65 protein-coding genes, 6 tRNA genes and 2 pseudogenes (2 of these 73 cut by a window edge) are annotated in these 57,671 nt (G+C 35.6%); 16 read left to right on the forward strand and 57 right to left on the reverse strand.

The features are described from left to right. The 15 genes and pseudogenes from MHB42_RS19045 to MHB42_RS19115 form a co-directional block, all read right to left on the reverse strand. On the reverse strand, window positions 1-474 hold the 5' portion of the coding sequence (locus tag MHB42_RS19045; protein WP_340808143.1) for a UxaA family hydrolase. 1,026 nt of this gene lie to the left of the window's left edge; 474 of the gene's 1,500 nt are visible here — the first part of the coding sequence; it begins with the start codon at window positions 472-474; its stop codon lies off the left edge, out of view. A 21-nt stretch (window positions 475-495) separates the two neighbouring features. Continuing rightward, window positions 496-1,755, reverse strand: coding sequence for an MFS transporter (locus tag MHB42_RS19050; RefSeq protein ID WP_402896453.1), 1,260 nt, complete (start codon window positions 1,753-1,755; stop codon window positions 496-498). 25 nt (window positions 1,756-1,780) lie between these two features. After that, a complete protein-coding gene (locus MHB42_RS19055) occupies window positions 1,781-2,605 on the reverse strand; it encodes an SDR family oxidoreductase (protein WP_340808647.1) in 825 nt (274 codons plus the stop codon). Next, window positions 2,598-3,629, reverse strand: a complete 1,032-nt coding sequence (locus tag MHB42_RS19060) for a zinc-binding alcohol dehydrogenase family protein (protein WP_340808144.1) — start codon at window positions 3,627-3,629, stop codon at window positions 2,598-2,600. The genes MHB42_RS19055 and MHB42_RS19060 overlap by 8 nt, the downstream gene beginning before the upstream one ends. Window positions 3,630-3,638: 9 nt before the next feature. Next, window positions 3,639-4,703, reverse strand: coding sequence for a mannonate dehydratase (gene uxuA, locus MHB42_RS19065; RefSeq protein ID WP_340808145.1), 1,065 nt, complete (start codon window positions 4,701-4,703; stop codon window positions 3,639-3,641). Between the two features lie 13 nt (window positions 4,704-4,716). Beyond that, the gene (locus tag MHB42_RS19070; protein ID WP_340808147.1) at window positions 4,717-5,337 is read right to left on the reverse strand and encodes a bifunctional 2-keto-4-hydroxyglutarate aldolase/2-keto-3-deoxy-6-phosphogluconate aldolase; all 621 of its coding nucleotides are present in this window, start codon (window positions 5,335-5,337) and stop codon (window positions 4,717-4,719) included. Window positions 5,338-5,350: 13 nt separating this feature from the next. After that, window positions 5,351-6,295: a sugar kinase gene (locus tag MHB42_RS19075; protein ID WP_340808148.1), complete on the reverse strand. Its 945-nt coding sequence runs from the start codon at window positions 6,293-6,295 to the stop codon at window positions 5,351-5,353. 303 nt (window positions 6,296-6,598) lie between these two features. Next, on the reverse strand, window positions 6,599-7,645 hold the full coding sequence (locus tag MHB42_RS19080) for an alpha/beta fold hydrolase (protein ID WP_340808150.1): 1,047 nt from the start codon (window positions 7,643-7,645) through the stop codon (window positions 6,599-6,601). 57 nt (window positions 7,646-7,702) lie between these two features. Beyond that, window positions 7,703-7,807: pseudogene (locus MHB42_RS19085) on the reverse strand (helix-turn-helix domain-containing protein); the annotation flags it as partial. 198 nt (window positions 7,808-8,005) lie between these two features. Continuing rightward, window positions 8,006-9,265 carry an Nramp family divalent metal transporter gene (locus tag MHB42_RS19090; protein WP_340808151.1) on the reverse strand — a complete coding sequence of 420 codons (1,260 nt, stop codon included), beginning with the start codon at window positions 9,263-9,265 and terminating at the stop codon, window positions 8,006-8,008. A gap of 87 nt (window positions 9,266-9,352) precedes the next feature. Next, entirely contained in the window at window positions 9,353-9,985 is a 633-nt protein-coding gene (locus tag MHB42_RS19095) for a helix-turn-helix transcriptional regulator (RefSeq protein WP_340808152.1), read from the reverse strand. Window positions 9,986-10,001: 16 nt separating this feature from the next. Beyond that, a complete protein-coding gene (locus MHB42_RS19100) occupies window positions 10,002-10,925 on the reverse strand; it encodes a glutaminase (RefSeq protein ID WP_340808154.1) in 924 nt (307 codons plus the stop codon). Continuing rightward, window positions 10,891-11,865 (reverse strand): agmatinase family protein, encoded by a 975-nt coding sequence (locus MHB42_RS19105; RefSeq protein WP_340808155.1) that lies wholly within the window; start codon window positions 11,863-11,865, stop codon window positions 10,891-10,893. Before MHB42_RS19105 ends, MHB42_RS19100 begins: the two co-directional genes overlap by 35 nt. Window positions 11,866-12,060: 195 nt before the next feature. Next, window positions 12,061-13,230, reverse strand: coding sequence for a MalY/PatB family protein (locus MHB42_RS19110; RefSeq protein WP_340808157.1), 1,170 nt, complete (start codon window positions 13,228-13,230; stop codon window positions 12,061-12,063). 274 nt (window positions 13,231-13,504) lie between these two features. Further along, the gene (locus MHB42_RS19115; RefSeq protein ID WP_340808158.1) at window positions 13,505-13,873 is read right to left on the reverse strand and encodes a winged helix-turn-helix transcriptional regulator; all 369 of its coding nucleotides are present in this window, start codon (window positions 13,871-13,873) and stop codon (window positions 13,505-13,507) included. A gap of 352 nt (window positions 13,874-14,225) precedes the next feature. Here MHB42_RS19115 and MHB42_RS19120 point away from each other — a divergent pair, with 352 nt between their 5' ends. Together MHB42_RS19120 and MHB42_RS19125 are read left to right on the forward strand one after the other, a co-directional pair. Continuing rightward, window positions 14,226-15,227: a zinc-dependent alcohol dehydrogenase family protein gene (locus MHB42_RS19120; protein ID WP_340808159.1), complete on the forward strand. Its 1,002-nt coding sequence runs from the start codon at window positions 14,226-14,228 to the stop codon at window positions 15,225-15,227. A gap of 106 nt (window positions 15,228-15,333) precedes the next feature. Continuing rightward, window positions 15,334-15,711: a DUF6220 domain-containing protein gene (locus MHB42_RS19125; RefSeq protein WP_340808161.1), complete on the forward strand. Its 378-nt coding sequence runs from the start codon at window positions 15,334-15,336 to the stop codon at window positions 15,709-15,711. Between the two features lie 53 nt (window positions 15,712-15,764). Here MHB42_RS19125 and MHB42_RS19130 read toward each other — a convergent pair. After that, window positions 15,765-15,944 (reverse strand): annotated as a pseudogene (locus tag MHB42_RS19130) (winged helix-turn-helix domain-containing protein); the annotation flags it as partial. On the opposite strand from MHB42_RS19130, the gene MHB42_RS19135 reads away from it, so the two are divergent. The 3 genes from MHB42_RS19135 (at window position 15,921) to MHB42_RS19145 (ending at window position 17,285) form a co-directional block, all read left to right on the forward strand. Next, on the forward strand, window positions 15,921-16,220 hold the full coding sequence (locus tag MHB42_RS19135) for a phosphatase PAP2 family protein (protein WP_340808162.1): 300 nt from the start codon (window positions 15,921-15,923) through the stop codon (window positions 16,218-16,220). The pseudogene MHB42_RS19130 and the gene MHB42_RS19135 overlap by 24 nt on opposite strands. A 126-nt stretch (window positions 16,221-16,346) precedes the next feature. Then, entirely contained in the window at window positions 16,347-16,661 is a 315-nt protein-coding gene (locus MHB42_RS19140) for a PadR family transcriptional regulator (RefSeq protein ID WP_340808163.1), read from the forward strand. Between the two features lie 159 nt (window positions 16,662-16,820). Continuing rightward, window positions 16,821-17,285 (forward strand): hypothetical protein, encoded by a 465-nt coding sequence (locus tag MHB42_RS19145; protein ID WP_340808165.1) that lies wholly within the window; start codon window positions 16,821-16,823, stop codon window positions 17,283-17,285. 50 nt (window positions 17,286-17,335) lie between these two features. Here MHB42_RS19145 and MHB42_RS19150 read toward each other — a convergent pair whose 3' ends face one another. The 4 genes from MHB42_RS19150 to MHB42_RS19165 all read right to left on the reverse strand — a co-directional run bounded on the left by MHB42_RS19150 (window position 17,336) and on the right by MHB42_RS19165 (window position 21,115). After that, window positions 17,336-18,340 (reverse strand): anti sigma factor C-terminal domain-containing protein, encoded by a 1,005-nt coding sequence (locus MHB42_RS19150; RefSeq protein WP_340808167.1) that lies wholly within the window; start codon window positions 18,338-18,340, stop codon window positions 17,336-17,338. Continuing rightward, the gene (locus MHB42_RS19155) at window positions 18,330-18,818 is read right to left on the reverse strand and encodes an RNA polymerase sigma factor (RefSeq protein ID WP_340808168.1); all 489 of its coding nucleotides are present in this window, start codon (window positions 18,816-18,818) and stop codon (window positions 18,330-18,332) included. The genes MHB42_RS19150 and MHB42_RS19155 overlap by 11 nt, the downstream gene beginning before the upstream one ends. A gap of 160 nt (window positions 18,819-18,978) precedes the next feature. Next, a complete protein-coding gene (locus MHB42_RS19160) occupies window positions 18,979-19,488 on the reverse strand; it encodes a YfiT family bacillithiol transferase (RefSeq protein WP_340808169.1) in 510 nt (169 codons plus the stop codon). Window positions 19,489-19,816: 328 nt separating this feature from the next. Next, window positions 19,817-21,115 (reverse strand): CitMHS family transporter, encoded by a 1,299-nt coding sequence (locus tag MHB42_RS19165; RefSeq protein ID WP_340808170.1) that lies wholly within the window; start codon window positions 21,113-21,115, stop codon window positions 19,817-19,819. A 1,099-nt stretch (window positions 21,116-22,214) separates the two neighbouring features. Here MHB42_RS19165 and MHB42_RS19170 point away from each other — a divergent pair. Then, window positions 22,215-22,667 carry a VOC family protein gene (locus MHB42_RS19170; protein WP_340808171.1) on the forward strand — a complete coding sequence of 151 codons (453 nt, stop codon included), beginning with the start codon at window positions 22,215-22,217 and terminating at the stop codon, window positions 22,665-22,667. Window positions 22,668-22,819: 152 nt separating this feature from the next. On the opposite strand, the gene MHB42_RS19175 is transcribed toward MHB42_RS19170, so the two are convergent. The 21 genes from MHB42_RS19175 to MHB42_RS19275 form a co-directional block, all read right to left on the reverse strand. Further along, the gene (locus tag MHB42_RS19175) at window positions 22,820-22,984 is read right to left on the reverse strand and encodes a hypothetical protein (RefSeq protein ID WP_340808172.1); all 165 of its coding nucleotides are present in this window, start codon (window positions 22,982-22,984) and stop codon (window positions 22,820-22,822) included. 500 nt (window positions 22,985-23,484) lie between these two features. Further along, complete coding sequence (locus MHB42_RS19180; RefSeq protein ID WP_340808173.1) at window positions 23,485-23,619, reverse strand: hypothetical protein; 135 nt, start codon at window positions 23,617-23,619, stop codon at window positions 23,485-23,487. 11 nt (window positions 23,620-23,630) lie between these two features. Further along, the gene (locus tag MHB42_RS19185; protein WP_340808174.1) at window positions 23,631-24,512 is read right to left on the reverse strand and encodes a helix-turn-helix transcriptional regulator; all 882 of its coding nucleotides are present in this window, start codon (window positions 24,510-24,512) and stop codon (window positions 23,631-23,633) included. A gap of 276 nt (window positions 24,513-24,788) precedes the next feature. Further along, complete coding sequence (locus MHB42_RS19190; RefSeq protein ID WP_340808176.1) at window positions 24,789-25,331, reverse strand: SF0329 family protein; 543 nt, start codon at window positions 25,329-25,331, stop codon at window positions 24,789-24,791. A 117-nt stretch (window positions 25,332-25,448) separates the two neighbouring features. After that, window positions 25,449-25,850, reverse strand: coding sequence for a DUF4279 domain-containing protein (locus MHB42_RS19195; RefSeq protein ID WP_340808177.1), 402 nt, complete (start codon window positions 25,848-25,850; stop codon window positions 25,449-25,451). Between the two features lie 19 nt (window positions 25,851-25,869). After that, complete coding sequence (locus MHB42_RS19200) at window positions 25,870-26,259, reverse strand: DUF5071 domain-containing protein (protein ID WP_340808178.1); 390 nt, start codon at window positions 26,257-26,259, stop codon at window positions 25,870-25,872. Beyond that, window positions 26,256-26,768, reverse strand: coding sequence for a YcxB family protein (locus tag MHB42_RS19205; RefSeq protein WP_340808179.1), 513 nt, complete (start codon window positions 26,766-26,768; stop codon window positions 26,256-26,258). Before MHB42_RS19205 ends, MHB42_RS19200 begins: the two co-directional genes overlap by 4 nt. A gap of 71 nt (window positions 26,769-26,839) precedes the next feature. Then, window positions 26,840-27,175 (reverse strand): hypothetical protein, encoded by a 336-nt coding sequence (locus tag MHB42_RS19210; RefSeq protein ID WP_340808180.1) that lies wholly within the window; start codon window positions 27,173-27,175, stop codon window positions 26,840-26,842. A gap of 95 nt (window positions 27,176-27,270) precedes the next feature. Continuing rightward, window positions 27,271-27,477 carry a hypothetical protein gene (locus MHB42_RS19215; protein ID WP_340808181.1) on the reverse strand — a complete coding sequence of 69 codons (207 nt, stop codon included), beginning with the start codon at window positions 27,475-27,477 and terminating at the stop codon, window positions 27,271-27,273. Window positions 27,478-27,541: 64 nt separating this feature from the next. Continuing rightward, complete coding sequence (locus MHB42_RS19220; RefSeq protein ID WP_340808182.1) at window positions 27,542-28,201, reverse strand: hypothetical protein; 660 nt, start codon at window positions 28,199-28,201, stop codon at window positions 27,542-27,544. 19 nt (window positions 28,202-28,220) lie between these two features. After that, a complete protein-coding gene (locus MHB42_RS19225; protein WP_340808183.1) occupies window positions 28,221-29,486 on the reverse strand; it encodes a hypothetical protein in 1,266 nt (421 codons plus the stop codon). Window positions 29,487-29,595: 109 nt separating this feature from the next. After that, window positions 29,596-30,477: a M23 family metallopeptidase gene (locus tag MHB42_RS19230; RefSeq protein WP_340808184.1), complete on the reverse strand. Its 882-nt coding sequence runs from the start codon at window positions 30,475-30,477 to the stop codon at window positions 29,596-29,598. 31 nt (window positions 30,478-30,508) lie between these two features. Continuing rightward, complete coding sequence (locus MHB42_RS19235) at window positions 30,509-30,871, reverse strand: hypothetical protein (protein ID WP_340808185.1); 363 nt, start codon at window positions 30,869-30,871, stop codon at window positions 30,509-30,511. A gap of 34 nt (window positions 30,872-30,905) precedes the next feature. Then, window positions 30,906-31,241 (reverse strand): hypothetical protein, encoded by a 336-nt coding sequence (locus tag MHB42_RS19240; protein ID WP_340808186.1) that lies wholly within the window; start codon window positions 31,239-31,241, stop codon window positions 30,906-30,908. A 22-nt stretch (window positions 31,242-31,263) separates the two neighbouring features. Then, complete coding sequence (locus MHB42_RS19245; RefSeq protein ID WP_340808187.1) at window positions 31,264-31,692, reverse strand: hypothetical protein; 429 nt, start codon at window positions 31,690-31,692, stop codon at window positions 31,264-31,266. Window positions 31,693-31,834: 142 nt separating this feature from the next. Then, complete coding sequence (locus MHB42_RS19250) at window positions 31,835-32,146, reverse strand: hypothetical protein (RefSeq protein ID WP_340808188.1); 312 nt, start codon at window positions 32,144-32,146, stop codon at window positions 31,835-31,837. Window positions 32,147-32,175: 29 nt separating this feature from the next. After that, window positions 32,176-33,045, reverse strand: coding sequence for a TnsD family Tn7-like transposition protein (locus tag MHB42_RS19255; RefSeq protein ID WP_340808189.1), 870 nt, complete (start codon window positions 33,043-33,045; stop codon window positions 32,176-32,178). After that, window positions 32,945-34,054, reverse strand: coding sequence for a TnsD family Tn7-like transposition protein (locus tag MHB42_RS19260; protein ID WP_340808190.1), 1,110 nt, complete (start codon window positions 34,052-34,054; stop codon window positions 32,945-32,947). Before MHB42_RS19260 ends, MHB42_RS19255 begins: the two co-directional genes overlap by 101 nt. A 4-nt stretch (window positions 34,055-34,058) precedes the next feature. Further along, window positions 34,059-35,654 carry an AAA family ATPase gene (locus MHB42_RS19265; RefSeq protein ID WP_340808191.1) on the reverse strand — a complete coding sequence of 532 codons (1,596 nt, stop codon included), beginning with the start codon at window positions 35,652-35,654 and terminating at the stop codon, window positions 34,059-34,061. Next, window positions 35,644-36,000: a hypothetical protein gene (locus MHB42_RS19270; RefSeq protein ID WP_340808192.1), complete on the reverse strand. Its 357-nt coding sequence runs from the start codon at window positions 35,998-36,000 to the stop codon at window positions 35,644-35,646. Before MHB42_RS19270 ends, MHB42_RS19265 begins: the two co-directional genes overlap by 11 nt. Then, window positions 35,951-36,115 (reverse strand): hypothetical protein, encoded by a 165-nt coding sequence (locus MHB42_RS19275; RefSeq protein ID WP_340808193.1) that lies wholly within the window; start codon window positions 36,113-36,115, stop codon window positions 35,951-35,953. Before MHB42_RS19275 ends, MHB42_RS19270 begins: the two co-directional genes overlap by 50 nt. Window positions 36,116-36,638: 523 nt before the next feature. Between MHB42_RS19275 and MHB42_RS19280 the strand changes: the two genes are divergently transcribed. After that, window positions 36,639-38,612: a DEAD/DEAH box helicase gene (locus tag MHB42_RS19280; RefSeq protein WP_340808194.1), complete on the forward strand. Its 1,974-nt coding sequence runs from the start codon at window positions 36,639-36,641 to the stop codon at window positions 38,610-38,612. A 332-nt stretch (window positions 38,613-38,944) separates the two neighbouring features. On the opposite strand, the gene MHB42_RS19285 is transcribed toward MHB42_RS19280, so the two are convergent. Next, window positions 38,945-39,598: a helix-turn-helix transcriptional regulator gene (locus MHB42_RS19285; RefSeq protein WP_340808195.1), complete on the reverse strand. Its 654-nt coding sequence runs from the start codon at window positions 39,596-39,598 to the stop codon at window positions 38,945-38,947. 228 nt (window positions 39,599-39,826) lie between these two features. Here MHB42_RS19285 and MHB42_RS19290 point away from each other — a divergent pair, with 228 nt between their 5' ends. The 3 genes from MHB42_RS19290 (at window position 39,827) to MHB42_RS19300 (ending at window position 41,364) form a co-directional block, all read left to right on the forward strand. Further along, window positions 39,827-40,288 carry a hypothetical protein gene (locus MHB42_RS19290; RefSeq protein WP_340808196.1) on the forward strand — a complete coding sequence of 154 codons (462 nt, stop codon included), beginning with the start codon at window positions 39,827-39,829 and terminating at the stop codon, window positions 40,286-40,288. A 443-nt stretch (window positions 40,289-40,731) separates the two neighbouring features. Further along, window positions 40,732-40,989, forward strand: a complete 258-nt coding sequence (locus MHB42_RS19295; protein WP_340808197.1) for a hypothetical protein — start codon at window positions 40,732-40,734, stop codon at window positions 40,987-40,989. Window positions 40,990-41,031: 42 nt separating this feature from the next. Then, window positions 41,032-41,364 carry a DUF2442 domain-containing protein gene (locus MHB42_RS19300; RefSeq protein ID WP_340808198.1) on the forward strand — a complete coding sequence of 111 codons (333 nt, stop codon included), beginning with the start codon at window positions 41,032-41,034 and terminating at the stop codon, window positions 41,362-41,364. Between the two features lie 146 nt (window positions 41,365-41,510). On the opposite strand, the gene MHB42_RS19305 is transcribed toward MHB42_RS19300, so the two are convergent. Then, complete coding sequence (locus MHB42_RS19305) at window positions 41,511-41,951, reverse strand: hypothetical protein (RefSeq protein WP_340808199.1); 441 nt, start codon at window positions 41,949-41,951, stop codon at window positions 41,511-41,513. Between the two features lie 170 nt (window positions 41,952-42,121). On the opposite strand from MHB42_RS19305, the gene MHB42_RS19310 reads away from it, so the two are divergent. From MHB42_RS19310 to MHB42_RS19330, 5 genes are all read left to right on the forward strand, one after another. Then, the gene (locus MHB42_RS19310; RefSeq protein ID WP_340808200.1) at window positions 42,122-43,135 is read left to right on the forward strand and encodes an HNH endonuclease; all 1,014 of its coding nucleotides are present in this window, start codon (window positions 42,122-42,124) and stop codon (window positions 43,133-43,135) included. Between the two features lie 43 nt (window positions 43,136-43,178). Then, entirely contained in the window at window positions 43,179-43,631 is a 453-nt protein-coding gene (locus MHB42_RS19315) for a hypothetical protein (protein WP_340808201.1), read from the forward strand. A gap of 28 nt (window positions 43,632-43,659) precedes the next feature. Then, window positions 43,660-44,529: a DUF7662 domain-containing protein gene (locus MHB42_RS19320; RefSeq protein ID WP_340808202.1), complete on the forward strand. Its 870-nt coding sequence runs from the start codon at window positions 43,660-43,662 to the stop codon at window positions 44,527-44,529. 171 nt (window positions 44,530-44,700) lie between these two features. Next, a complete protein-coding gene (locus MHB42_RS19325; RefSeq protein ID WP_340808203.1) occupies window positions 44,701-45,738 on the forward strand; it encodes a hypothetical protein in 1,038 nt (345 codons plus the stop codon). A gap of 505 nt (window positions 45,739-46,243) precedes the next feature. Beyond that, window positions 46,244-47,364, forward strand: a protein-coding gene (locus MHB42_RS19330) for an IS3 family transposase (protein WP_152927986.1) whose coding sequence is annotated in 2 segments (ribosomal slippage) — window positions 46,244-46,493 and window positions 46,493-47,364 — 1,122 coding nt in all. Because the reading frame shifts where the segments join, the coding sequence is not laid out codon by codon here. A gap of 67 nt (window positions 47,365-47,431) precedes the next feature. Here MHB42_RS19330 and MHB42_RS19335 read toward each other — a convergent pair. From MHB42_RS19335 to MHB42_RS19400, 14 genes are all read right to left on the reverse strand, one after another. Beyond that, window positions 47,432-47,662: a hypothetical protein gene (locus MHB42_RS19335; RefSeq protein WP_340808204.1), complete on the reverse strand. Its 231-nt coding sequence runs from the start codon at window positions 47,660-47,662 to the stop codon at window positions 47,432-47,434. Between the two features lie 502 nt (window positions 47,663-48,164). Next, window positions 48,165-49,967, reverse strand: a complete 1,803-nt coding sequence (glmS, locus tag MHB42_RS19340; protein ID WP_340808648.1) for a glutamine--fructose-6-phosphate transaminase (isomerizing) — start codon at window positions 49,965-49,967, stop codon at window positions 48,165-48,167. Between the two features lie 637 nt (window positions 49,968-50,604). Continuing rightward, complete coding sequence (glmM, locus tag MHB42_RS19345) at window positions 50,605-51,957, reverse strand: phosphoglucosamine mutase (protein ID WP_340808205.1); 1,353 nt, start codon at window positions 51,955-51,957, stop codon at window positions 50,605-50,607. 216 nt (window positions 51,958-52,173) lie between these two features. Then, on the reverse strand, window positions 52,174-53,301 hold the full coding sequence (locus MHB42_RS19350; protein ID WP_340808206.1) for a CdaR family protein: 1,128 nt from the start codon (window positions 53,299-53,301) through the stop codon (window positions 52,174-52,176). Further along, complete coding sequence (gene cdaA, locus MHB42_RS19355; protein ID WP_340808207.1) at window positions 53,294-54,130, reverse strand: diadenylate cyclase CdaA; 837 nt, start codon at window positions 54,128-54,130, stop codon at window positions 53,294-53,296. The genes MHB42_RS19350 and cdaA overlap by 8 nt, the downstream gene beginning before the upstream one ends. 148 nt (window positions 54,131-54,278) lie before the next feature. Beyond that, window positions 54,279-54,905 (reverse strand): anti-sigma factor family protein, encoded by a 627-nt coding sequence (locus MHB42_RS19360; RefSeq protein WP_340808208.1) that lies wholly within the window; start codon window positions 54,903-54,905, stop codon window positions 54,279-54,281. A 13-nt stretch (window positions 54,906-54,918) separates the two neighbouring features. Beyond that, window positions 54,919-55,482, reverse strand: a complete 564-nt coding sequence (sigW, locus tag MHB42_RS19365; protein ID WP_004225410.1) for an RNA polymerase sigma factor SigW — start codon at window positions 55,480-55,482, stop codon at window positions 54,919-54,921. 131 nt (window positions 55,483-55,613) lie between these two features. Continuing rightward, entirely contained in the window at window positions 55,614-56,519 is a 906-nt protein-coding gene (rocF, locus tag MHB42_RS19370; RefSeq protein WP_340808209.1) for an arginase, read from the reverse strand. A gap of 184 nt (window positions 56,520-56,703) precedes the next feature. Beyond that, window positions 56,704-56,776, reverse strand: a tRNA-Lys gene (locus MHB42_RS19375). Window positions 56,777-56,790: 14 nt separating this feature from the next. Next, window positions 56,791-56,865, reverse strand: a tRNA-Gln gene (locus MHB42_RS19380). Window positions 56,866-56,881: 16 nt separating this feature from the next. After that, window positions 56,882-56,965 (reverse strand) — tRNA-Tyr (locus tag MHB42_RS19385). A gap of 15 nt (window positions 56,966-56,980) precedes the next feature. Then, window positions 56,981-57,056 (reverse strand) — tRNA-Val (locus MHB42_RS19390). 56 nt (window positions 57,057-57,112) lie between these two features. Next, window positions 57,113-57,187 (reverse strand) — tRNA-Glu (locus MHB42_RS19395). 114 nt (window positions 57,188-57,301) lie between these two features. Further along, a tRNA-Asn gene (locus MHB42_RS19400) sits at window positions 57,302-57,378 on the reverse strand. A gap of 272 nt (window positions 57,379-57,650) precedes the next feature. Between MHB42_RS19400 and mbcS the strand changes: the two genes are divergently transcribed. Continuing rightward, window positions 57,651-57,671: the beginning of an acyl-CoA synthetase MbcS gene (mbcS, locus tag MHB42_RS19405; protein ID WP_340808210.1), read on the forward strand. It continues 1,560 nt past the right edge of the window; 21 of the gene's 1,581 nt are visible here — the first part of the coding sequence; its start codon is at window positions 57,651-57,653; its stop codon lies beyond the right edge, outside the window.

Below are 57,671 nucleotides of genomic sequence, written 5' to 3' on the forward strand. Positions count from 1 at the left end.
ATCAAAGTTGTCTGCCTTCAATAATTGATTGCCTAGCTTCGCTAAATTTTCAGCTACTTTATTAATACAGCCTACTGTATTAATAATCCAAATTTCATTGCGTATACCGACCTGTCCATCCGTTCGGCGATAGCCTTTAAATGTACGATTGACATGACGAGCAGCAGCCACAGCATGTGCTTTTGGTTTAAATTCATAGCTTAACTCGCCTGATAAATTTGTTTTCATATTATGTGAATGTACCCAGCTACCAGCAGCAATATCCTCTGTTGCATGTCCAATTGGGAAGCCATATTTCGTAATATGTGTATCTTTTGCAAGCGCAGTAATCGCAATTTTATGCCCACGCTGTACATCCTCCTGTAACGTAATTTCTGTATCACCCAACGGAAGCAAAAAGCCTTGAGAAAGATCACTCAAGGCTATGGCAACATTGTCCATCGGATGAATTTGAATAACTGATTGATTGTTCATTTGAATCCACCCTTTCCATTTCTAAGCTGTTTTCTGATGTGTAATTGGTCTAACGAATTTAATAACTGCTAATGAAGCAACAACTGCTAAACCGCCTGCTAGTAAGAAAGCTGCAGAGAAAGTTCCTGTTTTATCAACAAGATAACCTGTTAAAGTTGGTCCAATAATACCTGCTGTGTTTGCTAGGAAGTGCATAAACCCACCAACAGACCCAACATATTTTGATTCTACAACGTCATTGATAATTGCCCAATAAATGGCACCTGTTAAATATAAGAAGAACACTGAAATCGCAACAAGTGCAACTGCACTCACTGTTGTTGAAACGATCCCTGCACAGCCAATCGATACAGCTGCTAGGAATAAACATGTAACAAGTACAACTTTACGTGAGAATAAAACACCTTTACTCATAAAGCGTTTGTAAATGAAATCTGAAACAATACCACTTAATGCTAAACCTAGGAAACCTAAAATCCATGGAATAACTGTTACAATACTCATATCTTTTACATCCATACCACGTGCTTCTACTAAATAGCTTGGGAACCACGTTAAGAAGAAGAATAAAATATAGTTATAGGCGAAAAATGAGAATGCTGTAAACAGCACTGTTGTCTGTTTTAAATAGTAACCTAATCCTCGGCCATCATCTGTTTCTACAACATCATCGTTTGCGATTGGCTCGTCCACTACTGCATCCTTTGGCTTTTCTTTTACTACTTTAAACCAAACGATTGCCCAAATAAATCCAATAATCATAATGGCAATAAATGAATATTTCCAGCCATATGCTAATGCGATATAACCAACAATTGGACCAGCAATCGCACCACCAAGTGGTGTACCACTATTTGTAAGCCCAACAACAGATGCACGCTTATCTGCTGGGAACCAGTTATTGACCATTTTATTGATGGTTGATGATAGCGGACCCTCTGCCATACCAAATACGATACGAACGAAAATTAACGAAGCAAACCCAACAACTAATACCATTGCTCCACTGAATAATGACCAAACAATCATTGCTACAAATAATGTTAGCTTTGCACCAAATCTATCAGATGCCATCCCACCTAAAAAGTTAAAGACTGCATAGCCAACAGAGAAACTACTAAAGATAATCCCTAATTGTGTTGATGTTAAATGAATATCCTCTTGAATAAACGGTGCCGCAATCGATAATGCTGAACGGTCTAAATAGTTAATGACACCTGCTAAAAACAACATGACAATAACAATTGTTTTGCCTTCTCCGAAAATACCTTGTTGCTTCATATTAATTCACCCCTAATAGTTAAAGTTAAACACCTGAATAAGCCATAAACCCGCCATCCACAGGAATCGTCACACCAGTAACAAATGCTGAATATGTGTCATCTGCTAAAAATAACAGCGCTCCTAATAAATCTTGCGGCTTGCCAAAACGATTTTGGGGTGTAGCTGCAATAATTTTTTCTGAACGTGCTGTTAATGAGCCATCTTTATTTAGCAATAAATCATGATTTTGTTCTGTAATAAAAAATCCTGGTGCAATGGCATTTACACGTAAGCCTGCTTCCGCAAAGTGTACAGCCATCCATTGTGTAAAATTATTAATAGCCGCTTTTGCAGCACTATACGCAGGCACTTTTGTCATCGGTGCATAGGAGCTCATAGACGAGATATTAATAATTGTTCCTTTTGTTTTTAGCAATGCCTCACCAAAAACCTGAGAGGCTAAAAATGTTCCTGTAAAATTGTTAGAGAATACGCTTTCAAAACCATCTGACTTTAATTCAAAGAAATTTGGTGCATTTGATTCTTCTTGATAAAGTTCATCTGCTGTTATAGCATCTGGATGATTACCACCAGCTCCATTAATCAGTACATCGATTTGCCCATATTGCTGTAAAATGGCTTCGCGCGCTGCAATTAATGATGCTTTATCTAAAACATCTACAGAGAAATTAATGGCCTCGCCCCCATTTTCTTTAATGGCTTGGACAACCGCCTCCCCCTTTTGGGCTGTACGGTTTAAAATAGCGATTCGCATTCCTTGCTTTGCTAGCTCTTTCGCCATTTCTGAACAAAGCACACCGCTACCACCCGTAACAACAGCTACTTTATGCTGTAATGCATTATGCATTTGATCCACCTACTTTTAAAATCACCTTGCGCACTTCATTTGGATTTTTTTCGATAAATTGAAATGCCTCTTGTGCTTGTTGTAATGAGAAAGTGTGTGTAATGAGCCCTTGCTGCTGTAGCTTTCCAGCATCAACAAGCTTCACTACCTTTTCAAATTGGAATGTTTGCAAACGTGAGCCTTTAATTGTCAATTCATTTTTGGTAATTGGTAGTGGAGCAAGCTCAACCGCTTCCTCACCAAAGCTTAGTACAACAACTCTGCCAGCCGCTGACACAACATCCATTGACTGCTTAAATGTTAATGGAATACAAACTGCATCAATGGATACATTGACACCTTCTCCATCTGTCCACTTGTCAACAGCCTCCAATAAGTTTTGCTCCTTCACATTGACAATTTCATCTGCCCCAAGCTCTTTCGCATAGGCAAGCTTAGCAGCATCCAAATCGGAAATCATCACGCGTGCATCCATTAATTTAGCAAGCTTTAAAATACAAATGCCAATTGGCCCTGCACCTTGAATTAACAGCGTATCACCTGCCTGTAATTCACCACGGTAAACAGCCTGTGCACCAATTGTATACGGCTCAATCAAAACCGCTTCCTCTAAAGATGTATTATCTGCTACCTTATGCAATTGCTTTTCTGTAACAACAAAGCGTTCACGCATCCCGCCATCCTCATGTACACCAAAAACAGATAAATTTTTACATACATTCGGTTGACCTTTGCGGCAAGCATAACACTCACCGCAATAGCGAATTGGTTCAACAACAACTTTGTCACCAGCTTTTAACGCCTGTACAGCCTCACCAACCTCTACCACACGTCCAGCAACTTCATGACCTGGTACACGAGGTAATGTCGCTAATGGATTTGATCCATGATAAATATGCATATCTGAGCCACAAATACCTACATATTCTGTTTGCACAAGAACATCCGTTGGCTTTGTAATCACTGGTTCTGCCACATCAATTAAAGCCATTTCAAAAGGTTTCATTACTTGTAATGCTTTCATAACTGTCACCTATTTCTTTAAATTTTCATAAGCATCCCAAAGACCGTGTAAATACATAATGCCAAGTGCTCGGTCGTATAAGCCGTAGCCTGGGCGACATTGCTCTCCCCAAATATGACGACCATGATCTGGACGTACATAGCCTTCATAATTTTGCTCGTTTAATGTACGTACGATGTTTTTAATATCAATTGAGCCATCTGCTGTAAAATGAGATGTTTCAAAGAAGCTACCATCCTCTAAAATTTTTACATTACGAATATGAGCGAATGGTGCACGAGATGCATATTTTTCAGCAATGGCTACCATATCATTTTGAGGATCCGCCCCCATTGAGCCTGAGCAGAATGTAAATCCATTTGCTTTTGAATCTGAAATAGCAATTAGTTTTTCATAGCTTTCTGCGCCTGTAATAATACGTGGCAAGCCAAAGATCGAATATGGTGGATCATCTGGATGAATCGCCATTTGAATCCCTGCTTCTTCTGCTACTGGTAAAATTGCTTGTAAAAAGTAAGCTAGGTTATCCCATAATTGATTTTCATCTATTTCTTTGTACTGCTCAAATAATTCTGATAGTCGAGATAGACGCTCTGGTTCCCAGCCTGGAAGCGTTAAATCAGAAGAAGCACTTACTTCATTCACAAGCTCCTGTGGGTCTAAATTCATCACCTTTGATTTATCAAAATATAATGCCGTTGAGCCATCCTCTAAAGGATGGAATAGATCTGTACGTGTCCAGTCAAAAACAGGCATGAAATTATAGCAAATAACCTTTACACCCGCTTCGCCAAGATTGCGAATAGACTGTTTATAATTTTCAATATATTGATCACGAGTCGGTAAGCCTAATTTAATATCTTCATGTACATTTACACTTTCCACAACGTCCGCATGGAATCCGCAAGATTTAATATAGTCTACCTCTTCTTGAATGGCTTCCTTCGTCCATACTTCTCCAGCTGGTAATTGATGTAATGCCCATACAATTCCTTTTACATTTGGAATTTGTCTTACATCCTCTAATGTCACTGTATCATTGCCACGACCATACCATCTAAATGTCATATTCATTATTCAGTACCTCCTAGTTTGCTAGATTTTCTATATATGCTTTTGCTCGTTCAACAACACCTGCATAGCCATCTTTTGCATAGGCTTTATTTAAATCACTGCCAACACCCACTGCAACAGCGCCTGCTTCTAGCCATTCACCCATATTTGCTAAACCAACACCGCCTGTAGGCATAATCGTGACATTCGGTAATGGGCCTTTCACAGACTTAATAAAGCTTGGTTCAAACTGACTTGCTGGGAATAGCTTAATAATATCGCTGCCACCCTCAAGTGCTGTTACCATTTCTTTAATCGTCATACAGCCGGGTAAATATGGTATACTATAGCGATTACAAATAAGTGCAATGTCTGCATTATAGCTCGGACTTACAACAAATTTAGCACCATTTAAAATTGCATGACGCGCTGTTTCAGCATCTAACACTGTACCAGCGCCAATTAATGCATCACTATTGCGTAATGCTTTAAATGTATCTTCGATAAAAGGTGTTGTGTACGTTAATTCGATGGCTTGAATACCACCTTCAATAGCACCTTTTGAAATTTCTATTGCTTCTTCAGGTGAATTGCCTCGCACAACGGCTACAACCTTTGCAGCTGATAACGCTTTCAAAATTTCGATTTTTTGCATTGATCACAGCTCCTTAACGCTCAATTAATTTTTCATCTCCGATAAACTGCTTTAACTCTTGTAATGATGGAAGCCCCTCATTGTCTCCTTTAATTGTGGCAACAAGTGCACCAGCACCATTTGCTAAACGCAGACGCTCTGGAATATCATCACCATTTAAGTAGCTATAGACGTAAGCTGAATCAAAGGCATCCCCGGCTCCAACTGTATCAATTGCACGAATTGAAAATGCTTCACGATCATACTGTTCGGTTGCGGTATAAACGGAGGCTCCTTGCTCACCTTTTTTAATAATCATTTCATCTATGTGATATTGCTGTTGAACGTCCTGTATTGTACGTCCCTTAAATAAAAGTTCAAATTCGTCTTGTCCTGTAAGAAGGAGATTAACAAATGGGTATAGCTTTTCATATGCTGTACGAGCATCTTCTATTGTCCATAGCTTTAATCGTAAATTTGGATCAAAGGACACAGGAATATTTTTTGTCTTTGCTAATTGAATCAATTTTAATGCAACATCAACATTGTGCTCGCATACTGCTAAATACACACCGCTTATATGTAATAAATCAACATCATCCAACACTGATTCATCTAAGCGATCTGCTGTTAATTCAAATAAAGGTGATGGCTTACGATAATAAAACGATTTACCTGCCCCATCTTCCCGTATTTCCTTAAAATAAATGGAGGTTGGAATATGCGGTGTCCGCATAACATGTGATACATCAATGCCTTCACCACGAGCAAAGTTATAAATGACCTTGCCGAATTCGTCATCTCCGATACAACTGATCCATCTTGCTTCCATATCTAAACGCGTAATGCCTATTGCAAAATTAAGTTCTGCTCCACCCACAGCTCGTTCAAAGGAAGGAACAAATCGTAGAGGACCTGTTTTAGATGGATTAAAAACAACCATTGCATCACCAATCGTTGCAATCCGTTTATTTTTCAAATTTATTCATCCCCTTCATTAATAAAACGATTTAGTAAAACGTTTTATTAATACTAACATGATTTTTTTTATGTTGCAACAATAATCGGATTATTTAGATTGTTAGCACTAGCATTTTTCCTATATGCAAAAAACTCCTACAATCATCTTTTTAATGAATGTAGGGGGCTGATTTATTATGCCTATATGACCTTTCCTTATTTAAATAATAGGCGCGCCTTGATTCGATTGGACGCACACCTTCTTATATGCTTTAGCCTTTTATCCCGTATTAATGGCTGTAAGACCCCACTGATTGAAGGTTCACTTTATATTTTCCAAAAAACGAATGACAACATTTGTAAACTCCTTTGGCTTATCATAATGAATATCATGTCCAGGTGAATTGATATTCACTCTTACACCATTCTCTAACAAGCTCACAACTCGATCAGTATCCTCATCTGATAACGCAGCTACTAATAAATCGCCATCATAGCTCGTATTGGCTTTTAAAAATACTGTTGGGCTTTTAATTTTTGTTAGTATTTCAGCCTGATTATAATCCTCAAACCATGAATGATTATAAAATGTTTCCCCAAATTTACGGTCAAATGGATACGTTTCTGCTTCAAACATTCGATTAATTTGTGGTGGCAAATAAATTAAATGCACAGGCTTATTTGGATGCTTTCGATGATAGGCGCTAGCATCCTTTGAAAACTTACGCCATAGAAAATCCCCAAATATATTTTTCCAGTAACTGTTCTTTAATGCATACGTAAAGTAATCTTGAATTTCCTGTTGATTTTTAAAATCCTCATACATTTGAAATCCATAGACCCAAACATAGGTATTTTCACATCTATTCGGCTCTGTTGAAAAGAAAGGTGAATCTTCAATAATAGTTCCTAGCACTAATGCAGGATAATGTGCTGCCATCCAGGCTGCAAGCATTCCTCCTGATGAATGACCAGATATCACAGTAGGCTTACCTATTACTACTTCCATAAACTCAGCAAAATCCTTCGCCATTGCCTTAGCTGTATACTTCTCAGGATTCCAATCCGATTTTCCATGTCCATGACAATCAACAGCATAAACATGATAATGCTGTGCTAATTCAGGCAACACTTTTGAATAGTCCTCCCAAGTCATGCCTTGTCCATGAATTAATAGAAGAGGCGTTTTGCCATTTGCTGGACCTTCACCATAATTGAGTACAGTACCATCCTGTAATTTTATTTGCTTCTCAGAAAATCCTGCATTGTACATTTTCTTTAAAGGCTTCTTGATATACGTTATATTTTGATAAAAATAAGATGCAGCTAGTAGCACAATTAACAATAAGATAATAGCAATAAGCTTCATTCTCACGCCCCTCCCATTACAATAGAAGTTCCTAATTTATGCCCTTTAAAATTTCCAAAAAAGATTCTCTTTTGTTTTAAAATGATAATAGAAGCTCCTTTTACTACTACCAGAGCATTTCACGATATCACCAGCTGTAGTAGCATTGTCACCACCGTTCATTATAACATAGACAATTTATGGGCTACCCTCTCCCATTCTATATAACAGCATTAATAGGCGGCATAATCATGTTAGTCGTTGCAACCAACCCCTTGATATTACAAAGCAAAATCATCATTAAAATAAAATATTTTTCTTAACTAAAAGCCGAATTGTCTTAATCACCATAAGACAATTCGGCTCTTTTAACGGATTATATTATAAAAAGCTTGTCACAACATCTACTAAGCTATAGCCACCTAAGAAAACACAAACAGCTACAATAGCAACACCAATAATATTGCTGACTGTTTTATTCACATAGTTGCCTAGTAAGTCTTTATTATTCATAACAATTAATAGGTAAATTGCAACAATTGGTAATAAAATACCATTCAATGCTTGCGCTAATAATAGCACTTGCATTGGTTCAAAGCCTGTTGCAGATGTAATAATTCCAATCAGCATAACAATAGTAAAGACTAGCTTGAATTTTTTATTTTTCATACCGTCCTTCCAGCCAAAGACACTTGCCAATGTAACAGCTGCTCCAAGAGGGCTGGCAAGAGCGGAAGAAAAACCAGCAGCAAAAATACCAATACATAAAAATACTTTTGCCCATTCACCAAATAAAGGCTCTAGTTGAACAGATAAATCTGCAACATTCTTCACATCAGAGCCTAGCATTGTTGCACCAGCGGTAATTAAAATAGCTGCTGTAATAAGACCACCTACACCAATGGATAAAACTGTATCAAGACGAGCATCTTTTAAATCACTTGGCTTTGACCAATTTTCTTGTACCATAGATGAGTGAATAAAGAAATTATAAGGCACTACCGTTGTTCCAATTAACGCAATAATTGTTACAATGGATCCTGCTGGAATATTTGGCACAACAGAGTTTTTGAAAATGCTTGACCAATCAGGTTGTACAACAAACATCGTTGTGAAAAAAGTAATACTCATAATCACTACTAAAAAAATCATGACACGTTCAATAATTTTATAGCTGCCAGTTAAACCTAAAATCAGAATAAGAACCCCAATAAACGGACTGATAACATTTGCTGGAATACCGCCAAATAATGTAGACAGCCCCATAGATGTTCCAATCAAATCCCCAGATATATATGCTGAACAGCCAACCGCAATAGCAATGGCGATAATCCAAATTGAAGCAAATTTTAATAATGGTTGTTTAAATTGTTCCGAGATTGCTTGCCCTAAATCTTTTTTTGCAATAATACCGATTCTCGCTGCCATTTCCTGCAAAATAATAGTTGTAATAATGGAAAAGACCACTGCCCATAAAAGTGCAAAGCCAAAACTAGCCCCTGCCCGTGTAGCTGTTGTTACTGTTCCAGGACCGATAAAGGATGCTGCAATAACCGCTCCAGGACCGATTACTTTTAAACGTTGAAGCATTGTACGTTTACTTACTACAGTTAGTGTATTGTCATTTAACTTTTGTGTCATAGAACCATCCCCTTGAAATTGAAAGTATCAAGGACGTCTTAAAAAATCTCTATCAAACAAGTTGGATTGGTAGAGAAAATGAATCAATTATTCACTTTCTAAATAATTATAGATGGTCTGTTTTGTAACATTTAAAATATCAGCAACTTTATCTGTAGAACCTTGAACTAAAAATATCCCCTTCTTATCTAGGTTCTGTACAAAAGCAACTTTATCAATCTTTGCTGATATTGGTAAGGTTAAATTCAGCTCTATTAATGTTGTTTGAATAATTTGATCAAACATTTCTGTAATTGACGTCGCATAACTTTCATTAATTTGTGACTTAATATCAAATGGCATTAAAATATTTGTTAATAATTGATGCATATGAGCAAACTGCGTAATGTTGTAGTTGATACCAAATAAGCCGACAACTTTCCCACTATAATCTTTAATATATACAATAGAAGATTTAATTTTTACACCGTCTTTTGTTGTTGAATAAGTGCCTAAAACATCTTCTAAATTAGTAGGGTCTTTTTTTAATTGCTGTAAAACAAAATCTGTAATTGGAGCACCTAATTTACGACCTGTCAAATTACCCTTTATATAAATTAATGACTTTTCCATATTCGAAAAATCATGGACAACGACTTCACAACTTTCATCAAATATAGCGTAAATCGCATCAGCCATACGCAAATATGGGAGAAAAATAGGATTGATGGTTGAATTCATAAATATCCCTCTTTTTTTAGATTTGAGAAAATAGCTGTTTTAGGAAGTGAATACCTTTTACGCTATTTCCTTCATTGTTTAGTAATGGACTGTAAATACCTATACCTATCTTATCGAAAGTTGGATATTGGTTACAAGAAGATAACTTGTAAGAAAATATACTTCCAGAGATTCCACTTTTCGCAGCGATTTGTTGATTGTTCACTGCTAGGGGTGACTCACCATACAAACCACTTGCTAATAATGCTCTATGTGCATATCGAGCTATAGCATCATGAGTAATCAACTGCTGAAATTTATAACCAATTTTCGCCAAATCCTGTGTTGACATTTGTAATGAGCATAAGGTTAGATAGGTTTCTAGTGTATTTTCAATCGCATCTTCTAGTAAATCCAGTTTGTTTAGTGTGTGTAAAATTTCTTTGTTTCGCTCGCTATGCTGCCTCTCATAGGATAAGACATTCTCATCAATTGTTGTGACAACATTAAATTGCTGAGCTATAAATAATTGGATATTTCGAACTTTTTCAATTATTGAATGACCATCAATCATAGAAGTAATCGTTAATGCACCCGCATTAATAAAGGGATTTAAAATTGCACCATTCACATAAAATGCTGTAGCAGATTTTGTATTATAAGCAATAGATGAGGCTGTAATCCCTACTTTTTGCCTCACCTTATTTACACCGCATTGTTTTAAGACATAAAACAGTGAGAAAAACTTTGAAATGCTTTGAATCGTAAAATATTGTGGATATTGTCGATTGCTGAAAATATCCTGCTCTGAAAAAGCAATAGAAACTTCAAAATATTGAGAAGGCAAGTGCTCTAATATCGGTAAATGCGAAGGAAGATAACCCTCGACTTGCTTTGTTTCCCACTCATATGCTTGAGCTAACCACTTAGGCGTGAGCTGTGGCGTGTGCAGCTGTTTCATCTTGGCTTTGCTTGTAAACGATATCGCCGGCTAAAGCATAGAGTAAAAGTGTTGAAGCAAAGTGTGCCGATAATTGAGTAGGGTCTTGTTGAGGATAAATTTCAACAAAGTCCATACCAACAATGCCTTGTTTTGTTAATTCATAGACAAGTGTCAATAGCTCATAAGATGTTAAGCCATTTCCATCCACTGGACCACCTGGATTAAAAGCAAAATCTAATACATCACTACAAATGCTTAAGTACACAACATCAACATCTTTCGAAGCTTGTGCATAAATATCTTTTGCAAGCTGACGAATATCATGATGTTCGCGAATATCATTGACTGTAATTGTCACTGCACCAGCATTTTTAGCATTTTTTCCGCTTTCAGGCTTGTTACGTGGACCATGAATACCTGTATGAATAATGCTTTCATTACGCACATTTTCTTCTTCATATAAGCGTGCAAATGGACTGCAACGAGCAAATTGATCACCATTGTGTGAAGGAAGATTATCATAATGTGCATCTAGATGAACAATACCGACTTTTTTGCCCTTTTGAGTAAGTCCACGAACAATCGGATATGTAACACCGTGATCTCCACCTAAACCAATAATAAATTTCTCTGAATCCCAAAGCTCTGAAGCAAAGTTTGTAATACGGTTCATTGTTTCATCTACATCCGCAGGAACTATATCAATATCCCCTACATCTCCTAAACGAACATGTTCAAAAACATCTATATCATTTAGTTCTGGTAGATAGCCAGAATAGCGTCCTGAGCATAGGCGCATCACTTTTGGCCCTAGTTCACACCCTGTATAATCGCCCCAAGTTACAGCACCCTCCCATGGAATACCATAAATAATTGCATCTACCTGTGAGTAATCTTTTGTTTTTGAAAGATTGGCAGCACCTAACATACAAGGTGTATTACCATAAATATTTGTCATATTTCCAAACCCCTTTTTAATTTTTTTAAAATTATTTATAAAATTATTAAAATCTAATTTTTAATAATTGTCAAACAATTTTTATTAAATTTCAAAATTAATATGTCAAATAATCAGAGATATACGCATATAAAAAGCGTGACAATCAATATTGTTTTTATTGATTGCCACGCTTTATTTTAATTTTTTTAAAATCTATATTTGTGCTAGGGCGTAAGAGAAACGCTGTACAGCCTGTTCTATAATTGCACGAGGTGTAGCAATATTCATACGCACAAAGCCCTCTCCTTGTGGGCCATACTTTGAGCCTGGATCTAAGGCTAGTCCCGCTGCTAAAAGTTTTTCCATCATTTGCTGCTCATCAATACCTAATGGACGATAATCAATCCACAATAAATAAGTAGCATCAGATTTAGTGACGCGAATACCAGGAATTTTTGATAATTCATCAACAGCATAGTCCATATTTTCAGAAATATAGCTTAAAACTTCCTCTAACCAAGGTTGTCCATCTTGATAAACAGCAGCAACTACAGCATCAGCAAAAACATTTAAGCCATGGATACCATTGCTCATTGCATGCTCAGCAATTTGGCAATGATTCTCTACTGTAGAGGAAATCAGCATGGCAGCTTGAATACCAGCAATATTAAATGTTTTTGTAGGTGCAATGGCAGCAAAAACCATTGCTTTTTCAGCATCCTTAACAGTTAATATTGGGGTATGCTTTAAAGTTGGATTAATGACCAAATCGCAGTGAATTTCATCAGATAAAATAACGACATCATATTGAATAGCTAACTTAACAATTTGTTCCAGCGTTGAGCGTGACCAAACAATCCCCCCAGGATTATGAGGATTACATAAAATAAATAGCTTACTATGTTGGAAGGCTTCTTCAAGGCGTGCTAAGTCTAGTTGATAGGAGCCATTTTGTTCCTGCAGATGGCAAAATTCTACATGTCGCTTTTTTTGCTTTGTAATTTGAAAGAACGGCGGATAGACAGGAGGCGTCACAACAATCGTATCCCCTACATTTGTGAAACATTCAATAACATTTGCAATAATTGGAATCACACCCGGTTGAAATAGCATTTGCTGTTCTGGGATTGCCCAATGATGGTGCTGCTGATACCAATTTTGAATAGCTGTAATGGTTTTAGAGGACACCGTAGAATAACCAAAAATCGGATGCGTAAGACGTTCTGCTACAGCCTGTTGAATAATAGGTGGTGCAGCAAAATCCATATCAGCAATCCACATGGCTAGCATATCATCCGTACTTTGTACATTGTATACTGCATCTAGAGTATCCCACTTAACACAATTTGTTTGTCGACGACTAATAACTTCGTTTAATACCAAAGCATTCACCTTCTATTTCTTATAATATTGATTATTACTAAAATCATGATTGCACTTATTATAGTAGGCACACCAACTATAAATCAAATGAATATTAAAAAAATAATTATGAAAATAATTCATAATTATAGCAGATAAATGATTGATATAAGTTGAGGCTGGTAAATGCTCTTTCATAAAAAAAGAGATGCTGTAGCACCTCTCATTTTAATATTCTTCAGCGTACCAGCTATAATATCTCTTCTCTCAAAGAATTAACATTGTTCAGCTAATACTATAAATTTTCTGAGGCTTTTCGTTTCATTAAAACCTCATTTCCGTATGTATCTCCCCAATCACGCATCAGGTAAATAATTGGTTTTAATGTTTCTCCAAAGGCTGTAAGAGAGTATTCGACTTTTGGCGGAATTTGCCGATATATTTCACGATTTACAATACCATCACGTTCTAATTCACGAAGTTGCAGTGTTAACATACGCTTTGTTGTATAAGGCATCAGTCTTCCTAACTCATTAAAACGTTTAGGTCCAGCAATCAAATTATATAGTATGATTCCTTTCCATTTACCACCTATCACATCTACAGGAATAGCAACGGGACAAGCTGTTTTATCAGGGCATTTTTCAGTTTGAAATTCCTTCACAGTAACACTCCAATCTTTTAAGTATCAAATTATATACCATATTCCAAAATTAATACTATTCAACAAAAATGTGCGTACTATTAATTTTATTTTATATACCGTAATATTAACATTAAAGACTAAATATTTATATTTTTCTATCTATTTATTTCCACATTCTAATATGTATTAGAATATGCGTTATTTGCCTAATCGAGATAAATATTTAGTTATTTTCAACATCCATTACCTTGTATTAGAGGAGGGAGGATATAACAAATTTCAAGTTTTCTGTGCAGCAGAAGCACTCTCGCACCGCTACTACTATTATATAATCCAGAGTGAGGATACTATAACTTAAGGAGTGACCAATATGAAATCACAAATTATTCAATCTTTCGGTAAGCCATCCGTCTTTCAATTAGAGGATATTTCTAAACCTAGTCTAAAACCTGGACATGTACTTCTCGAAGTAAAGGCTTCAAGTGTAAATCCTATTGATACGAAAGTACGTGCTGGTGTTGTGCCAGCAGTCGCTCCAGAATTTCCAGCAGTTTTACATGGAGATGTCGCTGGTATTGTATGTGCAATAGGAGAAGGCGTTACTAAGTTTACCATTGGGGATGAGGTATACGGTTGTGCAGGTGGATTTAAAGGAACGTTTGGTGGGGCACTTGCAGAGTTTATGCTAGCCGACGCTGATTTACTTGCTCATAAACCGAAAAACTTGACGATGGAGGAGGCCGCTGCTTTACCATTAGTATCCATTACTGCTTGGGAAGCATTATTTAATCGCGCACGTCTTACATCTGACCAAAATATATTAATTCATGGGGCTACAGGCGGTGTGGGGCACGTAGCCATTCAATTAGCAAAATGGGTAGGAGCCAATGTTTACACAACTGCCTCTAGCAAGAAAAAATTAGAGATTGCTATGGACCTTGGTGCTGATGTAGCTATTAATTACCGAGAAGAAAGCGTCCAAGACTATGTACAAAAATATACAGATGGAAAAGGCTTTGACGTGGTATTTGATACTGTAGGTGGTGAAAACTTAGACCGCTCTTTTGAAGCAGCAGCAGTGCATGGAACAGTAGCTGCTATTGCGGCTCGTTCCACACACGACCTTTCTCCCGTTCATTCAAAAGGGCTTTCGCTTCATGTTACCTTTATGCTGTTAAAAATCTTAAATCCAGATATGCATAAGGATTACGGGGAAATTTTACAACGAATCACAAATGTAGTGGAGGAAGGAAAGCTACGCCCACTCGTAGATTCAACAATTTTTACGTTTGATGAAGTTGCAGAAGCTCATAGATACTTAGAGTCAGGTGAAGCATTAGGAAAGGTTGTTTTGAGAAATAATTGGTCATAAACCATTGCTGCCCTAAAAGCATTTAAGGAATATTTAATAATTATCTAATAAATTGTTTATTTTTCAATTGTATCCTTAACTTCAATATGAAACGGAGGATCATTGAATGCTAAAAACAGGGCGCTGGCTTTATAGTATGTTTGCAGCTATTTTTTTCATCTGTATACTAACACAATTTTTTCTAGCAGGTATGGCTATTTTCGGAGGAGGTCAATTCTGGGCTAATCATAAAATGCTTGTTCACTTATTTGGTCTTAATATAGCAGTAATCATGATGATTGGTGCTTTTATGGGTAGTGCTAAAAAGAATGATTATTTGGTTATTTTAGGATTATTTATTTCTATTATTACAATGTATGCAAGCGCCAATCTCGGATTTCACTATCCCTATTTAGGCGCATTGCATCCTATTTTAGGTATACTTATTACAATTTTATCTATTATAACTTTATATCGTTCAATCCGTTTATTGAAAGAGGCATAGTTTGCCAATAAAAACTCCGAGCTATCGGGCTTCACAAGATAGTTCGGAGTTTCTTATATTTTTATAAAGCGATAGCCTACGCCCCATACAGTTTCAATAAACTTTGGATTGGATGGGTTTTCCTCTATCTTTTCTCTTAGCTTTCGAATATGTACAGTAACGGTTGTTACATCTCCCATTGAATCCAATCCCCATATTCGTTCAAATAAATGCTCTTTGCTAAACACTCTATTTGTACAACACTATTCTTAAACAGTAAATCAACTAAGCGTATTTTTTATTTAATAGCAGCATCAGTTGTTGGTCTTTCACATATTTGGGGAGGTGTCCACTATCCAATCGATGTGTTAACAGCAGCTTTTATCGGTATTGCCATTGCATGTAGCTTATCTTCTTTTATTACTCGTTCAAGGGTCGTGCTAAGTATAGTCAATCTATACGATCATCTAACAAAAAGGGTTAAAAAAGCGGCTAATGACCAAACGAATATCTCGGAAAGGGAAGGCTAAAGCTCAATATAAGCTCCTACAAAACATTCATCTGAATTTCTTTTTTACTAATTCCTAAATGCTACTTTTGTAAAGAAAAGATTTATGTAAGATTAAGAATAAATGAATGTAAAGGCATGATGTATAGTGAATAAAGAAATGTTAAAGGGAACAATTGATTTATTGATACTTTCCACCTTAGCTCTAGCAGATAATTATGGATACGAAATTTCCAAAGAAATAAAAGACCGAACAGAGGGGATGTTTGAAATTCAAGAAGCTTCCCTCTATCTGTCATTAAAGCGGCTAGAAAAAAATAATTGTATTGAAGCATATTGGGGTACTCAAAGTCATGGAGGAAAACGAAAATATTATCGTTTAACGGACTTAGGGAGTAAACAGTTAGAAGAGATAAAACGTGATTGGATAAAGGTTTCGGAAATGGTAAAACGTTTTTTATAAAGGAGTGGGTTCATTTACATTTTTTCCTTTAATCAATTAAAGTATAAGAGCATATTAATCTTATCCATCTTAATTTTTGGTTTCTCATATTTTATGGATACTTTCAATCAACCCTAGCAATCCCACATAGCCTATTTAGTTGGATATGCATTAGCCATTATGATTGCAAGCTTCTGGGGAATTTTAAACTATATTGATCATTTACGCATCGATCCTCTTTACAAACAGGCAATTACAATTCATAAATTTATCGCTGAGTTGGAGCTTAATGCGGATGATAAATTAGAATTGGCAGCTTATATGGAGGATTATGTAAATGATCAAGTGGTGAACGGCGAAGATACTAAAAGTGCGACGGAAAAGGTAATTAGTCAATTTAAAGTAAAAGAAATTATAGGAAATCAACTGAACAAGGATATGTTCTTTTTCCATTCTCATCATTACTTACTTGGAAATGGGCTAATTTTATTGTTAATAGGTATTGTTTTCTGGTTTTTATTTTCTCAATTTCATTTGATAACATTGGTGACCATACAATTACTAGGAATTTGCTATGCTTTTGGATTTTGGCTATTATTTGTGCTTTACAAATTTTTAAATATAATCTTAAAGAAAAAAGCTTAAAAACATTTAAAGTAGTGACCCTCCCATTTTGTGCGGAGGATCACTATTTTCTATTTTCGATCAAATATTACCCCAAACGTAGATGCTTTTACATATGGCTGATCCTTTAACAACATGAGCTGCTCTGGTGTACCAGATACAACAGCCCCAATAACCTTTATATCATCGCTCTCCAATTTGCCATCCTTCCCTACTAAAGCCTGATAAACCTGATTCGTTTCCCATTCAAAATTCTTACTTTTATGAAGAAGTTCAATATGCTGAATAAAACTATCCACCTCATTGCTTGCAGAGCGTCGGGTTATTGGCTTTGATTGCTCTGATTGAAAGCCGTAAATAAATGGAGAATTAGCTTGAATTGTACTCTGATCTTTCTCCAAAAATGCCGTTATATCTTTTGTAAAGGCATCCACCCACCACCAGTCTGCCTGTACCCCTGATGGCAGCTTGCTTTTTATTTCATCAAAATCATATGCTGAATCAAAGGATATCGCTAACTCAACTAAAGTATTTTCCTCCAATTGGTTGAGCTCACCTATACTATCTTGATAAACATCATATGAAATTTTAGGGTGGTAAAAGAACATTTCTCGATCACCCGTATATTCATTAAACCGTTCCAATTGGGAAGTTTCTGCTAATGATTCTGAGCCTTCGAATTGAATTGGGTCTGAACTATAATTTCGTGTAAGCGCGCCAAATAAATTGTAATCACTTTCAAGAGGTTGCCAAATATATGGTCGATGCTGCTCTCCAAGCACCTTATAGGTTGTTGTTGTTATTCTCCCACCAAGCAAATCATCATCATATAGCTGATTACTAATTTGAACATTTGGAGCACTAATTGCGTTAAATAATTGAATATCATCCATTACCTTTTGAGCACTATTTAATGATAAATACCTAAGACCATACCAAAATACTACTAAAACAATTGGCGTAACGATAATTGCTATACCTGTCATTTTTATCGTTGACCAAAGCTTTGCCCTTCTCATTATTTTTTTCGTCTGCTTGTCATCAAATAAAAAATCAGGCTGCTCCTTATTCATCATCTATCTCCTCCTGAAAGCGTGTTGTAAATTCTTCCTTAGCACGTCTAACATGCGTTTTTAATGTATTTTCATTTTTACTCATTAAGGCTGAAATTTCTTTATACGATAAGCCTAGCTCATATTTAAGGACTAATAATTCCTGATGTAAGATAGACAACGTTTCAAGTGTGCTTCTTATATCCTTTACTCTTTCATTTTTTAGCGCTTGAATTTCAGGGATATTCGTCAATGCGGTCAATTGCATCTCATCCAATTCCGTTGTTGGATGACGCTGCTCTTTTCTTTTCATATCATAAAATTGATTGGTGGCTACGCGATAGAGCCAGCTCATGACCTTATCTGATTGAATGCCATCCTTATGTAACAAAAATTTATAGCATGTATCCTGAACAATATCTTCTGCATCCTCATGGGCTAATCCCCGCTTTCTTAAATAACGATATAACAGGATTCCTGCCTGCTGTAAAAACTTATTCATCGATTGCTTCGCTACGTCCCCCTCCCTTCTGCCTATACAACGCACAACTCTATGGAAAGTTTACATGTGCTGGTAAATAAATTTTTTATTCCATAAAAAAAATTATCTCTCCTCATAGAAGAAAGATAATTTTCAATAAAGCTTATTATAATCAAATGTATTATTTTGCTAAGGCGATTTTTATATGTGCTAAGTGGTGCTCCTCGTGCCAAGAAAGCTTTGCGAGTTTTGCTGCTACCTTAATTTCACCTGCTTGCTGATGTGTGAAGGTGCGGCTTAATTGTTCCTCTACTAAGCTATTCCCTAAAGCAACAATACGCTCATTTATACCTTCTAGCATTTTAATCGAGCTTTCTACAGGAAGCTTTGTGTCTGGCTGAATCGCCCATTTTTCCTCATCAAAGGCAGGCACAGTTGGATTATTATCCGTTAATGCAAGCTTTAAGCGCTGATACATATTGAGCTGTGAGTCGGCAATATGGTGGACAAGCTGGCGCACATTCCAGCTACCCTCACGATACGTTTTGTTTAAATCCGCATCACTTATCCCATCCACTGTTGCACGCAAACGCTCTGTATATGTCGCGATTTGCTTTAACCATTGCTGCACGTCTTCTAGCCTAACATGTTCAGGAACTTGCAATTGACCAATTGGGTATTTTACATCCATTTTCCATCTTCCTTCCTTATTTTGTCTTAGCTTTAACTATACCTAATAGACTTAGTTGTTGCACTCTTTTTGTTTTTCATTTATGTCCTATAAAATTTAACTAGCTATTTTCAACAAGCATTATAGCTTTAAAATAAGTTTGATTAAAAGCTGTTTGAATTTGTTATTGCTAACCTTAAGTGTCCTACAAAGTGCAGTGCAGTACACTATTATTGTTATTTCCCCCACAATAAAAACTATCCTTTACTCATTATTTTTGTAAAGGATAGTTTTATCAAGCGATTCTATATATTCAGAAATTTTAAGTGAAAATATATCACCTACTAACTTAAAGCGAAATTGCGCCTATTAGGACTGCTGTAATGGTCATTACTATATTTGCTCCAAGCGCCCATTTTAAAAGGTATTTTTGATGCTCTCCAAACCCTACTCCTACTAATCCGATAAGAATAAATGTAGCAGGAACCAAGGGCGACAATGGATAGCCAACTGTTGAATGACCTAACAGAGCCGCACGCCCTATTTCAACGGGATCAATTCCAAAGCTAGTCGCTGTTTCACTAATAATCGGAAGAATTCCGAAGTAATAGGCATCAGGTGAAAAGACGAAGCCAAGAGGTATACTCGTTAGCGCCACCACTAAAGGTAAATGTGCGCCAAGCCATTCGGGAATAACCAAAACGATTGTAGAAGCCATTGCATCCATCATACCAGTTCCACTAAATACACCCGTAAATATGCCTGCAGCGAAAACTAATGTACTAATCAGCACAAAGTTATTTGCATGGCTTAAAATCATTTTTTGTTGTTCTACTGGATTAGGGAAGTTTACAAGCAATGCAATAGCGAATGCTGTCGCAAACAAAATTTGAATTGGTAACACTTCCATCACTAACATTACCATAAGAGCAGTTGTCAAAACCAAGTTAAACCAGAATAATTTCGAAGCTGGTCTACTGCCCTCAACTGTAGCAGCTTGTTCTGCTAAAGCTCTAAAAGATTCCGATTGAATAAACCCTAATCTTTCCCGTTCCTTCTTACCCAGTATATAGGCGACAAAAAGCGTCCATAGAAGACCAGCTATCATAACTGGGATAATCGGAATAAATAAATCGTAAATTTCTACATGAAGACTAGCTGCCGCTCTTACTAGAGGTCCTCCCCAGGGAATGATATTCATTATTCCAGCCGCTAATGAAACAACACACGCTAATACAAGCCGATTTAAACCTAGTCTTTTGTAAATCGGAAGCAATGCTGAAATTGTAATCATAAACGTTGAAGAGCCATCTCCGTCCAAACCAACTAATATTGTCATAACCGCAGTAGCTAAAACAAGCTTTAGCGGATCGCCTTTTACGAAATTAAGTATTTTGGCAATCAGAGGGTCAAATAAACCAACATCAATCATCAAACCGAAATATAAAATAGCAAAAACAATCATTACTGCTGTAGGTGTTACTTTTATAATTCCATCCATCATCATTTGTCCCATCTCAGCGCTAAACCCACCAATTAAGGCAAAAACGACAGCAACCAAAACGAAAGCTACTACAACTGAAAGCCGCTTAGTTAAAACTAACAGCAGAAAAGTTGCGATCATACAAAAACCTAAAATAGACAACATTTATAATCCCTCCACTTTATATAACAAGAAACACATATTTTATCGTTTAAGAAGAATTCCTTATATCTTAGCGAAAAATTCCTCCTTCTACGAATTTACACTATTATTCAATAACAACCATCCCGAAAACTTAATAATACAAATATTCTAATAATTTAATTTAAAAATAAATTCTCTTTCATGTTGTCTATTTTCTATCTAATCTGCTTATTGTCTATATGATTTTAAAGGCTCTATCAAACAAAAAACAGTCGCTTTTTATTATATCATCATAAAAGATAGAGTTATACAATAAAAATGGTAAAAGAGCAATTCTTTGTAGTAGATTTAATGGAAGCGAAAACGAAGCTAATAAAAATCAAGAATCACGGAGTTTTATCGATTATTTTCATTTAAATTATAAAGTAATTTAAAATTTTTGGTGATTATGAGGATGATTTTATGAAAAAACTATATATGCAGAAAGTAATTCTAGGTATGCTCCTTTTTTAGCTGCTTGTGTTCCTTGAGGCAAGGAAAGATATTTTCAAGTATCTTTTGTTCAAGCCGAACCAGATAGTCATTTTGAAGTAGAATTATTACTGCTTACTGACTACGCTGGAAAAACTGCCCCTTCACTAGAAACAGTAAAATTTGAGATTGAGGATACAAATATAAAAGGTACTATTGAGATTGATCGTACTAGTATTACTAATGATAAAGTAAATAGTATTATTGAGGAGGGACAACAACTCAATTTAAAAATTGAATATGCTGAAGGTCAAAATTATATAATAAATAAAACTATAAAGCTGAATAATAACGGCTCTCCTATTGACTATTATAAAGAATGATTAATCATTGAATAGAAGAGCTTACATTATTTTAACGACTTTATTGTAAATTAACTATACTATAATAACTAATATATCTATAAATAATTATCAAAAAATTAACAATAAGAGATATATGTTATTGGATGATGAAATATTTAAAGTATTAAGATAGCAGCAGACATACTATTATGCCTTAAAGCAATATTTTATCTATTTACAAAAGAAAAAATAGTAGTTATGAAGATGTTCAGATAATAAATTTTTACACAGAAGGAGATATGATTATGGAAAAAAGCAAATTACTAAGAATGGACAATGTCGGTATCGTTGTAGAATCTCTTGATGACGCAATCTCTTTCTTTGAGGAGATTGGCTTGAAGCTTGAAGGGCGAACTATTGTCGAAGGTGAATGGGCTGGTCGCGTAACCGGCTTAGGTTCTCAGTGCGTAGAGATTGCTATGATGGTTACTCCAGATGGTCACAGCCGACTTGAGCTTTCACGATTTCTCAACCCACCTACTATATCAGATCACAGGATGGCTCCTGTCAACGCTCTTGGTTATCTACGCGTCATGTTCGCCGTTGAAGACATTGACGAGATGGTATCCAGACTCACTAAGTATGGTGCTCAGCTCGTTGGCGAAGTAGTTCAGTACGGGGACTCGTATCGACTCTGCTACATTCGTGGCATCGAAGGACTGCTAATCGGTTTAGCAGAACAACTCAATAACAAATAAGTAAGTGACATTTTATAAAAAAGCCTTTACTGAAGCAAAATATTTGAACAAAATTCTTAGAGCGTGATTGTTGGACAAGAAGTAAAGGAGTGATAGATGTTAGTCATTGACTAATATCTATCACTCCTTAATTTAAATCTCGATAATGTAAATTAAACAACTTTATTATTCGAACAAATGTCCCCACATAATAATACCATTCCCACCCGCTCCACTCCACCTTCACCCCTCAAACCCTTGCCACACTTGCCCTCACGCCCTTTTTTCACCCTTTCCCCATTTCCGTTAAAGAATAATAACATTCCCGCTTTTTTCACCCTTTTTCCTCATTTGTGTAACGATTTTTCACTGATTTTGACATAATAATAACGTGGAATAGATGTAAGGTTCAAGGAGAGAGTAGAGGTAAGATTTAAGGTTAGAAGGAGCGGGTTTCCCTACTTTCTTTCCCACTTTTGCTCATGCTTTTTCTTCTTCTTTTTTGTTGCGAATCCCTTTCGTTGCTTGCTTTCTCATGCTTTTCTTCATGCTTTTTCTCATGCGTTTCTCGCCCTTTTCCCCGCCTTTTTTCGGGCATAAAAAGACCGAAGGTCTGCCTGAATCGAATCAGGAAACTTTCGGTTTTAGGAACGTTCTTTTTATTTAAGGAACGGTTTTATTGTTTAAGAAGCGGTATTAATGTTTTGAGACATAGTAGCTGTAAGGTTTAAGGAAGATCATTCTTATTTCTCCAAACCTTATGTATTAATTCTTCTAACTGATCAATAATTTCAACTAATCAAGCATAGGAGGCTTTTCATTTACAAGACTCATGATTTCATTCACATTTAACTTGTTCTTTTCTTTCCTTCTTTAAATAACCTATTCCAACTACCAAGCAAAGAATAATTGCCATATTAATACCACCAAGATGCAAAAAACTTTTCATTAAAGCCGTTAGAAAATTTAACATATTATCTACTCCTATTCTTCAAAAGATAAATTGACAGGTTCCTCTAACAAATCAGAAGAAAAATCAATGTTAGTTGTTGGTGTTTGTTTATCAACTTCCTCAAATTTAAGTTCATCAATCCACACTTGTCCATTTCCCGATAGTAAAACACCAAAAGCAATGACCGCACTGTTTTCAGGCACATCTAAAACAATATGATAATGATTCCACTCATTATTTCCTACAATTGGGCGATCACTCATATTATCAAATTGCAATACATCCCCAAGTGAATCATCTACACGCATCCAAAATCCACAAGATCCATCAACATCTTTTGTTTTAATAAAACCAGAAAGTTTTATCCTTTTGCCAAGATACTTTTCTGCTTTGAATTGTTGCATCATTGTTGCAAATTCACCTTGTGATTGGACAGTAACAGCTTTTAAGAATCCAGATGCTCTTCCTTTATGAACATTTTCTCTATCAATTCCCATCTTATAATTAAACGGATGACTACCGCTTAAATTCCATCCTTTTAGTAATTGTTCATTTTTCAAATTGATTTCCTCCTTTTGTATGGTTAATTTACCCATGATTTTACGATATTGCCCTGGTGGTAATTGATAATACTTTTTAAACGAACGGGTATATGATTCTTGTGTTTCAAAGCGAAAATAGAAAGCAATATCTATGATCTTTTCATCTGAATAAAGTAGCATGTTAGCTGAATTGGCAATTCTTCTGTACCGAATATATTCAGATGCAGTCACGCCAACCTCCTTTTGGAAAATACGAAGAAAATGGTATTTTGAGAATCCTGCGAACTGAGCAACGCTTTCTAAAGATAACTCTTCATGTAAGTTCATCTCTATATACTCGATTGTTTTTTGAATGATGGGGCTATAGCTCATTTCATGAACCTCCTTACAAATAAGATAACAAAAACAGATAATTGTTTTTTGACATATATTGCTTTGTTATTCAAAGCTCTTGATAAAAACAACTATATGTTGAAGGCAAAAACCAAAAATTAGATTTTGTTTAGGACTATCTTTTTCAACCATAAAAAACCGAAAGTCTGCTGTAGCGATTCAGAAAACTTCGGTTTGAGAATGTTATTTTATTTAAGAGTCGATATTATTATATCGAGACATAACGAGGACAAGATTTATGTAAAAGCTAACCGTTTAAGAACAATCGGAAGCAATATGCATGTTTTCTGCCTGACAACGTAATTTATAAAAATATCTAACTAATTCATGTTCTCCTAAAATAGATACTTCCATATTACGTAATGTTCTCTTTCCTACTCTGCGGTCTAACAAACAGAGTATTTTAATTAGGATATCAGATGACTTTAGGGATTCTTCAATGGGTGAGTTAAAATATTCTTCTAATGCTGAAAAGAAGTCGTATTGAGCAAAGATACCTTCCTTTTTCAATTGTGTGTGGGCTTGATCTTGTATGAATCTATTTTTTGCTACATCATCATAATCAAAATCGTTCAGGTTCCTTCTTATATCTCTTTCTCTACGATACTCTTTCATTTCTGCTGTAATTGTACACATACTTAATTTTTCTACTTTATCAACAGTAATAACGGCTCTACCTAACCTATCATGTGCTTTTCGATAATTAATGACTTGAAAATCCACCCTTGAATGTAACGGCTCACAGATAAAATTTTTTAATTGTTTCTTTGCTTTACTCCATTTAGGCTGATATAACAATTAACCATCTCCTAACTTCTACAAACTCTTGTTTCTCCATATCTTCATCCAATAAAATGTCCTTTTACTTCGGAAGACCACCCATCTATACCAACTTTTTATCATATACCAAATTCATCAGCTATAAATATATTGGGCAAATTCAACTTCTGCCCCTATGGAATCGGTAAAGCGGATAAATCTACTATCTAAGTACATAACTGGTGTTTCATGATTTTCAATGTTAGTAACAATGACAAATCTATAAGCTAAATCATATTTCTTCTTTAATTGATTTAACTCCTCTTCTTTACCCTCCAATTGTCCCAGAACGAAATTTAACTGTTTATTTATATCAAAGGACTCTTCGTAACCTGTACCTAATTCCCATTCAGTACCGAGTCTGAATAGTGTTTCTGTTGTAATGACAATCTTATTTAATGCTCTTGTAGGTTTTATCCCTAATGTATTTGTAAAATCCTCAACTGAAAAATCATCTGCCCACACAAAAAAATAAACTTTTACATTCGTCTTTTCCATCTATACGCTCCCAAAAGGTTCATTCAATTGTTTGTAAAATTTCAATGGCTATTTCATCAAGTTCTTCTAACTTTTCTCCTGCTGTTGGACTTTCAATCAGCCTAATTAAATCACCTTTAAATGACTTCCTTAATTCATTTGGTAATCTTTTGACCAAAATTTCCAAGCACCAATGCTTCCAGACGTTATCATTCGTGGCTAAAACCACTTTAATTAGAAGAACGATTTCATTCGGAAACATAAGTAGTAGTTCCGCTACTTCCTCCGCTATCGGCCAGTTCATGTCCTGAATCCATTCCAGCAAACCAGGTAACAAAGGCAAAAGTTCTTTTCTATTCAATTTTTTTAATTGGTTCACTCGTTCAAAGTCATGCTTATTTCTTGGCAAGTATTCATCGGAAACACTCATTTTTGCACCTTCGATTTAAGATAAGTCTTTATTTCCTCTACGTCATCTAACTCTCTTTTTGGAAGGATGTATGCACTTACCGAGCTGTTATAAAGATAGATGTTATGTTTATCCTCGCTTAGAGTTTGAATACCGAACCAACTTACCTTTGTTTCACCATTAGAAGTCGCATCGATGATTCCTTCTTCTGATAAAATCATATGATGTTCACCTAATAAGCCATCATTCTTGCCCTCTTTTATCATTTTCTTCGTATTTCGGATAACATAAGAATAGAAATATTTTGGATAGAAAATAATCCACAGAATACTTACTACTAAAAAGGTAATGAATACCCCAAGAAAAGACATGCTCCCGACTTTGGAAAATACAAAGGATGCAATGATAAAGATGATAGGCGTTAAGAATCTTTGCATATTCAATGTTCTTTTGACCGCTTTTGAATTTTTTACGTGAAACATATTAAAGTTTAAATAATCTTCTTCTGTTAAGTTGTATCTTATCTCCATTGGAATGCTCCTTTTATATTCTTTACAAGGAAAATTACTATTGTTTGTGAAAATTCCTTTAACACTTACCTTTATAAATAAATGGCAACTGATATTAAAACAAGAATAAACACACTTTTGATTTTGCTTTTCTTCCACGTATCAAATGCCGAAAAGAATCCGCCCAAAGCAAAGAAAACGAGTCCAATCATCTCAATTATACTTACTGAGAATAAAAAACCTAAATGTGCCAGAAAAGCTCCTATTACGATAAAACCAATTGTAAAAATAAAACGAGCTGACTTAAAATCATTGAATGCTGATTTTCTATCATCCTTATTCATCTTTAAATAAGCCCTAACAACCATAAAAGTTGGTATTCCCCATATAATGATAAAAGGTACAAGTGAATCACTATTTACGCTCAATACTTACGTCTCCCATCCACTATCAGCTTAACATTCAACTAAGAATTATCTTAGAAAAATCGTTCCTGTTCCTTATAGAAACGCTCCTGTAATCTTTATCCAAAATTTCTATCTAAAAAAAGCAGTAGATAACTACCTGCACAAAGAAATAGTGCAATTCGAGTGATAACATAAATTGACAACTCAAATGCAGTTAGTTTTCTTTCTCTCTTAATTTTTTTTAAGTGTCTATAATAATAGAATGAGCATAGGAGTAGGACTATCGCTGATATTTGGAAAACACTTTCTAAAAGATTAACCAAAACATCATCTCCTTACATGAATAAAATATTTGTTCTTTCTAATTCTTCGGTTAGAAACATTGACCTATAAAGTACGTGTATTCTTCCCTTCAATTAATTGAAAATGAATATTGCTCGATGCTCCTCCGTCAATGTGTTTAGGAACATCTGATAAATCGAGTAATTCCTTCAAATGAATAGACTTTTTACGATTTGCCTCTATTGTAATACGATATGGGCCAGCTAAATTCATTAGTGACTCCATCCGTACCCCATCTTCCATATAAAAATAGGAATCCAGAAATTCCAATTCAAATGATACGTCTTTACCGCTCCGATTATGTAACACAAAATCACATTCCCCATTCAATAAGTCTTCGCCTACAGTATCAAAATTGCAATTGCCATTCCCATCGTATGAGATAGCTTTAATGCCACTTGCTAACGTTTCTTGGTACATTGCGATTAAAAGATTTGGCAAAATTGCATATATGATTACAGCTATTATAATTGTCCGAAAGCGATATTTCTTCATACCATAGAAAATTAAAATCATGGCGATTATAAACAAAATCGATCCAATAATACCAATGGGAATAAATCCATCTTGATTGCGAATTGGAAACGACATAAATGTGGAACGTGCTTCTAACATTACGTTATTAGGAAACGGAAAATATAAATACATACATATACCTAAAATCACAACTGAACTAATGAGTGCCACTTTACTTCTTATCTTCATATTCCTCCTCCCTATTAAACTATAAATTATCTAACGCTATCACTTCCCCATTTGATGCATTCACCCCATACTTGCAATCTAATTTCCCGCATAAAACGTATTGTTTTTGTTTAAATTCATACACATAGTAAGATTTTAACTCAAACAAGTTTTTCAGTTTTTCATATGCTTCTTCTTTTGTAATTGTTACTTTATCAGGTTCTTGAAAGTCGTCAAAAGTTTCCAACATCGGTTTACTATCCATATAATTTACAACTTGAAAACTTTTTGGATCTATGAAGACCTTTATTTTCCGCTGAAATACACGGACATCCTGAATATTCGCTTTCAATGTAGCGTGAATATACCCTTTATCACGATAACAGTGTTTTAATACCCAATTCCCTGATTCACTTGGATATTCCTGCCGTAAAAGATTTTTAACTGCTATCATACATTTCTCTTGTTCTATCTCTGTAATGGGGAATGAATCAGGAGATGGCTCACATGAAAATGCTTGTTCTGCTGTAAGATCTTCAATCCATTTGATTTCTTTCCGTTCAAACGGTTGATTCATTGGTTCATCCCAATAAATTGTTTGATCGATTTTCAAAAAATAATTTTCATCTGCAAAAACCTCATACGGAATCGTTGTTGCCCCATCATTTGTAACAAAAATCTCTTCCAATGCATATATAGGGTATAATTTTTTCTGTTCATAGGAAGGATATTCGATCAACTTCAATTGTTCCTTTCCCAAATCTTCTAATCGATCAAGAGAAAGAGCATATTTTTCTACCTTAATTAGCTCTTTTGAAGGAAATTGACCATGCATTGAAAACATAGTGAGCTTCCTTTCTTCGTTAAACTCGATGTCAATATATCCAGGTGGTGAAACGGCAATACCATCAAAACACGACATAAAGTAAAGTTCCCCTTCATCTTCTCGTATCAATTGGAATTGTTCCCCATATGTTAATGCTGTTTCGCTCTCAATCCATTTTATAACGGCTTCCTTATTAAGATTGCTAAATGTAATCCCATCTTCTGCATAAGGCTTACCTATTGTAAAAATACGTTCAAATTTAAGACTTTTCAAGTTGATTTCAAAACTTACTGTCCCCTCTGGATTTAGTCCATCATCCTCTTGTACAGCATCATTAGGGAACCACTCCATGGACAATGTATAAATTGTCTCATTGAAGATATCTACACTCCGATAAAACTGATGTTCATGTAAATAATAGTGACTTAGTCCGAACTTTTTCTGCGTAAACTCAACTAATTCTTGTATTCTTAAATCCATTCGCTATGACCTCACTTGCAACTTATTTTGAAACATTCAGATATCTGTATCAATAACTACAGCTTTACTATACTTTTGGGAAAATTAGAAAGTTCTTATACTAAATAGTTTAATTATATGGTCTAACAACGTCTCCTTGGATTGGTTCAGATTCGCCTTCAAATTGGATACGAACAGATTTACCAGTATAATAATCAGAAGAATCCATTACTTGAAAGTGCAAATGAGGCTCTGAGGAATTTCCAGAGTTTCCGCATAAACCGATGACTTGTCCCTTTTGTACCCTTTCTCCAACCCTTATAAGAATTGAATTTTTCTTTAAATGTGCAAGCATACTAAATTCATTATTTGGATGTTTAATCACAACACAATTTCCTTCTGGCTGACTTTCATCCATATCACCTGGCACATTGTCCTTCACACCTTCTACAACTTTTACAACCTCACCATCCGCAGGAGCAACTATTTCTTTATTAAAAGCATAATAGTTTTCATTTTTAGTAGGTGCATCACGATAAGATTGACCATCTTTCATAATGACCAAATCATATGCATATCTCTGGGACTCATAAACATAGTGATAATTAATAAATTGATTGGTTCCTCCCCAAAAAACAAACCATTCTTCTTTTATTGGCATGATATAAGTATTCTCAGTGTATCGGTTATCACTTTCTGGATAAGAAACAAATGGGGCAAGAAGCAGACTTTGAATGATGTAATCTCCATCAAATGCTACACTAATTGCCTTTTCCCTCTCATTGTCTAACCATAAAAATTGCTCAATATGTTTACTTAAACGGTTACTCATTTCTAAGTTATACTGCTTAACTTCAAGATTAAAAGACTCTCCTAACTCTATCAATTGCCCCAATGTGACCATTTGTTTAAATTCCTCAGAAGTTTGTTGATATATAGTGGAAAACTCCCCATTTAAAAAACTTTTTCCAAATTCGTCAGGAGTAATCCTTTTTTCTTTTCCCTCTTTCATAAATATCACCTCATATTTTATTGTCCTCACTCTATCTAAAACCGCTTTTCCTGTTTGCATAAGATTTCGCACTGGTAGATGGTATGAACTTTATATGATATCTACCGCCAATTTCTTGTTTTACCCCTTTTGTTAATGAAACTCCTATTTGATTAAATTCATCTTCCAGTTCCATTCCATTAGGGAGCAATATATCTTTGTTCCAATCAATCCATTCTCCATACTTTGTTGCCCAAGACAATAATTCCTCTGTTAATCTTTCTGAGATCGGAACTTCTTCTAAGTCGAGATTGCAACCGCACCTACTACACCAAATTGGATCGGCTCCAACATCCCCTTCTATTTTTAATTCATTTGTTTCTCCACTATCACAACAACAGTTCAAACAATTCACCTCTATTCATTTATAAATATGATGATTTAGGGAATTACCTAAGTTTTTTAACAAGCACATGTGGATGATAAATATTTACTCCTTCTTCGTCAAAAACGACTCCTTGATCCATGTTTTTCCCTGTATAGGGAAGTTTTAATTTATGAAATTGATCCTCTTCATCTTCTTCCACTAAAAGAACATAGGCTTCATAACCTTCTCCATCTGTCGGGGATACATTTGCTATTGCTTGCTTTGATTTCAGGGCCTGATCTATGGCGTTTCTAAGCTCTAATAACCCTTCTTTATTACCAACTATATATGCTTCCGAATGCCAAGAATCTTGTGCATACAAATGTAATATATTCGTACCTTTTAGTTCCCAACTCATAATCATTTACCTCCATTTTTTCCTATTGTTCCGTAAGTATTAATTCCCTGAGTTGATTCGTAGCCTTTGACGATGTTAGATACGTTTCCCCTTCTCCTACCATGTACATAAGGGTACTTTTTTCATCTTCCTCTCCCAACCATAAGTGAATGGCATGCGTAGGTAATCCGCCCTCATATTCAACCATTACATTATAATCAGGGTTTGTTTCATTGATATTTGATTGTTGTTTAACGGCGGTTCTTATCGCTTTTTCAAACACTTTAATTGCTTGTTCGTCTTTGAATGAAAAAATAATGTCTTGATTCATGTCACCAATTCCACCTGATTTAGATACGTTGACTTCTCTAACCTTTTCATCTAAAAGCACCATCGTATTTTCTTGGCTATTTTGACAACCAACAATTAAGGATAAACCTACAAGCAATAGCAAAGAATATAAAATTCTCATTGTTATCTCTCCTAAAAATCTGTTTCACTACTTATCTACGAATCACCGATTATATCGGTCTCACTTTATTTTGGCAGTTAGCAAAAAAAGCGTCTCCACTCATAGTAGAAACGCTATCTTGCATAATACAGATTAAATTTACTTATGTGATCTTTTGGATAATTCCATTTGTGATTTTTTGCAATATATGGTTCAAAGTGAATACAGCAAGCCACAATACTATCATTACTACCGCAAAGCGAATAATTAATATCAGGAATCCATTTTGAAAAGGTTCCGTCAAAAATGAACCACCGTAATGGATACAAATACCTGCAACAATTGTAGTCATGATATAGGAGATTAAAACGCCTATTTTCTGCATTTTGTTAAATTTTTCGAGGGCTTCACTGTGTTTGGATAGAAAATAGATGGCTACTGCAACAAAAGCAATTATTGAAAATATGTCGTTCATTGGAATCCCCTCCTGTCTGTTTCAGTTTATCAAGCATTGGTAATATCTTCAATTCCTTTATCAACTTCTTCCTCATATGTAGCTAATCTTGCTTCTATGAACTCATTATGATTCTCTTCATTTTTTATTCCCGCTTTTCTTAACACCTTCCACAGCACTAATTCGTCACCATTCCTCCTCATTTGTTCAATTGTGTAAGCAATCCTTCTTTGCTGAAAAAGTTCAATTGTTTCGACCTTTCCATTTAAAAATCCTTTTGTTTTTGGTAATTTATCTAATTTCTTTTCTAATAATGCACGTTTCCCTATCAAATACCCAACTTTACTAATCGTAATTCGAACGGGTTTATTTTCTGGATTCAGAAGATCCCCAACAACTTTAGTTACTTGTTCCAACACCTCTTCATCCCGTTTTTTCCAGTCAATTCTTGTAGTTGATGTTCTTTTAAGGGGATTGGGACTATTTGCTTTCAACCATTCCTTGTCATTTCTGTAAAGCCTCATATAAAGAGCTTTTTCAACTTTCCTTAGTTGTTTAATAGTTTTTTGTGGATGCTTCCTTTGCAATGATAACCAAATTTGGCGATCTTCCTTTAGAGGATTAATTTTTTGTTCAATGTTCAACTTACCGTTTTTATCAACATTTAGGAATCGCTTTATTGTATTTGGATCTGCCCCCAGTTTTCGAGATAGCTCTCTCAATCCAAAACCCCTCTGCGAAAACTCTTGTAACTTTGATTCCCATAATGATCCATAAGATTTAACTCTTGTTCTTCGGAATTTATCATCTTCATTTTGATCAGGCCCTCTCCTCGTATAAATAAATCCACACTTCGGGCATTCGAATGTTTCCGATGGGCTTTTTTGTTTTCTCGCATAGAGTAATAGATACGTTTTCAATTATTGAAACATTAAAGTAATCACAAACAATATTCTGACATATATAGTTTGGTTGACCAAATGGCTTATTCAATTCATTGTTAAAAACTTCTTCTACTGTAATGTGTAAAGCTGACATTACTAAAAGATGTCTTAAAGGATGAAATGATTTGCGGTTCTTTTGAACGATAAGCGAAAGCCAATCCTGTTCTCCTTTTATTGGAGAACGAAACAGTTGCAGTGTTTCTTCACTATAAATAGTCAGAAAATAATCTCTCCATGCTTTTTGTTTAACACGACCAGTGTAATAAGCCAAATTCAATTCCGCTAACTTATTACTATATTTTTGATCAAACCAATTTAACGGATGATGTTGAAATGGCTGATTCATAAGTTGTAATATACCTTCCTTCAACTTTTTACAATGCTCTATGTATTCCGATATTGTTTTCTCGGCAACTCCATCAAGAACATTCTTTTTTGCAGAACAATTCTCTACTGTAGGAACCGCAAATCGATGTTTATTCGATCCCACCACTTTAATGCTACTGTCATAAAGAGGAGTAAAGTGCTTTAAACAACAGTTTACGCCACTTAACTGATGGCTCCGATGCCAATACAATTCGCCATAAGTCTCCATATCTTCTTTATTACATTCGTTGCAATAACGGAGAAATTCGTTTTGTGGTACTCCACTTGCATTCAAACCTGATTGAACGTAAATTCCTTTACCATCATCGCTACACATAGCTTGATATATACTATCTGCCTGATCATATAGAAATGCTGTATGAAATAAATATAAAGTATGCTGATGAATTAGCTGTTCCTCATTCATTTTTGAATATGGAGGTAGATTTTTAATCAGTGAATCAATACCCGAAGGCAAAGAAATCGAAGCGGTTAGACTTCGATTAGAAAAAAGATCATCCAGAGTGCCTTTATAACTGATATTCCCACTTCTTACAAAGTATCTTGAACATAATGAAAATAAAAGTTCATCTGGATATGGAGTTGGGAAGAAAAGCATTATGTTAAACAACCTCCTTAATTTCCTTGATAAATCCAGATGCTTTTAAAGAAGCATAAGCAGTCAGTTCCTTCTCCTTACCTTCTTTTACTATTGTTCTTAGGTCATTTGCTGAATTTTCCTTTGTTACTTTAGTACCTTCATTCTCTACAATTATTTGTACCGAATACTGATATGCACTTTTCACTAACTCTTGTATCTCTGTAAAAGTTTGCGTTTTGTAAACTTCATTAATTGCTTTTTTGGCATTTTCCTTTGACAGTCCAAGCAAGTTAAGCCGAAACAATGCTTCCTCTTTAAGTTTTGTACTATCAATTGACTTTTGTTTATTTTTCATCGCTTTGATAAAGTCATTTTTCTCTAAGTCAATCCGTTCTCTCTCAACCGCTTCTTGAAAAGGAAAGTAAATATCTTCGTACCGAGCAATTTTACTCATATCACCTGACTTTAGAGCTTGTAACATAGGTTGAACGAGTTTTAAGTGATCCCTTGCTACCTGTCTAATAAGGGGAACAGTAAGAGTTTCACTACCTGTGGAGATAGCTCTTATTTGTGATAAAGAGAAGAGTTTTAAGCAGATATCGATAATTCCCTGGCTCTCTTCATATAGCACATTGGCAATTTCATCAGTTAATTCCACAGGGTTTCTAACCCATTGATATTCCCACATGGACTCCAAAAACAATCTCCAATAAGCATCGTTTTCCATTCTATCCATAATTAAATCACCTTGGCCGCTTCCTCTACGTGCCTGTCGAAACTCTCTTTGTAGAACATTCATAGCAGACGGTGTTCCAATTAAAATCAATGGTATCCCTATTATGTTGCTAAGGGTTGTAAAGAAGTTGAGCATCAGCTTAGAACCCGTACCTTTTAAGCTCAAATGCTGAATTTCATCTATACATAAAATTCCACAAGAGATACTATTACAAATTTGTGTCATAATAGGCATTAATGTATTAACGGATAACTTATTAGAACGACCAAACTTTTCAAAATAATTTGTTCCCAAAATTCCATCAACCGTTATGAAAAACTGATTAACCAATCCTTTTACCGATCCATCATGGGGACATTCCAGACGGAGCCAAACTAATTGTGTAAAAGGAAAATCCTTCCCTTGGTAATTAGAATGAGTGATAACTTGTGGGAGTTGGTCAAGTAATTTCGCTATAGCGGTACTTTTGCCTGTTCCACTTGGCCCAATTATTGTAAAGCCTTTTGGAATAGAGCGATTAAACCAATCCTGATCAATTGTATTCTTTATATGTTCATGCCCTTGAATCAAGGATGTAGCGTAGGAAGGACTAAATGGATTTCTTGCTAAATAACCTTGCCTCAATATCCTTGACAATCTTGACTCCAAATCAAGGTGATAGGGAAGAACCTGAAAAAGTGAGAATAGTCGTTGAATAATATGAAAACGATAATGGCTATCCAACTGTCTTTCATTTTCATCGAAAGAAGGATAATAACTTAGTTTTTCAACCACTTCTTGCTTTGAGAATATAGGCGGGAGTGCTTCAATCAAAGGATTGCCTTTATATTCCTTGACCACTTGTTCGTGGTAATAAGCATGAGTAAATTGATTATTCTTCACGTTTAGCCATTCCCTTCTTTTGCATATTTTTTAGTAAAAGTAAATCATCATTAGACATTCCACTCATTGGAATTACAACTGCTCCTGTTCCTCCCGCTTTCTTTTTAGGATTCTGAAACTCTTGCTTTTCCTGCTGATATAGTTTTTCTTGCTCCACTTTGCGATGTTCCTTGATGTCTTTTATTCTTTTATTGTTGCTCTCCTTTACTCCCTCCGCCTTTGCCTCCTTATCAGCATTTTTCACAATCTTTTCTACCGCTTCTATAAGGTCTACTTTGGCTTTTAATTCATGTTGCCTATATCCCTGCTCTATGCATAAAGTATAGCGGTCTTGCTTTCGTATCATTTAGAGCTTCACCATAGGTTTCATCTAATTGTTGAACACTCTGTTCATCGCTTATATCTCCTCTATAAGACTTTATTTTCTCAATTACTTCATCCACTTTAGAACGATCTGTCATCTTAACTAAAAACCTACGAAATTCATCTTCACTGAGATAGTTTTCACACTCACGTATTATTTTATAAAAGAGGGCGTGAGGTCATGTGGGAGAAGGGATTGAGGAGATGGGGGAGCTTTGCAAGGGAGAGTTCCAAAGGCACATAGTAGACGATAAGGATTAAGGGGAATAGAAATTAAGAGGAATTAACGTTGACAATAGGCAATAATAACATTATAATATGAATTAAATTTAATATATTGTCTGCAAGTTCATATTTTATTTTTTATTTACTAATTTTTTATTTACTTTTTATTTGACTTTTATACAGCCGTATAAGGCTGATTTACTTAGATTTACATTTTTTTGCAGATTATTTCTTCTACTTTTTGCTGTGGGATAAGTATGTCCTCAGACATTTGTAGAATATGGAATAATTCTGTGATTAATCATGTGAAACTAAGTAAATCAGTCTTTTTTGTTTTTCCAAAAATTGTAACGGATAAGTAAAAATACAGCTATGAATGAGTTGGAGGAAAATAGAATGAAAAATTTTAGAACAAGTAAGTATTCAGGTGTTATTCAGGTTCGTGAAGAAAGAAATCCCATTGAGCCATATGTACATCAAAAGGAAGCATTACAAGCATTAGACAAAAAGTTATTAAATAATGAGGCGGTAAGATTTGCAGGGCTTGTCGTGTTACCCACTGGCGGAGGAAAAACACAAACGTCTGTCCAATGGGTGCTTAGAAATGTTATAAATCAAGGTAAAAAGGTGCTTTGGATTGCTCACAGACAGGAGCTTTTGGAACAAGCCTTATCATCTGTTAAAAAGAATGCTATTTCAATATTAATTAATAATAAAAAGCAATTTAATTACAGAATCATATCGGGCAAACATGACAAATGTAGAAATATTAGTAGAGAAGACGATTTTTTAATTGCAAGTAAAGATAGTTTATACAGAGGTAGTGATCATTTAGAGCAAAATTGGTTGAAATATCATGATGATGTTTTCCTTGTAATCGATGAAGCTCACCACGCTACAGCAAAGACTTACAGAAAGATAATTGAGGTAATAGATAAAAGAGCGGAAAGATTTAGAATATTAGGCTTAACGGCGACACCGTTCAGAACTGTTGAAGAGGAAAAGGGATTATTGAAAAAGATATTTAAGGATGACATTATCTACCAAGTTGCATTAAGAACACTTATTAGCAGAGGAATCCTGGCAAAGCCTATTTTTAAAGAATTGAAAACTTATATTAGCATGAGAGCAGAATTGAGCGAAAAAGATATAAAAGCTATTGAAGCATTTGATAGTATCCCCAAAGAAATTGCCGAGCATATTGCTGAAAATAAGATAAGAAACAATAGGATTGTTCAAGCGTATGTGGATAACAAAGATGAATACGGAAAATTGCTTGTGTTCGCTGTTAATAAACTTCACGCAATTGAACTTAATAAATTGTTTAATGAAAGAGGGACTAAGTCTGAGTATGTAATTTCATCTGATACCGATATAGTAGACGATGAAGGTCTTTCCAAGACAAATAAGGAAACTATAGACCGATTTCGAAAGAATGAATTCGATGTGTTAATTAATGTAAATATCTTAACAGAAGGCACAGATATACCAAATATACAAACTGTTTTCTTAACACGACCAACCACTTCTGAAATACTAATGACACAGATGATAGGAAGAGGGTTGAGAGGTGTAGAAGCAGGAGGAACTGAGAAAGCATTCATCGTTAGTTTTGTTGATAGCTGGCAAGATAAGATTCCTTGGGTTAATCCGACAAAACTATACGAAGGTGAAGGGATTTGGAATGATTCTATCAACGTTAATTCAAAAAAAGTAACAAGACTAATCCCACTAAAGAAAATAGAAGAATTCATTAAAATTGCTGATGATTCAGTTGATACCACTGAATTAGAAAGAATGGATTTCATAAAAACTGTGCCAATAGGTTTCTATTCCTTCTCATTGCCAACATCTTCCGAAAACGGTGAGGAGATAGAAAAGAGTTGTGAAGTGCTTGTCTATGAGAATACACAGAAGGCATATCAAACATTAATGGAAACATTACCGAAATGGTTTGAATCAGGGGAATTAGAAAAATTGTTATCTTTAGAAGAGGATTTGGATTTGAGTGACCTAAGTATTGCACAAAAATTCTTTAATGAATTAGATATTATTACAGACTGTGTGATTGAAGATTTAAAGGATATTATAACATATTATTCATTAAATCTTACTGAACCACCATTCTTAGAATTTAAAGATAGAGATAAATATGATATTTCTGCGGTTGCTAAATATATTTATTCTAACGAATTGGGAGGAAGGAGGAAGAAAGAATATATTGATAAAGTTTGGGAAGAGGAAGATCATTTTAAAGAATATTTTGACTATAATAAACTGCCTTTCAGAAAATGTATTGATAATGAGATCTTAAAATTAGAGGAACCAGAGATTTATTTCTATACTCCAAAGGAAAAAGCAGTAAGTTAGTGGTTTCAATGCTTGAAGGGTAATACAAGGTACGGCATCCAAGCTATTGTCTCGTTTCTATTTCCATTATAAAAAAGACATAAGCAAAAGGTGAACTCCCTCAAAGACTGTGCGATTTCCCTTCAAGCACCCCATCACAAGGGAATGGGATAATAACGGTAGTGACTAAGCTGTTGGGTCATGTTGGAAAGTCGTAGTTATCATTAATGACTGTCCAATCCTTGTAATTTTGAATAATGCGGGAAAACAAATTCTCTGATATGATAAAAGTGGTTTCCTCTAAAGAGGAATCAGCACCATACGAAAAAATAAGTCACCTGAACTGACGCTAATCATTCATTCAAGGGTGACTTATTTTTGTTTATGATTGCAGAAATATTATTTGCTTTTTGCACCATGTCTTTATCCAATTTTATTTTTTGAATTAAAGGATTATCTTTGGAGTAAATTTCAACTATTGTGGTAACCCAATTGTTATTATCGACTTGCCGATCTCCAAAAACCCATAGACCCATTTTTTCTAATTCTTTAATTAGGTTAGAAAGATCGTTTTCTAAGTCAAATCTTTGTCCAATTTCAATCATATCCCAGATACCCAAAACATCAGCAACAATAGATAAGAATTCCTGAGCTTTATTGATTTGATCGTCTGTTGTACAATCGTGATAATCATATCCGAATTGATGTGCAGATGTGATAATTCGAACGAGTTCTCTTCCATATTCAATCCGTTTGAGAAATTTTATATCAGTAAATTTTTCTTTACTTTCTTCCTTAATCGTATCGTCATTATTAAACATACTTCCAATTTCCTCTAAATTTGTACCCAATGCTTCTAATACCAATAACAATGTTTCCTTTTCAGTGTTTTCTCCCGCTTCCAACCTACGGATTGTTCTTTCGCTAACGTTAGCGATTTCTGCTAATTTCGCTTGTGTCCATAACTTTAAATTTCTAAGTTCCTTGATTTTTTGACCAATGTGCATTTTTCCCATCTCCTTGATTTCTTAGTTGATTTAATTATATAGCCAATACTACAAGTGTTTAAGGTCAGTAGCAGGACAATAATCGGTCATCTTTAGGAAAACTATTATTTAGCCCTAAAAGTATTTTGTAAAAAATAATTTACCATCAATAATTTGCTTGAATTTGGGAAGAATAGAGGGCTTCTCTCTGCAAATGATAGTAGTAACCACATGAAAGGGGAGTATGTGATGGACATATGTATTGATTTAAACAAGAATGATTCTTTCGATTATACCTTGCGTAATTTACCAATAAATTCTGATTATGATACTAATTTATCGGATAAGTTACAAAAAACTACTATTATGTTTTATCAGCTATACGAAGTCACAAAGAATGAATTACAAAGCATTTTCACTTTTAGTGAAGCTAAATTTATTGTGTCGGTATTGTTGTTAAATAAGGAAGAAAAAGTCGAGAAGTATCAAACATTTATATGTTCTAAAATGCAAGACGCATGTAAAGAAAAAGATGCAGATATAGCATTTGATGTAGATATGGAAAAGTTACTTGGAAAAATCAACAATCTTACGGAGGGTCAAGCGTTTACATTAGCGACAATGGTGAACGAAATTCAAAGAGAGGTACTGCTGATATCCATTGAAGAACTTGCTGAAATGGTGAAAGATCTCTTTAAACCTGTGGAATAGGTACAATTATCATTGACTTAAAATGAATCGTAATTTACGATAAATTATATGATTACAAATTAAACGATATAGGATGATTTTGATGGCGATTTTATTGGATCGAATCAACAACTCCATACAAAAATTTTGCAACCGCTCATGAATGGGCGGTTTTTGTTTTTCCTAATACAGTTACAAGGATAACAGTATTGGATTGAATACCTGTGAGGTGATAAAGATGAAAGTTTTAATTAAGAAGTTTTTATCAAAGGATGCCGTAGAAAGTTTTGTAATAAACACCACTGGGAAAATAACTATGCTAATGATTGGGCTGATGATTGGATATTACCTAAAAAACTGGTTGTTTTAAGTTTTTTACAAATTCAAGTAAAGAAAAAGGTTTGGGGAGTATTTTGGAATTTCAAAGTAGTAAATATCTTATGAGAATAAAGGAGATGTGTTAAATGTTACTTTACCATGCATTACGCAAGACCTTCGATGACTTTGACGAGGTGTATGAATACCATTTTGATGATAGTAGCGGTACATATATTGAAACTGATAAGGAACTGCAAGTCAACCAGGTCGTATTTTTGAGAGATATAAATGATTATGCCATTATTATCACTGCTGTATGGGAACAAGACGGGAAACGATACTTCTCTCATAAAACTGCTGAGAATGTCGTTGTTCGAGCAAGAACACCAAGGAACAAGTGTTAATGGATAACAGTAGCAAAAAAGTTTAAAAGAAGGATGATGTGCGTGAGAATTGTAGCGTTTTATCCGACAAAAACGTTCAAGTTAATAATTGAATTTGAAAATAGCGATTATCGTCTCTTAGACATGCGAGAGTTCTTGCGAAACGAACAAGGGTTGATGAAAGAGTTAATCAACCATGTAGACGTATTTCTGGCGGCAATGTTAGACGAGGTTGCAGGAACGATTAAGTGGGTAAATGATGTTGACTTCGATCCTGAGATTTTATATAAACGCAGTATCCCCTTAGATAATATTACAAATAATGGTTCTGATGAGAAATTTGAAATATGTTTTGTTAAAAATATGGAAGATAAAAGTGAGTCAGAATCGAAATGAGAAGCTGACAGTATTGAATTGAAGTCAACTTGATATTTGTATAGCAGATGATAATAAAAGATAAATATACTGAAAATAAGTTGAAAATTGATAAAGAAAATCTTCCCGCATAAGTCAGGAAGATTTTTTATGTTCAAAGAAGAATATTAATATACCACGCCAAGATGTTCACTGGCACAACCATGGCATGTATTTTGATCGAAGCGGTGTTCGATTGCGACCCTTTCCCCACAAAATTGACATTTCCGATATTGTCTTTTTCTTGAATTGATTGTTTTCAATAGTAATTCAAGAATCTTTTCTTGCTGATCTTCTTTATTCAATGACTGTATGGATTCCCAAGTTAATGAGTGTTTTTTATATACTCCTGGAAATGGAGAAGGCATATACCCATCCCATCGTGTCGCTTCAAAGCCAAATTCCAACCCTTCATTTGTAGGTCGTATATAAACGTCTGGTTCATCCGCAAATTCTTTTAATTTAAAATAAACAGGACTATCCATGAATACTTTCTCTTTATTATTTATTGAACACTGTTCGCATAGTGAGATAATCCATTCGAGTGCCTTTGCTTTCAGCGGTTTCATATCATTCAATCCTTTTATTTATCATAGTGTTTAGTTTCATTATAGCATCTGCAAATTGTTACATTCCTATGGATAAATATTACTATTGGTGTCCAAGGGTTTTGAATGATTTTGTCGAATAACATTACAAAGAGCGATTGAACATGAGGATTATAGGAGTTGTTGTTTAAATGGCAAAGCATGGGGACAGTGGTTTAGGATATGAAATTGTTAAAGCCGTTATCAGTGGTGAAATAATCGAGCCAATTACATATGAAAAGATAAAACTCTTTTGCAAGAAGAATAACATCGATGCTACCGAAAGTCATATGCGTGTTATTCTTTCAAATGCAAGTGAAAATACGCATAGTCCGACTTATAAGAAATATTTTAAAAGGGTTGGTCGAGGGGAATATGAAGTTCTTCCAGAATATAAAAATGAAAGCAGATTCTATTGGCTAAATGTTGATTCATCGGGATACGACTGGACTTTTTCTGATATAAAGATAGGCAAAACCCAAACATATTCTAACTTTAACCCAAACGGGAACCAACGTAAGAATCCAAGGTGTTTTCAAGAGATTGATGTGGGGGATTTAGTCGTTGCCTATGAAACTGGCGATGTAAAGGCGATTACTACTGTTTGTAAAGTATCTGACAAGTACGAAGAGGATGATGAAATCTTTGTTGAGTTTAAAAAAATTAGGGATTACGAGAATGTTTTAGAATGGAGTATTTTAAGAGATTCTGAGCAATTAGAGAATTGCCAAGCAGTTCATTTTCATCGTGGGACATTATTTGAACTGGAAAAAGAGCATTATGAAATTATCATTCAAATGCTTGAAGAGAGAAACGCAACCATAGATACTGAGGAAGAACTTTATCTTGCTGTTAAACAAGCGATGAAGGATGACAAAATAGAGAGAAAGAGACGCTTAGAAAACAGGAATTCCATGTATCCAGAGGTATATGAAGTGGCAACAAAGGCTTATAAACGCAATCCTTATGTGATAGCAGAGGTGTTAATTAGAGCTAAAGGTGTTTGTGAAAAGTGTAATAAGAAAGCTCCGTTTAATCGAGCATCAGATGGAAGTCCTTACTTAGAAGTTCATCATATAAAAAGACTGGCAGACGGTGGAGAAGATACAGTTGAAAATGCAATGGCAGTCTGTCCCAATTGCCACCGAGAATTACACTTCGGCTGAGATAAACAATTATTTTAAAAATTAGAAAAGGTGGATTATAGATATGATTGGAATAGAGCTGTTCACAAGAATAAAGCTACTTGGTATTGAATCGGGCGTTATAGAGTTCCATTACGCTTCATCTGATTTTATACCCGTTATTCTCATTGAGTTTTATGATGAAGATACAGGTTTTGATTACCTTTTGGAGTCAATTATGTTGGGAGAGTTTTGTCCTACTAAAGAATCCTATGTTATAGGCGATATTAACTTAGATCGTATTAAAAATAGTGATGATGCAAAAATGGTGGAAAAGCTACTTGTTGAAAAAGGAAAAAACATGGAGGTTGAATTAGCATCTAAAGCAAAAAAATATGCCCAAGAAATTAGAGAACGATCAGGAATTCCTGTAGAAATCAATCCTCAGCTAAAGGGAAGTCCAGAAGTTGCTACTGAGTATGACCAGAACATGTGGCATGCAAGCCAAGTCCTGGGAGGCATATATGATGATTATTAATAGAATCTATCATTGGAGTTGGTGAATAATGAGTGTAATAGGCAAGAAATACATTCCCCTACATAATTATTTAAAGAAGTCGGCATTAGAGCATCTTGTATTGCCTTTCAGTGAGATTGAATGCATTTTAAATGCTCCATTACCCCAATCTGCATATAACTATCAAGCGTGGTGGGTAAACAGTGAAAAGGCTCATTCCCATGCTTTAACGTGGCTTGATGCGGGTTACTTGGTGAGAAGTGTTAAATTCGGTGATTATGTAGAGTTCGTTCGAAAAGGAAATATGGATGTTCCAATTCAAACGGGAGTCGAAAAAATTCAGATAGAAAACAGTAACAAATTATCTAAAGAAGAGCTAAACTATATCGAAAGTTTGTCTAATAAATTGGATGAAATTAGGGATTCTCTAACAGGCAATTTAACATCTGACTTTGCTAATAAAGGAGTAATTGAACAATTTGAGGCGATGAAAGGCTTTAGAAGAATGATAGGTAATATAGACAATGATTTGAGCTTTTTGGGTTGCTTGTTAATGAAAGAGTTTCTTATTCAAAGACATTCATGCTTTGGTTTAAATGTGGCGTTGAAGCCCCAAGGTTCACCAGGATTGGATGTTGATGAAACAACAACTGATGGGAAAAGGATAATTGGTGAATTGAAAACAACGTATCCTTACAAAGAAAATGATCTCGGTGCTAATCAAAAAGCAAATTTCATTAAGGACTTTGAGAAATTACAGCAAAATGATGCTGATTATAAATACTTCTTCCTAACAGAAACAAAGACATTCGACATTGTGCGGAGTAAATATAGCCATCATCTCAAAGGAATCCATCTTGTTTTATTGCCACAAGCCATTTCAGATTGTAATTTTGTTATTACTTATTCAAATAAATAGATGAATAGGTTGGTGAGGGTGTTTCTACCATATATCCAACCTTTTTTATAGTGTGTTAGCAACGCTTAGCCTTCAATGATTATTAACGGTTGATAGCTTTCAATTGCTAAATAAAACTGCAATTTTTTCATTATAATAGAATTACATAGATTATGAGGGGAGAAATTGTAAATGAAAATTGAAGTTGGAGAATCATTAATGTTATCTTGGCTACGCCATGTAAAAAAGTGTCAGTCTGTTCAACTGAATTGGAAGCCATCCGTTAATCACTGGGAATTGAGCAATGATGAAGAAATTGAGCAGATTTTGCAAACGGTCAATGCCTATTTTGAAGATAAGTATTCATTCAATATTTTTAAAAATAATAAGTCGTACATGCAACTATTGCAACAAGGTGAATTGGATGCTCTTGGTTTGCAGATAAAAAATGGCAACGTTCAGGAGATTTACGGTGTAGATGTAGCATTCCATGAAGCGGGCCTAAATTACGGTAGTAAAATTGAAACAATTGAAAGAATAATAAAGAAAGTTGTTCGAACTTCCATGCTTTTGTATGGATATTTCAATATGAAGAGCGGGACAATCATATTCGCATCACCAAAGATTAATAATGCTATATATGAGCCATTACAAATCTATGTAAAGGAATTAGAAGAACTTTTTAGGTCAATGGAGCTTGATTTCGAAATTGAGTTATTAGCAAATGAAAACTTTAAAAACCAAGTATTAGATCCAGTTCTTCAAACTTCTTCATCGGTAGCTGATACATCAGAACTATTTCTGAGGAGTATTCAAATGTACAATATGTTTTTGGATACTAATGTTATTTCTATGACTGAAAATAAAATACCGATTAGGAACCAAGCGACAGCAAATATTGCAGGAATAAAAGAAATTTCTATAGCTGATTTTGTCCGTAATACATTCAGTGATCTTGTGGATCAAAACAAATTGTCTAAAGATAATCTTTATCATTTATGTGATGCTCGATACAGTAAGGAAACTTTTTTGCTTCCTTACGCTATGTTAAAAAAAGTTGATGAGGCGAAATCCTTATCGTCTCAACGAAAAGATGAAAATGGGCGTGACCGTTATCTTGCTAAACCCTTGTATGTTGTCCATGGTGAGAGGTATTTTCTTTGTAACCATTGGGTTGAAAAAAGCAGACAACCTTACAAAGTTTGGTTTGAAAATTTGATTGAAAAATAACTTTTTACTGTTTATTATCGAATTTTTAGATAGTATAGCTATATTTTGTAGCTGAAAATGATTTGATTATTTGCCAATCAACTGATAATTAGCGATTAACTTTTAGATACAAAAGTGTTGAAAATGATCAGATATCTTATTCAGATATTATATTTACGAATAAACGTTCCTATGATATGATGCTTGAAAAGTAATGATTATATAGGGAGTAAATAACAATGACTATTTCTAAAAAGAAATGTTCAATTACATATAAAACGAGTAAGGCACTTTCCAATAAATAATTGGCAAGTGCCTTTTTTAATACAGTTACTCTGGCAACAAGAGAAATAGAATCTGAAAAAGAGGTGAGTTTTGTGTATAAAAATCAACAAACTTCCTGGTCGCTGTCGAAACACAGGATGCTGATGGAATGTGAATTAAAATGGGTGGATAGGCTACACTTAGTTGGACAGAATTTTTAAGGTCAAGTAGACTACAAATAACACATTTGAGGAGAATCTACATGACTAAAAGAGAACGCCGAACATTTACTGAAGATTTCAAGCAACAGATCGTGCAGCTGTACCAAAATGGAAAACCAAGAAAAGAGATTATTCGTGAATATGATCTTACTCCTTCATCTTTAGACAAGTGGGTGAGTCAGAGTCAAAAATCAGGTTCTTTTAAGGAGAAAGACAATTTAACAGATGAACAAAAAGAATTGATGGAACTCCGAAAAAGAAACAAGCAACTAGAAATGGAAAATGACATTTTAAAGCAAGCCGCGCTGATACTAGGACGAAAGTAAATGTAATCAAGAATAATCAACACAAATACTCGATATCAGCAATGTGCAAAGTCCTGCAAATCCCTAGAAGTACTTATTATTATGAAGCAAAAGAAAGAGTATCGGAGGATCCCGTTACCTCTGATGTAATCGATATTTTTCACGCAAGCCGTCAGAACTATGGAACACGTAAAATCAAAGTAGAATTAAAAAAGCGCGGTCATATTGTTTCCAGGCGAAGAATTGGGCGCATCATGCAGGAGCAGGGTCTCGTTTCTTCATACACAATCGCTCAATTTAAACCACATACAAAATCCTGTAATGAATCAGAACAAACAAATGAACTAAATCGTGCATTCGCACAGGAACAAGAAATGACCACAATCGTTAGCGATTTAACGTACGTAAGAGTCAATCAAAAATGGAACTACGTATGTGTCTTTGTCGATCTCTTTAATCGGGAAATCGTCGGTTTTAGTACAGGGCCAAATAAAGATGCATTACTCGTTTATCGTGCGTTAGCTTCTATCAAAGTCGATCTTAATAAGATACAGCTTTTTCATACGGATCGTGGAAATGAGTTTAAAAATAATTTGATTGATGATGCTTTAAAGACTTTTAATATCCAACGATCCTTAAGTATGAAGGGCTGCCCGTATGATAATGCAGTAGCTGAAGCAACATTCAAAATCATCAAAACAGAGTTTGTGAAGGGCAGACATTTTAGTAGTTTAGAAGAATTAACAAGGGAGTTAAAGGACTATGTTCACTGGTTTAATAGCATAAGAATTCATGGAACCCTTGGATATGAAAGCCCAATTGAGTACAAACATAGACACCTTAAAAAAATTGTCTAGTTTAGTGTTGACATAATAATTGGAATAGATGTAAGGTTCAAGGAGAGAGTAGAGGTAAGATTTAAGGTTAGAAGGAGCGGGTTTCCCTACTTTCTTTCCCACTTTTGCTCATGCTTTTTCTTCTTCTTTTTTGTTGCGAATCCCTTTCGTTGCTTGCTTTCTCATGCTTTTCTTCATGCTTTTTCTCATGCGTTTCTCGCCCTTTTCCCCGCCTTTTTTCGGGCATAAAAAGACCGAAGGTCTGCCTGAATCGAATCAGGAAACTTTCGGTTTTAGGAACGTTCTTGTATCCACCCAAAAAACTCGTTCCAACTCCCCTCCTCCCTTAACCCTTACCAACTCTTACTCCCCCAACGCCTCAAGCCCTTTTCCATTATTACCCTCCTAATAAAGTCGTTCCCGCATTTTCCCCACATTCATCTAATTTTTGTTCAGATTTTACAACCATTTTGGACTAAAAAAGTCGTTCCAGAGTAGAGTTAAGGGATTAGGTTTTAGGGGAAAAGAAAAAGGAATAAAGGCTTGAACCCCTTATTCCTTCTGGCTTTTTTCAATTTTAATCTTGCTCTTTAATTCCCTATTTCTTCCTTAACCCTTGTTTCTACTCTACCGACTTTTTTTGACCTGAACCGAGTTTTTTTGGTTAGGAGCGAGTTTATTGGGTGAAGACAGACAAGAAGTAAAGGAGTGATAGATATTAGTCAATGACTAACATCTATCACTCCTTAATTTAAATCTCGATAATGTAAATTAAACAACTTTATTATTCGAACAAAAAAAACACTCCAACCCAAAACCACTTACTCCACAGTCACCGATTTTGCGAGGTTACGTGGTTTGTCTACGTCACAGCGGCGGTGTAGTGCTGCGTAATAGCTAATTAGCTGTAATGGCACTACTGCTACAAGTGGTGTTAGTAATTCATGAACATGTGGAATTACTAGACGGTCGCCATCCTCGTCGATACCAGCCATTGCGATAATACATGGGTATGCACCACGAGCTGCTACCTCTTTAACATTGCCGCGGATATTTAATGCCACTGCCTCCTGTGTAACAAGTGCAAATACTGGTGTGCCTTCTTCGATTAGAGCAATTGTTCCATGCTTCAGCTCGCCACCTGCAAAGCCCTCTGCTTGAATATAAGAGATTTCTTTTAGTTTTAAAGCTCCTTCAAGGCTTACGTAGAAGTCAATATTGCGACCGATAAAGAAAGCATTGCGTGCGATTTTTAAGTAATCCTCTGCGATGTCCTCTAAAACATCTTTGGAGTCAATAATTGTTTGGATACCGTTTGCCGCAATGGCAAGCTCTTGTTTTAGGTCAAATTCTAAGCCTTTGCCATTTGCCCTTGCTGTTACATAGGCTGTTAAAGCAAGGACAGCTACTTGTGCCACATAAGCTTTTGTAGAAGCTACAGCAATTTCTGGACCTGCGTGTAATAATAGTGTATGGTCTGCTTCACGTGATAGTGTAGAGCCAGGTACGTTTGTAACTGTTAATGTTGGATAGCCAAGCTCTTTAATTTTCACAAGCACTTGACGGCTATCTGCTGTTTCACCTGATTGTGTAATAAAGATAAATAAAGGCTTTTCTGAGAGCAGTGGCATATTGTAGCCAAATTCACTTGAAATATGCACCTCTACTGGGATGCCAGCCATTTTTTCGAAATATTGCTTGCCGATTAAGCCTGCATGATAGCTTGTGCCAGCCGCAATAATATATAGACGGTCTGCTGCTTGCAATGCTGCTAAAATTTCAGCATCAATTGTTAAATCGCCATTGTCACCTTCATATGCTTGAATAATTTTGCGGATAACTGTAGGCTGCTCATCCATTTCCTTTAACATATAGTGAGGATATGTGCCTTTTTCAATATCGCTCATATCAAGCTCTGCTGTATAGGATGCACGCTCTACTACAGAGCCATCTAATTTTGTAATGATAACATTGTCTTTGTGTACAATCACAACCTCTTTATCATGAAGCTCAATATATTGATCTGTTACTTGGAGCATTGCCATTGCATCAGACGCAACAACATTAAAGCCTTCACCAACACCTACTAAAAGTGGTGATTTATTTTTTGCTACAAAAATTGTATCTGCCGCTTCTGCATCTAATAGCGCTAATGCATAAGAGCCGTGTAGCAATGATAAAGTTTTGCGGAAAGCATCTGCTGTGCTTAGACCTTCCTTCACAAATAGCTCTACTAATTGCACAATAACCTCTGTATCTGTATCAGATTGCATTGGGATGCCTTTTAAGTATGTTTTTTGTAGTAAATGATAGTTTTCAATAACCCCATTATGCACAAGTGTAAAGCGCCCTGATGCACTTTGATGTGGGTGGGCATTTAAACGGTTTGGCACACCATGTGTTGCCCAGCGTGTATGACCAATACCAATTTTCGCCACAACGTCTTTGTCTACTGCCTCACGTAAATCAGCAATACGTCCCTTTTCTTTAAAAACCGTTACGCCTTCTTCATTGCGTACTGCAATCCCTGCAGAGTCGTAGCCACGGTATTCTAGTTTCTCTAAACCTTTTAATAAAATTTCCTTTGCATCTAATTCTCCAATATATCCTACAATTCCACACATAAATTTACGTCCTCCGATATTGTCAATTTTATACAATAACAAATTAGACCTCATCTTATCGAATTTTTGGAATGTATAAGTAATGCTTTATTTTATACAAAATAGAGCATACCTCTACGTGCCAATACTGTGCCCTCTCAGCCGTCTGAGTGAAAGCTATTCGATATATGAAGCTTCTTTTAATGATTTATTGTTGTACTTATACCTTCTCCATTTTCTGTACATTCAATCGCTCAAATGCTTTCAAAATGAAAAATGACAATCGGGTATGTCGATCGGGAGGCATCCGCCGAATTTTCGATAAACCTCCACCTCGTCTGCTGAAGATAGTTGTCGTCCGATTTCTTCAGCTCAGGCGCTATAATTGTTTTCCGATTTTGCGCTCTCTTCCCTCCTTCTGCGCTTGTTCAAGGATAAGGTCGGACCTTTCCTTCAACCTCTCCATCATACTCAATCATATGCTATCCGTCAAATTTTCGTTATACATTATCGAATCAAATCGCTCACAATTCGATTCTTCTGCTCTATTTGATATTGTATCCATCACTTCACCCTCTCTATCCACCATTTCAACAATTCTATCCGTATAAAAAGCTCAATCTCCCATTACACAATGAGAAATTGAGCTTCACTATCTTTATTCAGCTAAGCCCATTTCTGTACGTACAACATCTGCAATACGCTCTACATAACGCTCACAATCTGCTTCAGTAGCAGCTTCCACCATCACACGCACAAGCGGCTCTGTGCCTGAAGGACGTACTAAGACACGGCCATTACCTGCCATTTCTGCTTCTACCTGTGCAATCACAGCAGCCACTTTAGCATTATCAGTTACAGCGTGCTTGTCTGTTACACGAACATTGACAAGACGTTGAGGGAAGATTTGCATTTCAGCAGCAAGCTCTGATAGCTTTTTGCCTGTTGCCTTCATAATGTTAACGAGCTGAATACCTGTTAGTAAGCCATCACCTGTTGTATTGAAATCTAGGAATACAATATGTCCTGACTGCTCGCCACCTAAATTATAGTCATTGGCACGCATTTCTTCTACAACATAGCGGTCACCAACAGCCGTTTGCACGCTTTGCATACCGTTATCCGCTAATGCTTTATAGAAGCCCATATTGCTCATAACTGTTGATACAATTGTTTGCTTTTTCAAACGTCCCACTGTATTTAAATGCTTACCGATAATAAACATAATTTGGTCGCCATCAACAATTTTACCATTTTCATCTATGGCAATTAAACGATCACCATCACCATCAAACGCTAAACCAACATCTGCATCTTTTTCTATTACAAATTGAGCCAATTTTTCTGGGTGTGTTGAACCAACACCATCATTAATATTTAAGCCTGTTGGTGAAGCACCCATTGTTGAAATATCAGCCTCTAAATCTGCAAATAGATGTGTTGCTAGTGATGAAGTCGCACCATGTGCACAGTCAAGTGCTACATGAATACCGTCAAACTCTTCACCCACTGTTTGTTTTAAGTATTGAATATATTTTTGTCCACCTTCAAAATAATCGCTTACAGACCCTAAATCAGCTCCAATTGGACGTGGTAATGTATCCTCCTGCGCATCTAGTAATGCTTCGATTTCGGCTTCTTGGGCATCCGTTAGCTTAAAGCCATCAGGGCCAAAAAATTTAATACCATTGTCAGCAACAGGGTTATGTGAAGCTGAAATCATGACGCCTGCATCTGCACTCATAATTCGAGTAAGGTAGGCAACTCCTGGTGTTGAAATAATTCCAAGACGCATTACTTCTACGCCAATTGATAAAAGACCAGCAACGAGTGCACCTTCAAGCATTTCGCCTGAAATACGTGTGTCACGACCTATTAAAACCTTTGGACGTTCAGTCGCATCCTTTGTTAGCACATAGCCGCCTACACGACCAAGCTTAAATGCAAATTCTGGTGTTAATTCACTATTCGCGACGCCACGGACGCCATCTGTTCCAAAATATTTACCCATTCTACTTATTCTCTCCTTCAATGCATGACCATGCCTACTAAGTTTTACTTTCAAGACACTTGTCCGCTTACTTTTGGAAAAAGTCTGTTTTGTTCATTTATTGGTAGCTATTCATAACCCTACAGCTCGTTTATTTGGCGAAGACCGTTACTTAGCCAAACAAACGTTAATTGGGTTTTGATTTAGAATCAACATAAAATTATAGCCAGATATTGTCTAAGAATCAACATTCTCTGTTTCTTCTGTTGATGTATTTTTATCATCAGTTGTTGTATTGTCATCAGTCACATCATTTTCCTCAGCTGGAGGTGGTGATTGTGGTGTTTCCTCTGTAACTGTCGGCGTCGTCTGCTGTTCCTGTTGTTGCCCCTGCTGCTCTTGCTGTTCTTGCGGTTCTAGTTGCTCTGTCCTTGTAATATCTGCCTCTACCTTTACTTTTTTGTCAGACACTTTTGTCACACCATCTGGTAACTTTACATCAATTTCATAAGTTTTTGACTCTGTAATTGTTGATAAATCAACCGTTACTGGAATATCTGCTAAAGCATCAATAATCGACTTTTTACCATATACCTTCATTGTTTTAGGTGTCAATGTTAAAGAGTTGATTGTAATATTATTTGCTGCCTTGCCAGTTTCTCTTATGACTACTGGCAGCTCTCTACTGTACTCCCCTATGTCTATTTGCACCTTCACTGTTTCAGGTTCGATGATAACATCCAGTTTATTCAAATCTCGGTCTAATACTTTTACTGCCGCTTCCTGTGAGAAGGATTGCTTTAAGCCTTGCTCACCTGTAACAGTTGCTTTTACATAACTGATGCTTTCAATAGCGCTTTTCGCACCTGTTATATAAACAGTCGGTGGATCGGCTACCATATCCTTCAATATATAGCCCTCTTCAATTAAACGACTATTCATTTCAGGGTCTACACGGAACTCCTGTGTTACTTTTTCCTCAATATTGACACGTACTGTTTCAGGGTCTAATGTGACATCTAGCTTTTCTGAAATATTTTCATACTGTAGATTTACATCATGTTCTCCCATTAATAAGTTACTTAAATCAACAAACACCGAAAAATCCTTTGATGCCTTTGTTTTAAGCACCAATGCCATTGGACCTTCTATCGTAACATCTACCGTTTCAGGCAAGCCTGTGACAATAAAGTTTTCATTATCATAATAAACATCTACTGGCACATCATGAATGACATCTTTCTGTTCATTCGATGTTGTTTTATTTATTGGAGATAGCTCAGTACGAACTGAGAAAAAAAGCAAAAATGCCAAAAATAGCGCGATAATTCTTAATACCCAAGGGCTATCCATCATTTTATCCATTCTTTTTCCCCCTCCAAGTCAACTTAGAGGCTGCATTTGATTCCTGTGCTGATCCGAACCACATTTTGCGTAGCAATGTTTCGAATTCCTCTAGAGAAAGATTGCGGTGGAGATTACCATTTAACGTAATACTGATTGCACCTGTTTCCTCTGATACAACAATTGTAATCGCATCTGTCACTTCACTTAAGCCAAGGGCAGCACGGTGGCGTGTTCCTAGCTCTTTTGAAATAAACGGACTTTCAGAAAGCGGTAAATAACAGGCTGCTGCTGTAATTTTATCTCTTTGCATAACCACTGCTCCATCATGTAGCGGTGTATTTGGTATAAAGATATTGATAAGCAACTCTGATGAAATTTCAGCATTTAGTCCTATACCTGTTTCAATATATTCATTTAGGCCCGTTTCCTTTTCAATAGAAATTAACGCACCTATTCGACGTTTGGCCATATAGCTAACAGATTTTTTCATAGCCTCAATAAGCCTTGTCTGTTCCTCCTCTACTTGACTAGAAGAGCGCTGGAATAGCTTCCCTCGACCAATCTGCTCAAGCCCACGCCTAATTTCAGGTTGGAATATAATAATAATCGCTAGGAAACCATACTCAATTACTTGTTGTAGCATCCAACCAAGCGTTTGTAACCCTAAAAGGTCTGTTGCGATGCGCGCAATAATAATGACGAAAATCCCTTTTAGTAATTGAACAGCCTTCGTACCTTTAATGAGGGTTAAGACTTTATAGACAACGTACCAAACAAGCAGTACATCAATGAAGTTAATAGCAATATTCACAGGCGTTAAATCTGTGAAATATTCGATAATTTGCATGTGGCATCCCCCACTTTTCATTACGAATCCATACACATTTAAGTATATCACATTCTTAACAATGTAACTTTTTTCAAATAAAAAGTCTACTCAAAAGAGTAGACTTTTCAGCCTCTCACGTGCACTATTGTTTAGGACGTATAGAGTGTTATTTAGTTTCGTCTTTGTCATCAAATGTCATGGCTGATTTTACAGAGTTTTTAATCTTATACCATAACCATTCAAACACTTCATCAATTTCTTCAATTTTACCTGAAACGACTGCTGAAGATGCCATATATTGCCCGTTAATTACTGTGACGTCACCATCAACTTCACCTTCAATAATCAAATCGCCATTTTTCACAACAATATCGCCCTTCACCACTTCTCCTTCAGGCACAATTACCGTTTGACCATCCACTACTAAATTTGGTTGCTTGGTCACAGAGAAGTTTTGATCATCCATAAAGCTACCAAGCAATGTAGCGCTCATGAATAAGCAAAATACTGCTGCTGCCACAAAGAATGGATGCCGGCGTATCCATTTTTGTATACCTACTCGACTTTTTGGTTTTGGTAAGCGAGCCATCACTGCTGTTTCAAAACCGGGAGGCGCTGTAATGTGGGAAGCACTTTTCACAAAGGCGATTGTTTCACTTAATTCTTGCATCATTTGTTTACAATCATTACATGTATGCAAGTGCTCCTTCAGCTCTTGCTCATGCTCACGACTAATGTCACCGTCTAAATAATCATGCATATATTCTATAATATGCTCTGGACAAGTATTCATGACGCTCCCCCTCCTACAGATTGTTTAATTGTTTACGTAATGCCTCACGTCCGCGATGAATTCTTGTTTTCACCGTGCCAAGCGGCATATCCAAAATCTCGCTAATTTCTTGTAACGATAACTCTTCTATATATTTCAATACGATAACTGAACGATATTTATCCGGCAAACGTCCAATCTCATATTGAATGCGATCTTGTAGCTCCATCTGCTCTAACTGTTCCTCTGGTAGCTGGTCGTCTGCTGCAATTTGTGAATACATATCAAGCCCTTCTGTACCAGCTACTTCCGCATCTAAATAATAATCTGGCTTCTTTTTACGAATACGGTCTATACAAAGGTTTGTCGCTATGCGATAAAGCCACGTAGAAAATTTTCTTTTCTGATCAAAAGTATGCAGGTTCATATAAGCACGAACAAAGGCTTCTTGAGCAATATCCTCAGATTCCTGCTTGTTGCCTAACATTCGATAGCATACTTGGTACAGTTTGTGCTGATAGAGACTCACAATATCGGCAAATGCGTTTTGATCGCCTTTAAGCACTTGTTTTATTCTCTTATTTACTAACGCATCCATTGTGTTGACTTCTCCACCTTTACAACTGTCTTATACTATACGAACCATCAATAAGAAAAGTTTCGTTTTTTTTATTATAGCAAAAGATTTTTATGCAATGTGGCAATAGGCAATTTTTTGTCAAATATTATTTAAACCAGTGTTTCTCCAAATAAAGAACCCATTAATGCAACAGCAACATTTGCAGTTGTATTCTTTTCATCTAAAATTGGATTCACTTCTACAAACTCAGCTGACGTTAACATGCCTGATTCCTGTAGCATTTCCATTGCTAAATGACTTTCACGGTACGTAATTCCTCCAGGAACAGGTGTACCAACTCCTGGTGTATAAAGTGGGTCTAAACCATCTAAATCAAGTGATAAGTGTAAGCCATCTACATTGCGCTCTTTTAAATAAGCAAGCGCATCTTCCATAACACGCGTCATACCAAGTCGATCAATCTCATGCATTGTATACACTTTAATGCCTTGCTGACGAATCAATTCTCGCTCACCAGGGTCTACTGAGCGTGCTCCAATGATAATAACATTCTCTGGCTTAATTTTTGGTGCATGGTTACGAATTTGTACTAAACGTTCATGTCCTAATCCAATGCTTACCGCTAATGGCATACCATGAATATTACCAGAAGGCGTTGTTTCAGGTGTGTTTAAGTCTGCATGTGCATCAAACCAAATAACACCTAGATTATTATAATGCTCACCTAGTCCCGCTAGTGTGCCAATTGCAATGCTATGATCCCCGCCAAAAACAAGTGGGAATTTTTTCTCCTCTATTACTTCATGTACGCTATTAGCTAAAGCAGTACTTACTTCTACTACTTCCTCTAAGTTCAATAATTTTTCATCAACAACAGCATCTGCATGTTTGTGACTTACACGAATATCCCCTTGGTCATGCACCTCATGTCCAATAGCCTTTAAACGATCTACAATACCTGCATAGCGAATAGCGCTTGGCCCCATATCCACACCTCGTCGCGTTTGGCCATAATCTGATGGTACACCGATAATAGAAATATTTAGTTTATTCATGTTTTTATACCCCCTAAAAGTTATAAGATCATTGTAAACCCTAGACATCACTTGGCTCAACTTAACATAAATATGCATATTTATTCAAATTGAAATAGCATAAAAAAATCTCCTACCGTTATTAGTAAGAGATTAGTTATCTGTAGTTAATATAACACTTTTTAATATTGTTTATTCAAAAAAGTGAGCCATGAAGGACTCGAACCTTCGACCCTCTGATTAAAAGTCAGATGCTCTACCAACTGAGCTAATGGCTCATAAAAGAAAAAAATGGCTGGGGTACTAGGATTCGAACCTAGGCATGACGGAATCAAAATCCGTTGCCTTACCGCTTGGCTATACCCCAATCATTTATAAAAAACTGGTGGAGGGGGACGGATTCGAACCGCCGAACCCTAAGGAGCGGATTTACAGTCCGCCGCGTTTAGCCACTTCGCTACCCCTCCGAAATAACACAATAATGGTGGAGGATGACGGGCTCGAACCGCCGACCCCCTGCTTGTAAGGCAGGTGCTCTCCCAGCTGAGCTAATCCTCCATAGAAACAAGTGTTATATTACAGTTTATTTTCTTTTAAAGCCTGTACATTATAAATGGTGACCCCTACGGGATTCGAACCCGTGTTACCGCCGTGAAAGGGCGGTGTCTTAACCACTTGACCAAGGGGCCAAAATATTAAGTCTTAAACAAGACAAGAACTATAATAACATTACTTTTTAATTACCGCAAGACTTTTTTATAATTTTTTTATGTATAAATATATTTTAAAAAAGAGCAAAAAAATGGCTCCGAAGGCAGGACTCGAACCTGCGACAACCTGATTAACAGTCAGGTGCTACTACCAACTGAGCTACTTCGGAACAATAATGATATTCACTTTAGTATTGTAAAGCTCTTAAGTACATTTATTATTATAGCAACGATTATTAATAATGCAAGACATTTTGCAGATTTTTTTACGTTTTACAGTTAGAATGTTTTACCTCTCACCTCGAAATGTATAATAGTTCTCTATTAAAACTAATATTTCTATTTTGCATACCATATATTGTTGCTGTATATTATTGTAATTGTTAAAATAAAAATAGTTTTAGGAATTTTCTATCAAATTTCTTTAAGGGGGAATGTTTATATGGTAACTACAAACGATTTA

Origin of the sequence: Lysinibacillus sp. FSL K6-0232 (genome assembly GCF_038008325.1) — a bacterium.
Taxonomy (GTDB): domain Bacteria; phylum Bacillota; class Bacilli; order Bacillales_A; family Planococcaceae; genus Lysinibacillus.

Coding starts and splice junctions, on each gene's coding strand:
- MHB42_RS19160 (WP_340808169.1), bottom strand. CDS start 19,488: ATGGATGTAAAATACCCAATTGGTCAATTGCAAGTTCCTGAACATGTT.
- MHB42_RS19095 (WP_340808152.1), bottom strand. CDS start 9,985: ATGAATTCAACCATCAATCCTATTTTTCTCCCATATTTGCGTATGGCT.
- MHB42_RS19305 (WP_340808199.1), bottom strand. CDS start 41,951: ATGAAACCGCTGAAAGCAAAGGCACTCGAATGGATTATCTCACTATGC.
- MHB42_RS19200 (WP_340808178.1), bottom strand. CDS start 26,259: ATGAGTGTTTCCGATGAATACTTGCCAAGAAATAAGCATGACTTTGAA.
- cdaA (WP_340808207.1), bottom strand. CDS start 54,130: ATGCAAATTATCGAATATTTCACAGATTTAACGCCTGTGAATATTGCT.
- MHB42_RS19225 (WP_340808183.1), bottom strand. CDS start 29,486: ATGGATTTAAGAATACAAGAATTAGTTGAGTTTACGCAGAAAAAGTTC.
- MHB42_RS19290 (WP_340808196.1), top strand. CDS start 39,827: ATGGACATATGTATTGATTTAAACAAGAATGATTCTTTCGATTATACC.
- MHB42_RS19145 (WP_340808165.1), top strand. CDS start 16,821: ATGATTGCAAGCTTCTGGGGAATTTTAAACTATATTGATCATTTACGC.
- MHB42_RS19275 (WP_340808193.1), bottom strand. CDS start 36,115: ATGACAGATCGTTCTAAAGTGGATGAAGTAATTGAGAAAATAAAGTCT.
- MHB42_RS19250 (WP_340808188.1), bottom strand. CDS start 32,146: ATGAACGACATATTTTCAATAATTGCTTTTGTTGCAGTAGCCATCTAT.
- MHB42_RS19315 (WP_340808201.1), top strand. CDS start 43,179: ATGATTGGAATAGAGCTGTTCACAAGAATAAAGCTACTTGGTATTGAA.
- MHB42_RS19270 (WP_340808192.1), bottom strand. CDS start 36,000: ATGATACGAAAGCAAGACCGCTATACTTTATGCATAGAGCAGGGATAT.
- MHB42_RS19245 (WP_340808187.1), bottom strand. CDS start 31,692: ATGAGAATTTTATATTCTTTGCTATTGCTTGTAGGTTTATCCTTAATT.
- MHB42_RS19310 (WP_340808200.1), top strand. CDS start 42,122: ATGGCAAAGCATGGGGACAGTGGTTTAGGATATGAAATTGTTAAAGCC.
- MHB42_RS19260 (WP_340808190.1), bottom strand. CDS start 34,054: ATGCTTTTCTTCCCAACTCCATATCCAGATGAACTTTTATTTTCATTA.
- MHB42_RS19155 (WP_340808168.1), bottom strand. CDS start 18,818: ATGAATAAGTTTTTACAGCAGGCAGGAATCCTGTTATATCGTTATTTA.
- glmM (WP_340808205.1), bottom strand. CDS start 51,957: ATGGGTAAATATTTTGGAACAGATGGCGTCCGTGGCGTCGCGAATAGT.
- glmS (WP_340808648.1), bottom strand. CDS start 49,967: ATGTGTGGAATTGTAGGATATATTGGAGAATTAGATGCAAAGGAAATT.
- MHB42_RS19070 (WP_340808147.1), bottom strand. CDS start 5,337: ATGCAAAAAATCGAAATTTTGAAAGCGTTATCAGCTGCAAAGGTTGTA.
- rocF (WP_340808209.1), bottom strand. CDS start 56,519: ATGAATAAACTAAATATTTCTATTATCGGTGTACCATCAGATTATGGC.
- MHB42_RS19170 (WP_340808171.1), top strand. CDS start 22,215: ATGGAAAAAAGCAAATTACTAAGAATGGACAATGTCGGTATCGTTGTA.
- uxuA (WP_340808145.1), bottom strand. CDS start 4,703: ATGAATATGACATTTAGATGGTATGGTCGTGGCAATGATACAGTGACA.
- MHB42_RS19350 (WP_340808206.1), bottom strand. CDS start 53,301: ATGGATAAAATGATGGATAGCCCTTGGGTATTAAGAATTATCGCGCTA.
- MHB42_RS19165 (WP_340808170.1), bottom strand. CDS start 21,115: ATGTTGTCTATTTTAGGTTTTTGTATGATCGCAACTTTTCTGCTGTTA.
- MHB42_RS19205 (WP_340808179.1), bottom strand. CDS start 26,768: ATGGAGATAAGATACAACTTAACAGAAGAAGATTATTTAAACTTTAAT.
- MHB42_RS19135 (WP_340808162.1), top strand. CDS start 15,921: ATGCTCTTTGCTAAACACTCTATTTGTACAACACTATTCTTAAACAGT.
- MHB42_RS19105 (WP_340808155.1), bottom strand. CDS start 11,865: ATGACAAATATTTATGGTAATACACCTTGTATGTTAGGTGCTGCCAAT.
- MHB42_RS19280 (WP_340808194.1), top strand. CDS start 36,639: ATGAAAAATTTTAGAACAAGTAAGTATTCAGGTGTTATTCAGGTTCGT.
- MHB42_RS19185 (WP_340808174.1), bottom strand. CDS start 24,512: ATGAGCTATAGCCCCATCATTCAAAAAACAATCGAGTATATAGAGATG.
- MHB42_RS19050 (WP_402896453.1), bottom strand. CDS start 1,755: ATGAAGCAACAAGGTATTTTCGGAGAAGGCAAAACAATTGTTATTGTC.
- MHB42_RS19295 (WP_340808197.1), top strand. CDS start 40,732: ATGTTACTTTACCATGCATTACGCAAGACCTTCGATGACTTTGACGAG.
- MHB42_RS19060 (WP_340808144.1), bottom strand. CDS start 3,629: ATGAAAGCATTACAAGTAATGAAACCTTTTGAAATGGCTTTAATTGAT.
- MHB42_RS19195 (WP_340808177.1), bottom strand. CDS start 25,850: ATGGAAAAGACGAATGTAAAAGTTTATTTTTTTGTGTGGGCAGATGAT.
- MHB42_RS19360 (WP_340808208.1), bottom strand. CDS start 54,905: ATGAATACTTGTCCAGAGCATATTATAGAATATATGCATGATTATTTA.
- sigW (WP_004225410.1), bottom strand. CDS start 55,482: ATGGATGCGTTAGTAAATAAGAGAATAAAACAAGTGCTTAAAGGCGAT.
- MHB42_RS19240 (WP_340808186.1), bottom strand. CDS start 31,241: ATGAGTTGGGAACTAAAAGGTACGAATATATTACATTTGTATGCACAA.
- MHB42_RS19320 (WP_340808202.1), top strand. CDS start 43,660: ATGAGTGTAATAGGCAAGAAATACATTCCCCTACATAATTATTTAAAG.
- MHB42_RS19055 (WP_340808647.1), bottom strand. CDS start 2,605: ATGCATAATGCATTACAGCATAAAGTAGCTGTTGTTACGGGTGGTAGC.
- MHB42_RS19220 (WP_340808182.1), bottom strand. CDS start 28,201: ATGAAGATAAGAAGTAAAGTGGCACTCATTAGTTCAGTTGTGATTTTA.
- MHB42_RS19285 (WP_340808195.1), bottom strand. CDS start 39,598: ATGCACATTGGTCAAAAAATCAAGGAACTTAGAAATTTAAAGTTATGG.
- MHB42_RS19080 (WP_340808150.1), bottom strand. CDS start 7,645: ATGAAGCTTATTGCTATTATCTTATTGTTAATTGTGCTACTAGCTGCA.
- MHB42_RS19125 (WP_340808161.1), top strand. CDS start 15,334: ATGCTAAAAACAGGGCGCTGGCTTTATAGTATGTTTGCAGCTATTTTT.
- MHB42_RS19150 (WP_340808167.1), bottom strand. CDS start 18,340: ATGATGAATAAGGAGCAGCCTGATTTTTTATTTGATGACAAGCAGACG.
- MHB42_RS19120 (WP_340808159.1), top strand. CDS start 14,226: ATGAAATCACAAATTATTCAATCTTTCGGTAAGCCATCCGTCTTTCAA.
- MHB42_RS19090 (WP_340808151.1), bottom strand. CDS start 9,265: ATGACACAAAAGTTAAATGACAATACACTAACTGTAGTAAGTAAACGT.
- MHB42_RS19325 (WP_340808203.1), top strand. CDS start 44,701: ATGAAAATTGAAGTTGGAGAATCATTAATGTTATCTTGGCTACGCCAT.
- MHB42_RS19100 (WP_340808154.1), bottom strand. CDS start 10,925: ATGAAACAGCTGCACACGCCACAGCTCACGCCTAAGTGGTTAGCTCAA.
- MHB42_RS19230 (WP_340808184.1), bottom strand. CDS start 30,477: ATGAAAGAGGGAAAAGAAAAAAGGATTACTCCTGACGAATTTGGAAAA.
- MHB42_RS19180 (WP_340808173.1), bottom strand. CDS start 23,619: ATGTTAAATTTTCTAACGGCTTTAATGAAAAGTTTTTTGCATCTTGGT.